Raw genomic sequence first — 56,304 nt, forward strand, 5'->3', positions numbered from 1 at the left:
GCCGTCGGGCAGCAGGATGCCCAGGGGGCCGGTGGTGTCGGAAGTTGTCGTCACCGCGCGGACCAGCACGCCGAGGTCGGCGCAGTTCGGATCGTGGAGGAGGAGGGTGGCGGCCCGTCCGTCGTCGGTGCGGGCATCGGGTATGCAGGTGGTGAGGACGGCGGCGTCGCGGTACGACACCGGCCCGTCCTCCTGGCGAGGGGAGGGGACGGAGAGTGCCGGGCGGACTGTGCCCGCTGTTCCGTCCACGTCGATGACCATCCCCGCGGCGATGTCGGCGGCTTCGGGCACGTTGGTCACGCACGGGATGCCGAGCTCACGCGCGATGATCGCGGTGTGCGACAGCGGTCCGCCGGTGGTCGACACGACGGCGGCAGGGCCGCGCAGGAGAGCGGCGGCGGCTTCGGGACCGAGGGCGCCGCAGATCAGTACGGCGCCCTCCGGCGCCGGGTCGGGCCCGAGGTGGACGGCGGGGCCGGTCGCGATGCCGGCGACGGCGGCTAGACCGGCCCAGCCGCCGGTCGGCGGCTCGCGCCGGGCCGTGTCGCGGATCGGCTGGGTCAGCGGGCGGCCCTGCAGGATCACGGGCCCGCCGGCGGTGACAGCCCATTCGATGCCGATCTGCTCCAGGCCGAGCGCCTGGGCCGCGCGGGCGGCGAGGTCCAGCAGCTCCTCGCGCTGGCGCGGGGCGAGTACTGGCGCGTCCGCCCACTCGGCCGGGGTACGCAGGTGCACCACGCCGGGGCCCGAGCCGGCGACCTTCGCACGGGCTGGAGCGGCACCGGCGGCCGGCACGGTGATCCACTCACCGGGCGGCAGATCGAGTTCCCGCGCGGTGCCGGGCAGATGGATGAACGGCTGCACGGAACAGGCGACAGACTCGATAGCCGTTCCGCGGCCGCAGTGGATCTCCCCCGTCTGCGCGCCGCTGACCAGCTGCTCGGCCAGTCCGCGCACCGCCTCGATCCGCCAGCGCACACAACGGCCGCCGGTCACCTGGGCGGCCAGGACGCCGGCGACGATGGGCCGCAGAACGGGCTGCACGAGCACGGCGAGATCGTCATCCGGGCTCAGGCCGCGCACGGCGGCGTACTCGGTGACCACCGGGGCGCGCACCGAGGCGCGGACCTGGCGCAGTGCCGCCAGGACCTGGCCCGGCGTGCAGGGGGTGATGACCGAGTCGTACAAGCCGGCGAAGGAGGAGGTGACGCCGTCCTCGCCGGGCGCGGACGACCGGGCGATCAGCCCGTACGGCGCGCGATGTTCGGCCCAGGCCAGCACCTGCCCGGCGGCGCCGGGCAGGTCGCTGTCCGCGACGTCCACGGGGATGACGGCGCTGTCCGGCACCGGCAACCCGGCCTGCTGAAGACGGCTGAGGGCGGCCGCCTTGCCGCCCGCGCGCGACGGCGCCGTGTCCTTGAGGGTGGTCAGGAAGGTCACGATGCCGCTCCGGCGGTCAGAAGGTCGAGGGTGGTCAGCGCGGCCGGGTCGAGGTTCGCGCCCTGACACCAGCGGCGGACCACGGAGAGGTAGGAGTGGCGCAGGACCTTGCGGCGCTCCTCGCTGTCGCAGGCCCAGGACAGGATCGTCACGATGGCCCGTACGGAGGCGACGGCCTCCTGATCGCCAGCGGCGGCCAGCAGCGCGGCGGTCTCCCACGCCTCCCGCAGCCTGGCGGTCCGCTCGCGGGCGAGGGCGATCTGCCGGAACTCGGACTCGGGGTCGGAGCTAGCGGCCAGCGTCTGCACGAGGACGGCGATCTGAGCGGGATCCTCGTAGGGCATGGCGCGGGCGGCCGGTGTTCCCTCGCCGTAGAGCGTGCCGATCCGGACCGCGAGACCGGTGGCCGTGCTTTCCAGCCCGGCTCCGTCCTGTACGGCCAGCGCGGCCTGCACGACGTCTTGGTGCGCGGCGAGCAGGTGCCCGGTCTCAGCGGGCGTCGACAGGGCCAGCATGCACGCGCGTGCCCGGCCCTCGTCCTTGAACAGCCGGGCGAGGAAGGACTCCCACTGCGCTTCGGGCAGGAGCCAGTTCACGATGTGCGTCGACATGACCCGCAAGAACGCCGCCGTCGCGTCTGACAGCGCGACGCCGGCCTTCGCCGTGGCGCCGTCGGTGAGGGCGCGTTCGGCGCGGGCGAGTGCAGCGGTCGCGCGACCGCGATCGCCGACCGCTCGCGCCACGATCGCCTGCGCCCGGGCGGGGTCGGCAAGGTGAGCAGCCAGCTGTTCCACCAGCTTCTCGTGGACGGCCTGGTCGATGTCGACGATGCCGGGACGGCGCAGCACTCCGTAGGGGGTGGGGTCGTCCATCCAGACGGCGGGCCACGCGATCAGCGAGGTGGTATAGAGGTCGAACTCCAGCCGGGTGCTGGCCGGCCGGGAGATCTCGTAGTCCTGGACCACGAGGCGTCTCCATAAGGTGTCCATCGTCAGCTGCCTCCGTGCGTCATGCCGCGTCCGTACCGGCGGCGCGTGCGGGGGAATGTGGCGTGAATGCGTCTTGGTGCAGGGGCGGATGTGGAAGGCTCGGCGGCCGGATGAACGGCCGCTGGTGCGGCCGTACGGGATCGAGCGATGGGACTGCCCCCGCACATGAGCGACACGATCAAGGAGCCCACGGCCAGCTCATTCGTCTTTCGCCAGATGGAGGACGGCTGGCGGCTCGGGCTGATCTGGCACCCGCGGCTGGAGTGCTGGATGCTGCCCGGCGGCCACGTTGAGAACTTCGAGAACGCGGCCGAGGCGGCGGTGCGAGAGATCGCGGAGGAGACCGGCTGGACGGCGCGGCTGGTGACGGGCCCGTCCAGCGAACTGCCCGCCGGGGCACCCCACCCGCTGGTGCCCGCCCCGTGGTGGGTCCAGGAGCTCGACGTGCATCCGGACAACCACACCCGACAGCCGCACGTCCACATCGACCACCTCTTCCTCGCCGTCGCCGAGGGAGAGGGGCCGGCCGGTGAGCCGGTCCACGAGGTGCGCTGGTTCACGGCCGCCGCCGTCGCAGAGCATGTCGACATCGCCGAGGACCTGCGCATCCAGGCCAAGGACCTGTTCGGTCGGATCGCCGACGCCGCGGCACGCTGACCGGCGGCCCGCACGTGCACAGGCTGCGCGCCGCGGTTCACCGCGCGGCCTCGGCGCGGCGTCGGGCAGCTCGTCCAGCAGAACTGCCCCGTCGATTTGCTCGCGTAGCAGCGCGGCGAGGTAGGTCTTGCCGACTCCGTTTGCCCCTTCGAGCGTCACCCACAGCGGCTCCGGGGCAGGGGGGTTCATCGGGCTGCCCCCTTCACGGCGAGGTCCAGGAACAGGCTCGCCAGCGGGCCGCCGGGCGCGAAGGCCCCGTGGGTGCTGGTCGAGGTGGTCACCGCGCCGAGCGCGCGAACGCCGCGGGCGCTCATGCACGAGTGGGTGCCGGTGGCGGCCACCGCGACGTCCGGGGAACCGCTGGCCTTCATCAGGTCCTCGGCGATGCCGTTCATGATGCGTTCTTGCAATTGCAGCTGATGTCCGTGGAGTTGGGCGATACGGGCGACCTTGGACAGGCCCAGGACCCTTCCGCACGGCCGGTACCCCGCGGTGACGGTGAGCTCCATTGCCTGGAGGTGGTGCTCGCACAGCGAGTGCACGACGATCCCGGACACGATGACGAGCTCCTCGCCGCCGGCACGGATCTCCTCGTGCACGAAGGTCGTATCGGTGCGACCCGGATCGTGCTCAAGGAACTCCGCCCACCAGCGGGCCACCCGTTGCGGGGTGTCTTTCAGCCCGTCACGGTCGGGGTCTTCACCCAGCTCTGCCAGCAACTGCCGGTACAGGTCCGCTACCCGCTCCTGGTCGATACGCCGCGAGGGGACAGGCGCGGCCGTCGGCCCGGAGGTCAGCTCGATCGTCATGCGTTCACCTCGTGCCGCTCGGGGTGGAAGGAGGCGGTGCGGGCGCCGACCGCCAGGACGGTGTAGGCCCGAGGGCCTTCGTGCATCAGCAGGTCCAGCACCGACAGTCCGGCGGGCCGGTTCCGGGCGGTCCCGTAGGGGGTGTGCGCATAGGCCGCGACGTCGACCCGGATGCCGGCAGCGCTCAGCAGTTCGGTGTCGAGGTAGGCGGTTGCTCCGGTCCCGACCCGCAGCACGTCAGCGCCGTGGCGGCGGCACAGGTCCACCAGCGCTGCGGTCTTGGTGCCGGCCGGAGGGGCGGTGCTCGTACGCGTGACGGTCACGTCGAGGCCAAGAGCGGCCAGAATCACGCGGGTGACGGCCTCGTTCAGGTCGACCAGGTGCGTCCAGCGGCGGGCGTATAACTCCTCCAACTGGTCCGCGTGGCGGGCGAAGTGCGGGGCGCGTCGGTAGGAGTCGGTCAGGGTGCGCCAGTGGCGGCGGGCGAAGTCCGGCTCCGCGATCTGCACGTCCACCAGGCGCTGTCCGAAGGCACGGCGCACCGGGACGATCAGCCGTACCGGACGTCCGTCACGGCCGGCGACGGAGTTGCGGTGCTGCCAGCCGCGCTCGGCGAACTGGACGTGATCGAGCAGGACGAGCTCCTCGATGTCCAAGAGACGGGAGAAGTATCCGCACCAGGGCCAGTAGGCGGGCTGGTGGGCAACCAGGACACGGCTCATCACGCCACCAACCGGTAGACGGTGAGGAGTTCGGCCATCGCGGTTCCAACCGAGGAGCCGGCCGCGGTGTCCATCGCCCGGATGGTGGCCAGTGAGCGGGGATGCGGCGCCTCGCGCAGCTGGCTGCTGTAGCAGGTCAGTGCCTTCGCCTTCGTCTCCCACACGCCAGAGGTGTCCACAGCGACCGGCCGCCGGGCGGGCGACTCGTGCTGCGCCCACGCGGCGTCCTCCGGGCCGACGTAGCCCAGCACGATCCGGGGAGCGTACGCGGAGGGACGGGCCGCGGCGATCGCGGCCGTGTGCACGGCCTGGTGGTCCTGGTGGAAGGAGCCGGCGGCCGGCATAAGCAGGGCGGCCGGGCGCAGCTCGCGCAGGCTGAGTCGGGTACCGGCCTCGATGAGGTGGACCAACTCGGCCATGCGGGCCGCAGGGTTGGTGGCAGCGTCGGTGTCGATCCAGGCGGTGTGGTGGGAGGCGACGCCGAGCACGGTGCACGCCTCGTCGAACTCGGCGATGCGAATGCCCGGGTCGCTGCCGGGGTGGGTGCGGCAGGCGACCGCGAGGACGTGCACGTCCACGCCGTCGGCGGTCAGTCGGGCGATTGTGCCGCCGGCGCCGAGGGCGTCGTCGTCGAGGTGTGGGGAGACGACGAGCACGTTGTCGCCGGGGGTCAGTCCGAGGACCATTTTTTCTCCTCTTGCCGTGGGAGCGGAACGGGGCCGCCCGCAAGGGGCGGCTGCACGGGGGTACTTCCGCAGGTCAGCGGGGGAGGGCGGTGGAGACGGCGGCGAGCAACTGCCGTACGACCTCGTCGGGAGCATGGAAGGCGGTGCGCGCGACGGCGCTCTGGGACGTGGCGTGGTACCGGTCGGCGTCGTCCAGCAGCTCCGACAGTGCGGGCCAGATACCTCCTGGGCCCCGCTCGGCGCTCACCATGACCCCGCCGCTGGCGACGAGGTGCCGCAGGTTGCCGATGCCGATGCCCACGACCGGGGCGCCGGTGGACATGGCCTCGGCCGCCGCGTTGCAGAAGGTCTCCGGCTCGTAGGAGGCGATGATCGTAGATGCCGCGCCAGCGAAGAACGGCTGGACCTCCTGCCAGGGCAGTGCCTCCAGGACCGTTACGACGTCGGGGCGCTTGGCCGCGGCCGCGCGGACGGCAGCGAACACTTCATCCTGCATCCCGGGCCAGTACTCGAACCCGGCGGCCGCCAGGACGAGTTCGACCTTGCGGTTCCAGTCGGCCGGCAGCGCCTCCAGCAGTTCGGCGAGCCCCTTGTACGGCTCGGCCCGGGAGACGATCCTCACGGGACCCTCGGTGCGGAGCCGCTCGCGCTCCTGATACCCCGCGGGCTGAGCTGGCGCGAACAGGGCGTTGGGCACGATCGTCCAGGCGGAGGTGTCGTAGCCCTGCTCGCGGGCCTCGCTCTCCATGAACGGGCTGATCGGGCACACGGTCGTGGCCGCCGCGACGGCCCGGTCGAAGTAGTCGTCGCCGCGCACCTTGTGGACTTGCAGGATCGTCGGTACGCCTTCGGGCGCGGCGTCCAGGTAACCCAGCCCGTACAAGGCGTCGACCCACACGACGAGGTCGGCCTCGTGGTCCGCGAGCAGGCGCCGCAGTTCGGCGCGTACCGACTCGGGGTCCTCCAGCGCGGCGAGGATGTCGGGCTTGAGGATTGGGCGCGGCAGCGTCAGGGAGGACAGGCGGACCATGTCCGAGTGGTCGGCGTCCCCCGGTTCAGCCGGCCCGGAGGTGATGATCAGCGGAGTGATGCCGAGCTGGCGGCATCCTTCGGCGAGGGCGCCGACGGCGCGTTCGTACCCGGCCGGCTCGCCGGGCGCGTAGGAGAACAGGACGAAGGCGATCGTACGGGGCATGCTGCTGCTGGTCACCGGGCCTCCTGAGCGGTGTGGACCTGCTGAGGGTGGGGCAGAGGGGTGCTGTCGGGCGGGGCTGGGTCCTCCCAGGGGAAGCCGACCCAGTCGGCGACCGGCCATACCCAGATGTCCAGGGGGAAGTCGGCACCGTCGTTGCGGCACAGCACGGCGGTGCGCGCCGCGACACCTGCGTCGGACAGGAGCGCGGCGACGGCCTGCAGGGTGGCGCCGGAGCCGCAGATATCGTCGACGACCAGAACGCGCCGGGCCCCGGCGACAGCGGTCAGCAAAGTGGCCTCGTCCACCTCGACCTCGCCGGTTGCCTGGATGCCGACCAGGTCGGAGACGTTGTGCCGGGCCCGAATTTCGACGGCGGGGATGCCGAGGATGCGGCCGGTTTCCTGGGCGAGGGGAACCCCGCCGCGAGCGAGGCCGACGACGAGTTCCGGGGCCGTGTCCTTCTCGTGCGCGGCGATGAGCGCTGCCGCGGCGAGGAAAGCGTCCTGGCTCATGGCCCAGACCCGTTTGCCCTGGAAGACGCGGGCACCGTGCGCGGAAGCGGTCACGCAGTCCACCCCCACCCGTCCAGCACACGAGCCACTTGCGGCCAGTGCGCCGTCGGGTCGCTCACCAGGTGCACGACCGGCAGCGGCGGCAGTCCGAGCATCTGGAAGTACAGCGGCTCCAGAAGCAGCAGGGCCTCCCGGGCCGGGCGCCGCTCCAGGTGATCGGCAAGCGCGGCGCTCACGATGTCCCGCTGGCTCAAGGCCCGCTCCGGCGTGAGCACCTGCTGGTAGGGCGCGATCGGATCGTCGGCGCCGATCAGGCCATGACGAGCCGACAGGACCACGGTCCTGGAACGGTATTCGGGGTGGTCGACGATGCGCTCGCGCAGCTGGGGGAAGCACCAGCCCTGGTAGAGCTCCAGCGCCGGGACCCGCTCGGTACCGGAGCGTTTCCGCCGGGAGCAGCCGATCACCACGAGCCCGCTCAGCGACGGAGCCGCCCTCCCGGTATCGGGTCGGCTGGCCGTGGGCGCGGTCATCGGACACCCAAGGTCAGGTGCAGACGGCCAGAGAAGTTGAAGCCGTAGCCCATGACCCGCCCGACGATGCCCCGGCCGACGGCGGTCCAGGTGGCGGCATCGTCGCCCAGCGGCATGATCCACACCCGATCGTGCGGGATCTGGCTGTCCCGGACGAGATGAGCCGCCTCCTCGACCTCGCCAGTGTCGGCCGCCACGAACTTGAACGCCGCCTTCCCCCGTCGCGCCAGCTCGGCGAAGTCATCGAGGACAACAGGGCGGATACGGCGCTTGGCGGGATCGGCCGCACCCATGCGCCCGATCTTCGGGGACACGCTGAAGTGGGCCACACGCTCGGTCGTGAACTCGTCCGGGGAGATCGTGCCGTTGGTCTCGATGTGCACGTCCCCGGGCAGCGCCGTGAGCATCTGGTGCCACGCCGCGGTGCGCTGCCACAGCAGCGGTTCACCGCCGGAGACCACCGTGATCCCCGATCCGGCTCCGTGCTCACCGGCGACTTCGACGATCTCCTCGACGGAGCGCGGTGGACACGTCTGCGCCAGGTCGTAACAGCTGGTGTCCCACGTCCGTTTCGAGTCACAGGGCGGGCAATGCAGGTTGCACCGGCCCAGGCGGATGAAACACGCGCACCGGCCCGTGTACGGGCCCTCGCCCTGGGGGACGGGCCCGAAGATCTCCTGCACCGGCAGGAGGTCCTCCGGGACTGTCCCGGCTGTCTGAAGGGCCCTCACGCCGCCCACCTCGTGTACTCCGCCCAGCTGGTCTCCGTCTCCGAGACCCGGATCGCGGCCAGTCCGTCCGCCTGCTGGTCCAGGCAGTCCATGAGATACGCGGACAGGCGTTCGGAGGTCGGGTTGAAGGGCACGGCCTCGTTGAGGACCGTGCCGTCCAAGGCGCCTTCGACGTGCCAGCGCAGCTCCTGCGGGATCGCGACGGGGCCACCGTCGGCGGCGGACGCGGTCACGAGGTAGGAGTGACCGTGGCGCCGACCACACTGATGCCCGGCAGGCAGACCATCCAGGTAGTGGGTGGCCTCGAACTCGACGGCGAACTTATCGGCCGGAGCCGCGGGGCGGCCGGTGCGTATGCGCACCTCCGCCAGAGCGGTCCCGATGTCGGCCGCGAGGTGCGTGCGGGCCCACGTGGCCAGGTACTCGGCCAGGCCGCCGTCGCTGGCGTCGGGGACCCGGGTGTTGAGGAGCTGATGGTCCAGGACGGTGTCGATGTACTTCTTCAGCGGCGCCAGGCGGCCGAAGTCCACGACGAAGCCGACGTCGTCTAACGCCTCCGCGGCGAGGACCGCTTCGACGGTGAAGGAGTGCCCGTCGTCCCGGCCGCCCAGCACGCGGGTCGCCTCGAAGCGGCAGAGCTTTCCGATACGCCACTGCCCGCTCACCGGGATGCCTCCGTGTCCGCGCCGTCTGCGTACTCGGTGGGGTCGGCAACGCCGGCGAGCTCGAAGGCTTCCTTGCGCTCGACGCACGTGCCGCACGTACCGCAGTGCACGCTGCCGCCCTTGTAGCAGGACCAGGTCAGCTCGAACGGAACGCCCAGCTCGTGCCCGCGACGCACGATGTCGGCCTTCGTCAGGTGCAGGAACGGGGCTTCCAGCCGGAATCCGGGGACGAGAAAGCCCTCGTTGCCGGCGTGTACGGCCTTGCCGAGCTGGTCGAAGAACGCCGGTCGGCAGTCCGGGTAGATGGGGTGGTCCCCGGCATGCGCACCGAAGGCCACGATGCCAGCGCCGCGCGAGACGGCTACCCCAGCGGCGATCGACAGCATGATCATGTTGCGGTTGGGCACGACCGTGCTGCGCATGCTCTGCTCGCTGTAGTGACCGTCGGGCACGTCGACGGTCGTGTCGGTCAGGGCGGATCCCGTCAGGAGGCGGCCGAGGCCCGATAGGTCGACGGTCTCGTGCGGCACGTCGAGCCGTTCGGCGACCCTCGCCAGGTGCGCCAACTCCACGCGGTGGCGCTGGCCGTAGTCGAACGACAGCAGGAAGACCTCGCTTCCCCGGGCGCGCAGTTCGTACGCGGTCACCGTGCTGTCCATGCCTCCGGAGGCGATGAGCACCGCGCTCTTCGGCGTTGACTTGGTCATCTATCTGTGTCCTTCCTGGTGCTGGCGCTCAGGTACACCGGTGGTGCACCTGGGACTCGCGACGAGCAGCCGGATACGACTGTCGTCGCGCGGTGAGCGGGGAGGTGTAGCGCACAGCAGGCGCTGTCTCCAACGATGCAATGCGGCTGATTGACCGTCATTGCCGGTATGCCGTAGGAACATTGACGGGTCTGCACAATGTCCGTCCGGCGTCCACGTGGACCGGGTCGGACCCGAGATTTGGCCGAGCGGCGGAGGGCCGGACAGTGGGCGGAGTTACCCGAGGTCGCCGCGCGGAGATCCAGCGGGAGGCATCCCGGATCCGCGCTCAGTGCCAGCGCGACGGGCACACTCAGGAACGGATCGTCACCACCCTCCGGACGGAGTTGCCGGAGCTCACGGCCCTGGAAGCGTGGCGTCTGGCATTGGGGTGGTCGCGGCCCCAGGCGATCCGGGAGGTGGCCGCTGTCTACCGGGCTGACGGCCTGCTGCCGCCGGGACTGACGCCCGCCATGCTGTGCCGGTACGAGCACGGCAAGGAGGAGCCCGGAGACGAGTACCGGCTGATGATCTCCCGGGCGTACGGGGCCCGCCCCGACCAGCTCGCCCTGGCAACACGCTGCCTGTGGTGCAGCACCTGCGCGTCTTCGCCGCCGCTCCACTACGGTCAGCACCAGCGCGAGAAGACGAGCACCGGCCGAAAGGAACCCATGACGACCGCCAGCGGGCTGCCCGCCATCCGCGAATCCGTGCAGTGGGCCGTCTTGGACACGTCGGGAGGCTCCCCTGCCGTCGTCGCCCTGGCCGAAGCAGCCGTTGAGCACTACGCACTCAACTACAGCAAGCACCCGGCATCCGTTCTGCTGGAAGAGGTTCGCGAGACGCGCAACCTGCTCTCCACCGCGGTGGCGGGCGCGGACCGCACGATCGCGGAGGGCCTTCGCCGACAGGTCGGCTGGCTGTCGGCGCTCCTCGGCAACCTGGCCTACCACCTGGACGATCGCGCCGGGGCCCGAACCCACCTCACCCTGGCTGGCGCCCTTGGCGAATCCACCCATGAGCCGGCGCTCACCGCCTGGGCCAGCGGGGCCCTGGCCATGGTCGCCACCGCCCGCCACGACTGGGAGCACGCCCGAGGACACGCCGAATACGGCCTCCAGCACGCCCCCAAGGGGCTGCGCCGCGCGCAGCTTCTCGGCTGGGCTTTGCTGCCCACACTCGCTGCCACACAGCGGACTTCGGAAGCGGACGACGTCGTCAACGAAAGCGACGAGATCATGCGCTCCGCCGTCGAACTGCCCGGCCGTTTCGGATACGACCGCGCCGAGCACCGCCTGCACGTCGCCGAAGCCCACCTGACCCTCGAACGCTTCGACCGGGCTGCCGATGTCGCCCGTGAGTCCATCGCCGCTGCGCCCACCGAGACGCCGGCGTGGGTGGCCGCCACCCTCGTTCTCGCGCTCGCGGAGGCCCGCGACGCCCCGGATCAAGCAGCCACTCGCGCGCTGGGCGTGCTCGACCTGATCCCTCCGCCGCGGCTCCGGGCAACCGCCCGAGACCGTCTGGCACGACTCGGACGCCTGCTTGATACCTCGACGGTCAGTTCGGCCACCGAGCTGGCCGAACGTCTGCGTACTCTTCCGGCCCCGATCCGTGCCGATGGGACAGCCGCATAGCTGACCAGCTTGCTGACCACATTCCGCAGCAGGGACCGGGGTGGCGTTGGCCATGGTGAGTCTCCCGCAGGTCGAGAATCGTTGAGGTGGCGTGGGTGAGCCGCCGCAAGCGGCCCAAGTTCGCTGTGTATGGGGGTATTTCGCTGAGGATCTCCTGGCCGTGCCGTACGGCCTCCGCCGCGCTGGGGCCATGAAGCCGGTGATCCGTCCCGAGTTCTCGCACAAAGTGCGCAGCACAGCTTCGAGACGAGGAGTCAAGGTGACGATCTCTCCTGCGGACCTGGCGCGGCCGCGGCTCCCTGGACGGTCTCCAGCAGCTCCTCGGTCTCCTCGGCCTCTGCTGTCTCGGTGAACTGGCGGGTCTCGTCCAGCCGGGTCAGCAGGTGTCCGAATGCCTCTTCCTTCGCGCCGCTCGGTGCGATGCGGACACGGGCAGCCGCAGTATTCGGAGCCAGGGGCGCGGCGCAGCGGGGAGTGGTCAACTCGATACTGCGGTTCTGCTCCAGCTCCAGCTCGGCGGTTGTCAAGAGCCCTTGCTCGGTGCGGTCCACCACCGCAGCACGAGTCATCGCGCGAAGGCTCATGAAGCTCGTCCACCGGGCGAGTCGAGCTCCGCCCAGACGGACTTCCCACAGCCGGCGGGGCCCACCTCGACGCCCCAGCGATCGGAGAGGGCGCCGACGAGCGTCAAGCCGCGCCCGGTCACTCTGCTCTCCGACTCACCCTGCTCGCGGGGCTTGCCACCAGACGGATCGTGCACCTCGACACGCAGCTGCTCGTCGGTCCAGGCAGCCGTGATGGTGAGCTCCGTGTCAGCCGGGAGGCTGCGGCAACCGTGCACGACAGCGTTTGCCATGAGCTCCTGAGAGACCAGGGCGACGTCGTCGGCGACTTCGTCCAGGCCGAACGCCTGTAGGCAAGCACGTAACCGTCGACGCACAGGCGAGATGGCCGCCCGATCCGCGAGAAACGAGGCTTCGAACTGCGCCTCGTCTGGACAGTGCGCATCGGCATGCTCAAGGAGAGGCTCGGTCACCGCATACGCTCCTTGGACCGTCCGGGTCGGGCCGTCGCGCACGACAGCGACAGACGGCACCGACCAAGAGCCGGGCTTCCTCGATAGAGGCGCAACGTGGGGCGCACACGCAACACCAAACTGGCCGCCGCGATCCAGGAGCTGGACATGACGAACCAGTCGACCATTGCACGCTGGGTAGCCGGCACGCGCCCGAGCGGTCGAACGCCGTCCATCTTGGCCGAGACGCTCTCGCGAGGCATTGGCCGTACCATCACTCTTGCCGACATCGGGCTCGCCGCAGGTGAGGGCGCCGAACCTCAGCCGCCGGAGCACGGCCGAGTCCGGCAGCCGGACCCGTCGGGCCCGTAAGCGTGGAACCCGAACTCCGGGGTCTTCACCGCCGTTCCTCGCCAGGTTGATCGAGAGGACACGTACGACCGGCTCGCCGCACTGCGCAAGCCGCGTGATCTCGGGCAAGGGTTCTCCTTGGGTGTGTCGTGGAGTGGTGGGTCGATGGGATGGGTCAGGCCGGGGTCCCGCCGTGGCCGCTGCCGGGCCGGTTGTCGTGAGGCAGGTACATCGCGGTGGGCCGGTGCAGGATGGTGCGAAGCGCCGCGACGTCGAGTTCGGTCCGCAGGGGTAGGTGGTCGGACATGCGGCGCAGCTCTGGTGTGTCGCAGACGGTGAAGCGGGTCAGGGCGGGCGCGAGCTCCGCGCTGAGGTAGCCGCGGTCGATGCAGTACCTCGTCCCCGGCGGCCGTCCGGGGTGGTCGCGGTAGCCGGACGAGGCGTTCATGGCACCGGTCTGGCCGAGGTGGTCGGCGGCGTGGCGTGCCATCTCGATGTATCCGGCGGCGAGCATCTCGCGGTCCGGACGGTCGTCGGTGTGCCGACGGCCGTTGTCGAAGTAGGTGCGGTTGGCCACGAACGCGTGGTCCTCGTAGCCCTCCCAGGGGCCGCCCTCGCCGATCCGGTAGCTGTTCCAGTCCCAGAAGTGGATGGCGAGCCAGCCGGGTTTGGCCAGTGTGGAGCACCATTGGGCCTCGGTCAGCCGGTGGTCTGCGGACCAGTAGCAGGCGTGCCCGCTGACGCAGCTGATCGGGCGCGGGCTGAGAGAGCCGTCACGGTCCCGGAGCCGGATGGCGATGTTCGCCGGTGCGTGCCATGGGGCCCAGTTCTGCTGGTACTCCTCGTCGAAGGCGAGCGGGCCGTCGGGCTTGAGGAAGATGGCGTTGTCGTTAGTGCTGCCCGGCCGGTGGACGGCGAGGTACCCATCCATGCCCAGGCGCTCGCACTGGACGTCGAGCTGTCCGGGCTGGACCTCCTGCTGGAAGAGGATGTCCGGTGCCTGCCCACGGATCCAGTCGGTGGCCTCTTCCCAGTTGAGGCCCTTCTCCACATTCCAGTTCACTGCGGTGATGGTTTTGGTCATGCCGCTCGCCTTTCTGCCGGGGAGGCGGCCTCCGCGGGGGCGGAGCCGATAGGGAGGACTGAGGGACGTGGCGTTCACGCGGCCGGCGTTCGTGATCGGCGTCGGGCGGCGATCTGGGTGATGCCTATGGCCAGTAGGGCGGCGGTACCGCCGCCGAAGAGCATCAGCTTCTTCTTGCCGCCCATCGGCGGGTCGGGGTCCGGGCCCTTGTCGGCACCGGGGACGACGGCTGTCTGCGGCGCCTTGCCCTGCGGCATCGGCAGCGGTCCCGGCGCGGGTCCCGCGGGGATGTCGCGGGTCAGCGCGGGGCCGGGCTGGATGAAGCCATAGCCGTAGTGGACATCCGGCAGCTTGAGGTGCTTGGCCTTCTGGGGCTCGGCCAGACCGGCGGTCTTCACTAGACGGTTGGCGATCTGGCCCGGGGTGAGGTGCGGGAACTTCTCCTTCAAAAGGGCGACGGCACCGGACACGTAGGCGGTGGCCGCCGAGCACCCTTCGTCGGTGCGGTAGTCCGAATCGCTCTTGGCCATCGCTAGGGGGATTTTCACGCCGGGGGCCAGGAGGTCCACATCGGAGTTGAAGTCGTTGAAGTCCGCCGCCTCGCCGTTCTGATCGACCGAGCCGACACCGATCGCGCCGGGACAGCCCACCGGGTAACTCTTCTGCGACGAACTGTCGTTGCCCATCGCGGCCACGACCACGACACCCTTCTCGATGGCGTAGTGGATCGATGGGCAGGTGTCGGCGGACGGGGGCTTTTCGCTGTAGGACATGTTGATGACGTCCGCGCCGTGGTCCACCGCGTACCGTGTGGCTGCGGCCCCGTTCTTGTACTGCGGGATGGGCAGGATCTTGGCGCCGGGCGCCAGCCCTTTGATTCCTTCGGAGCCGCCCGGCCCGTGACCGTGGCCCGCGATGATCCCGACCATCGCCGTACCGTGGTCGCGGAGGTCCTCGCCCGGCATGAGGTCCTTGGAACCGTCGCCCTGCGAGGTGTTCGCGAAGTTCGCACCGCGCAGGAACTGCCCCGTGAGGTCTTGATGGGTGGTACGGAATCCTCTTTCGATTACCGCCACCGTCACGCCCTTACCAGTGGCCGTCTTCCACACATCCCGGGCTCCGAATGCTTCCAGCGGCCACAGATTCTTGCGCACTTGATCCGCGGAGGCGGTGCCACCCGCGGCTGCTAGCAGCGCGGCCGTCAGCGTCGCGCTGACGGCCGCGCGCAGCCTTCGGGTGGCATGGTGCCGGCGGCTGGGAGAGATGTCGGAGGCGGTCACGAAGTGCTCCTGGCAAACAAGAAATGAAATCCGGGATGAGCGTGCAGGGCGTCTCCGGCCTGCTTGAGGAGGGTGAGGAAATGCGGCAGGGCCCCCTTAGCTCGAACTGACCGGCTATTGCGAATTGCCCGGCATGAGGTGGAGCGGGCCCTGAGCTGGGGCGGCCGGACGTATCGTCGGTGCCCGGCCACCCCACCTCCAGCCTTTACCTGGTGGGGGCTTCGGTGATTTCGCCGCTCGGAGCCTTGGCGTCCACGGGCTTACCGAATTCTAAGTAGGAGATATCCGCGAGGTCTGGCCGTGCCGCTTTGCGCTTGAGGAGGTATGGCTTTCCCGTATTTGCGATAGAGAAGGTGGCCTCGCCGCCGCTACCCTGGCTGGTGACTTGGCTCACTGGCACTCCCTCTAGGGTAGTGGCGGTGAGCTTTTTCATGCCGCTGTCGCCCTTGTCCGGCGAGGTGAATTTTTGGTGGTCGCAATGAGAAACGAGAATCTTTGTCAGTCCAGTGCTGGGTGTGCCGTGCAGCCACTTACCGGCGGGGAGGTCATATTCGGCCTTGATCCATTTGCTGAATCCGGCGTCGAACCTCACCCACACGTTATTGCCTTTGCTGATGATTTCGAAGGAGCCGCCGATCTTGCCGTAATCGTCTTTGATCAAGTGGACTTTGCCCACACACTCGGTCGCTGAGATCCGCATATCTGACACGGTGTGGGTGCTCTCGGAACGCTCTCGGAACGAGCCGCTTGCGGCATTTGCCTTCGTGCCCGCCTCATAGATCTCCTCGGCGGGGAGAGAAGCAATGCCGTTCGGTCGGGTGTTGGTGGATCCAGCGGTTGTCCGTGACGGTTTGCTGCCGTCAGCAGCTGCTGGACCCGTGTCCGGCCCGCAGGCTGTCAGCGGCGCGAGCGCCGCGACGCAGATGGCCGCGAGTGCAGCACGATGGACGGAAAGGGGTGAATTCTTCATGGTTCCATTTCTGTGGTGGGAACTTGTGCTTGCGCTCAGAGGAGACCTGCTGTGCCCGGCTTGCGGGCAACGACGGCGTACGCCGTGGCGTGCGACGGGGCCAGTGGGGGTTTCACGGCAGGGTGCAGGAACGTGTACAGGGCGGCGTCCGTCATCGGCGCGAGACGGCGCCAGTCTGCGACCAGGTCGAGGACCTGCTGCCGGCTTCTGGGTTGGAACGGCACGCCTGCCTGCTCCAGTAGCGTCGCGGCCTTGTCCATGGAATGGGCGTCAAAATCAGCGGTGAGGTGGGTGATGACGATGGCGCTTCCGGGGGCGACCGCCTTGAGGTACTGGTCGATGACCGCGGTCATCGGCCTGCCGGGGGCATCGGGGTGGAAATGCATCACGGAGTCGAGGACCAGGACGACGGGCTCGCCCAGGTTGATCGAGCGGCGCAGCTGGGGAGACTTCAGCACCGTCTCGGGCCGTGTGAAGTCGGCTTGCAGATGCTCGGTGTGCGCGGGGGTGCGGCTGGTGAGTAGCGCGCGGGCGTGCGCAATGACGATGGGGTCGTGGGTGATGTAGAGCGACCGCGTTTCACGGTGCGGGTGTGCGAGCGCGTCGTGGACGTAGGGCTTCATCGGGAACCCGCAGCTGAGGATCACGGCCTGGCGCATCCCTTTGCCGGCCAGTGCGCGAACGGCCGCGTCGGTCCACCGCAGGGCTTCCCGGGTCGCATTCGCGATGCCAGGTGCCCTCCGCAGGACTTTGGTGCTCAGTCGCCGTTCGGCCGGCTGGGTGTCGAGGCCGCCGAGCCAGTGAGTACGAAGACGGGCTGTGCTCGGCTCGTCTACTGCCCAGTCCGGGGCGGCTGCTGGTGAGGTGAGAGAGGTGTCCATCGGATGCCTTCGAAGTCGCCACGCTGCGTGGTCTGTTGATGAAGGGGGTGGGGATGGCGGGTGAGGGGCGTCCGCAGAGACGGTTTCTGCGCGCGACGGGAGCCGTGTCTGGTCCGGGGGCGTCCGCTGTCAAGGCCCAGGGTGTGGTGGCCGGGGAGGCGTCGGGGCTTTTGGTGCGGTGTTCAGTGCGTGTCGAGGACGACGGGCAGGTGGTCGCTGGCGGCCCGCGCCAGGGGCGTGTCGTGGGTGAGGTACGAGTGGGGCCGGATCGTGGAGCCTGCGGTGAGGATGTGGTCCAGGTGCAGTGGGGTGGGCTCGTTGGCGTACTTGTAGCCGACCGTGGCCGTCCGCGGGGTGCCCAGCTGGTCCTGTGGGTCTTTCCATCCCGCTTGCAGGAGGACGGTCATGGCCCGGTTGTCGGGGCCTCCGAACTGGCCGTCGTCACGGACTTCGCGGTAGCGGGCGTGCATGTTGGCCGGGACGTCGGTGTCCCAGTGGGGTACGGGGTCATCGAGGCGGCCGGTGTTCAGATCGGCGAGGAGGATGCTGTTTCCCGGCAGGCCGGGGAAGGGGCCGGCGTAGTCGGTCAGGCACCGGGCCTCACGCAGCCGGGCATCCCCGTCGACGTAGGACAGGTGCGTGGTCAGGAGCGTCATCTCCGTCCCGTCGATCACCACGTGCGCGACGGCCAGGCCGTGGTGGAAACTCCCGACGTTGGCCCCGGGGGTGTAGCCGAGCACCGTGACCGCACCCGGTCGGTACAGCAGCGCCGTGTGGTTCGTGCCATCGCCGATGTGCGAGGTCACCGGGTGCCACGCCACCATGCCGAGGGCCGTGGCGAGTTCATGCAGCCTGCGGTACTTCTCCTGGTGCCAGCCCCGCGCTTCCTGGATGGCCAGGATCGTGGGCTGGGGATCGAGCTGCGCCAGGACCTCGATCTGGTCGTGCCGGCGCTTCTCGGACCCGTCGGGGTCGATGCCGCCGGTCCACACATTCCACGTGACGAACCGTGCCATTACTTGTCCTCCTTCTTCTTCTTGAGAACTCGCGCCCCGGTGATGGTGAGGGCGGTGACTTGCTTGGCGTCCAAGTGCCGCAGCGCCTTGAGGATGTGAAGGTGCTGGAGGCCGAGCACGTCGGCGATTTCGCGCGCTGGGGGGAGACGATCGCCGGGTTTGTGCTGGTCATTGACGTACTGGCGGACTGCGGCGAGTGCCGTGGCCAGGGCGCTGGGTGACACGCGCAGCAGGATGCGGCGGGCAGGGACGATGGCGCCGGGCCCGCTGGGCTCGAAGTCGTGCCGGGCGGCGATCTGGAGGGCTTCGTGGGCGCTCAGTGCTCGGTACATGTGCACCGGCAGCACATAGGTTTCGCCGTCCTCGCGTACCCATCGGGAGCTGCCCCGCCCGAAGTCATCGATCGCTTGCTCGGCGCGGTCCCGGTACCACTCGGCATCCCCCTCATGTCGCAGTTCATCTCGGGTGACCCACCAGCTCGGCCGGAAGGGGATCGCGTCGAGGGCGGAATCCGCCATGGGCTCTACACCCGGAATCAAGGACAGGAAATCGCCCAGAATGGAGCAGGCCAGCAGTACGAGGACGACGGTGATCATGAGTGCGACATGAATGGGGAAATGCAGGACGGTTACTACATGGAGCGCTATCAGTACCGGGGTTGAACGGGGTGCGGGGGGCGTCGTCAAGGTGAGGTCTGCTTCGGACGTGGGTGGTTGTCCCGTCACATCAGCCTCCGCAGCGACTGGGCGAGTCCAAAGGCTGTCGGGCGCTGCGTCGCGTCTTCTGCGGCGAGCACCTGGCGTAGCAGCTCGGTGAGTTGGGGCCAGATGCTCGTGGTGCTGATCTTCAGCCGTCGGGCCGCGATCATGCGACGCAGCACTGCTGCGGTGTGTGTGTTGGGGTCTACGGCCGCGGCGCGGTAGTTCAGTGGCCACTTCCCTGTGGTGGACCACCACAGCGTCGCCGCGAGGGCATAGATGTCGGCCGACTTGGAGGTGATCACTGGCCGGGTGGGCGATTCGGCCGCGGCCGCGAGTTCTGGCGCTAGCAGGTGCACCAGGCCGCCGACGTAGGCAGGGGCCGGGGGCAGGGTGGCAGACCACGCCCATGTGCAGCCGAGCAGCTGCACCGTGCGGCTGGTGGCCATGTGCACGCTGTGGTGCGGTTGGAGGTCCCCGTGCACCCACCCGCGCTGGTGCAGACCGCCGACCGCCGTGCACAGATCCACAGCCGCGGCCAGCGCCCGGCGGTAATCCGAGGCTTCGGGACGTCCGTCCCGCACAGCCTGGAAGACATCCCAGGTGGTCAGGCCCTTTACCCAGGGCCGCACCAGCCACGCCGTGTCTCCGGCGAGTCCGTACTGGACATCCTCGCTGTACGCAGTGGCCCGGACCGCAGACTGCATGCACGCCAGCACCATGCTCTCGCGCCCCACCACATCGGCGGCCTGACCGCGACCGGTCTTCACCGCGACCTGCTGCATGCCCGGCCCCGTCACGTGCCACACGGCCATATCGCGGACGTGCCAGCCGCCCACCAGCCGCCAGTTCGTCGGCGACCCCAAGGCCAGCTCCGCTGCTTGTCGCGCGTCTTCCGGGCACTCGGCCAATATGTCCGCCACGGCAGTCCCGCCCGTTAAGTGCTGGCTCATCTCTCTTTTCTTTCTCCGTTGTCGTATGCGGTGGTGCGGTGGTGGTCCCACGGGCGGAGTTGCCTTGCTCGGCCGCGGGTGAGGCGCGGCCGGCCGCCTGGCTCCGGCCGTGGGACCTGTCATGTGCCGTCCGACGCCGGGCAGCGCGTCCCCGTACCGCCATCGGGGCCCCGCAGGATGAGTACGAAATTCCGGTCGACCGTCCGGTGTTCCACGTCGGCCCATCCGCAGCCCAGTGCGTCGATCTGCTGCTCGGTCAGCCCGCAGTTCCGGAAGCCGGCGGGCCTGCCGTCGGAGGAGCGGGCGGTCAGTACGTACATCGCCCCGTCCGGCCGCAGCCAGCGCCGTGCGTCGGTCATGAAGCGGGCCCGGTCGACGTGCGCGAGGGAGCGGCGGCACACGATGATGTCGAAACTGGCGGGTGTGAGCCATGGGGGGATCGCGTCGGCAGTCACGTCGAACTGCTCGTAGCGCTCGTAGCGGGTGCTCCGGTGACCCGCCCGGCGGGCCTGTGCGATCGCGACGGCGGAGAAGTCCACGCCCGTGACGGTCAGCCCCCACCTGGCGAGCTGCCGGGCGAAGACGCCCGTGCCGCACCCCGCATCAAGAGCCGTCATCCCCGGCCTGGGCCGAACCCGACGCAGGAAGAGGGACGCCTCCGCCTCGCTGGCCGGGGGATAGCTGTGGAGTTCGGTGTACCAGCGGTCCCAGTCCTCGGCAGTGGGCGTCGTCGGGCTCTCTACGAGCCTCACCGGAGGTGGGACCTCCACATCCACGAACCGAGTACCGGGTACGGCGTGCGTATGGGCAGTCATGCGTCCTCGCTGTGACGATGGGTACGACGATTGCTGGGCTGTCCGCCGCGCACCGGCGGCGGACGGGAGACGATTCGGGAGTGGTGGCCGGCCGCCCTCCCGCTTGGTGGGAGGGCGGCCGGGGCGCGCTGCTCGCGTCGTCTGACAGGGACGGCACGGTGGCGCCGCTCCTCCGCCCGCGGCACCCGCGGGCCGGGCCCGTGCGACACCTCACGGTGGCCTCGGCCAAGACGGAGGAGCCCGTCTGAGGTCGCCTCCCGGCGCGGCGGGGTCGGCGCGCCGGGAAGTGACCGGTCAGGGGGCGGTAGGAAGGCGGTTCAGATGCGGGCGGGTGTCGATGCCAGCGTCAGGGTGACGACGCCGACCGCGATGAGCACGACCAGGGCGATCACGGCCAGACGTTCGCTCACGAGGGGCCCTCCCACAGTGGGCGGGCCCAGTCGAGGGCCTGCTCGATGCTCTCGGGCACCACGCCATTCTCGGGAGTGGTGGTGTGGCGTTGGCGGGGCGGCAGGCCCGGCGGAGCAACCCACACCCGCCCCCGCTCCCCGGAGCGCGGCGCGGCCTCGGGCGGCGGTGAGAGCATGCCCGGCTGGCGCCGAGGCGTCGGCAGCTTCGCGTGATTCATACCGGCACGTCCATCTGATGCAGGAGGTGGACGGTGCAGACGACGAGGTGGTGAAGGTGCGCGGCCGGCCTCGTCCAGGTCCGGTCTTCCAGGCAGTGACGGGCGCTGCTGATCGCCGTCGCGAAGAGGGACCACTCCTGGCTGCCGCGGTTGAGGCGGTCGGCGCGCTGCTCGGAGGCGGGCAGCACGTCGGCGCGCAGCGTCTCCTCGACCTTGAGGATCAGCGTCTGCGCCTCGTCGTCCCACACCTGACCGCTCTTGCCGCGCACCCGGGCGAGGTGCACGGTACGGGCGGCCACGGAGAGGTCGACGCTCACGTCGGCGCTCACCGCACACCCTCCTGCGGGTCATCCGCGGTTGAGGCGCCGGCCTTGCCGTCGTCGGGGAGGTACTCGGTGCTCACTCCCACCGATTCGGCCCATGCGGCGAACTCGGTCTGCTCGCCCAGCGACGCAGCGATGTGTACGACGGACGGAGCCACGACCCCGTCGGCGCCGTCGTCGGTACCGTCCTTGCGCAGTATCTCGGAGACCTGGCACCACCCGGGCCGCGCCCGACGGTGGACGTGGTCTCCGCCAACGTCGTGGATGGACCGGACGACGGTCCACAGCTGGGCCGTGGCCCACTCGCGCAACATGCCCAGGATCCGCGGCGCCTGGTCGGCGTCGGCGACGTTCGCGTAGAGGACGACTCGCTTACGATGCGGCGCCTGCACCGTGCTCACCGCAGGCCCGTCTGCGGTGAGCACAGGCGGCGTTTCCACCGTAGAAGTCACGAGCACACAGTCCCGGGTGATGTGCGTCGGGTTGCTTCCGTGGACCGGCAACACAGTTCCCTGGGAGCCGGACGCAGCCAATTCCCCAGCGACATCTTCCGTCGAACACTCCATCATCATGATTCGACACCTGCCACAGTAGATACTCTGAGCCTCACCGGAGCGCTGCCGCACCTATCGGACAGCGCAGGTAGACCTCCCCGCACTGATGCGAACCGCGCTGCGCAGGCAGCGCTCCGGCGCCGCGTCTGCGACCTGCCCCTCTGAGAGGGCTGGCCTTGACCGGCTCAACTACCGTGCTTCAGACAGTCATTAGGATTCAAGGGAATCCTCACAGAATCCTCTGCGAGGACTAAACTGGCAAATGCCGGAACGCGCACATGCACTGTTCTGCCGGGCACATGGGGTGCGACACTGCGCACATCGACGTGTGCGCCGCGCACATCACCACGGGAGGGACACACGTTGCCAGCACAGCCCCGACCCACTGCACGGCGTATCGCACTCGGCCAAGAACTCCGCCGGCTGCGGCTGCGATTCTCAAGCAAGCTCACGATCGAAGACGCCGTGGAAGGGCTGCCGTTCTCGGAGGCGATGTTGCAGCGGGTCGAAACCGGCCTGTCGTCGCTTCGCAAAGCCGGGCATCTGCGGCTTCTACTGGAGCGATACGGCGTCGACGACGAGGAGACGGTGGAGGAACTTCTCAAAATCCAACGTGAGGCATCGAGCGAGGAGTGGGCGGCGGAGTACAAGGACGCCATGACGCCACCCTTGATGTCGAAGTTCGTCGGTATCGAGTCCGCGGCGCAGACGATCAGGGCCTACCATCCGCTACTGCCCTGGGGCAGTCTCCAGACCGAGGCGTACGCGCGCGCACTGGTCGCCATGCAACAACCGGTCTTGGAGTCCACGACCGAGTCCGGCGACAAAGCCGTCAGGCTGCGAATGCGGCGCCGAGAGTTCATCACCCGCGAGGAAGAACCGGCGCAACTGCTGGCCATCATTGGCGAACCCGCGCTGCGCCACGTGGTGGGCAGCGTCGACGTCATGCGCGAGCAGTGCGCCGAGATCGTAGAGCTCTCAGGGCGAGAGAACATCAATATCCAGATCCTGCCCTCGCACGGGAAGAGGTACAGGTTCGCTGGCGATTTCAGCATCTTGGACCTCGGGGGCGGCTTGCCGCCTCAGGTTCAGGTGGATACGGCATGGGGAGCGCTGGCGATATCAGGCAAGCCCCGCGACGTCGGGATCTTCGAGAGGAGGTTCGAGCGCCTGTCGACCCATGCTCTGCCACCCGAGGAAACCCCTACATTCGTCAAAAAACTAGCACGAGAGATCAAATGACTCATTCACGCACGTCCCAGCCCTGCAACGACCGCACGTGGTTCAAGTCCTCCTACTCGGAGGGCAGTGGCAATGCCTGTGTTGAGGTTGCCATCACATCCCCTGTCGTCAGCATCCGCGACTCCAAGGACAAGGCACGGCCCGCGCTCGTCGTGCCAGCTTCGGCCTGGACGTCGTTCGTGGGTCTGATCCTCTCCGGCGACGTCGCTTCTGACGCAGTCGGCTAACCAGATAGCGAATCGCCCCCTCAGTGGACGCGAGGGGGCGATTCGCGTTGCCCCGTTCTTCTCGCCGACTCGCGATGAGCTGGAGTGGGCTGTCGAGGTGCGGGAGGGGACGGGCATACGGCCGCCTGTAGACCGTCGGTTTCGGCGCGCGTTGACCAGCCGCTGTCTAGGATCAACCTGTGTCCGAGAAACCGACCACCAGCGAGTCTCCCACCTGCCGCGAGCTCGAAGTACGAGGGCGAGCACCAGAGCACCGGCGGGGAGAAGGATCAGCGGCTCTGTACGCCCTGATTGAGCACCACCGCGAGGCCCATGGAGCAACCGGTGAGGCTGTGAAGGACTGCCGAGAGTGCCATCAGTACGTCTATGACCCGCCCCGCTGGCACACGGCGGACGACCACCGGGAACACCACTACGTCATGCACAGAATTGAACATCGGCTGGGACGGGCCGGGATACCCGATGAGGTTCGCGGACATGCGCCGCAAGGAGACGTTCATGTCCCCAAGGCCGAATCTGGCCTCCTGAAACGAAAATCCCGCCGCGAAATGTGAGCGTCCCCCCGAGGCTGCTTGCCTGAGCAGCCTGGAGCGCCCGTCCTGGACGCCGACGAGAAGGAGACGATTGCAACGGTGGCCTACGCCGTGTCCAAGCCCGTGGACGTCGACACCCTGATCGACAACCTCACCCAGAGCAAGGACCCGCGTGACGTGCTCCGGCAGATCCTGGCGATCCACTGGGTCCAGGGGTTCAACGTCGGTTCGCTCTAGGCCGACCGCTCCCGGGCCAAGTCCGAAGGGGAACCGCAGTGACCGCGTCGGCGATCCAGACGACCAGGACCGAGGAGATCGTCAACGCCGAGCTGGTCGGCGACGACACGCCAATTCACCTGCCGACAACGTCTTGCCAAGGTGGCACCCCCGGCCTTCCAGGTCACCAGGGACACCGTGCTCGCCGAGGGTGAGCTGCCGCGCCGCCGACCACCGCAATTTCACCGAGAAGGACTTCACAGTCCACGCCCGGGTGAAGACGCGGATCGACGAGCGCGGCGCGCGCAACACCCGCGACACCACCCGGTCCTGCTTCGAAACCTGGCCCTCTCACTGACCGACCATACGAGCGACGTCCCTCTTTCTCATCGACCTGACTCTGGCCGGCTCGCCGCGCCGTCGGCGGCCCGAAGCGGGCCTTCAGCCGGGTGAACGCCGTCGTATTGGCCATCCCCGACCAGCCCATCGGGTGCCTCCCGGTCCGGAAGCAAGAGGCTCGCGAGAAAGGAGTCCGATCTCACTGGGGTGGCTGAAAGAGCGCCCCCGTGAAGGCGAATGCGTGCCGATATGGGCTTGCCCCGGTGGCGCGGCGTGGTTTCATAGCCGCCTCCTCGTCTGGGTACGCACCAGCGCGGCGATGGACCCCGAGGCTGGTAGAAAGGCAGGGACTGCGTGACCGAGGTCGGTGTAGGTGCGGAGGCGCCCGCGGTTTTGCGTGAGCGGATGGTGGCCGATCTCCGGGCACGGGGAGAGATCGTTTCCCCAGAGATGGAGGCCGCGTTCCGCAGGGTGCCACGGCACCTCTTTGCCCCCGAGGTGACCGCAGCCGAGGTATACGGGGCCCCTGAGGGAATCTTCACAAAGTACAACTCCCGGGGAAAGCCGACCAGTTCGGTCTCAGCTCCGTGGCTGCACGCACGAATGCTGGAGGCGGCCCGAGTCGCCCCGGGCATGGCAGTGCTGGAGGTGGGATCCGGCGGAGCCCAGGCGGCGCTGCTGGCAGAGCTGGTCGGCGAGCAGGGCACGGTGACCAGCATCGACATCGACCCCGACATCACCGCCCGCGCCCGCACGCTGCTGGCCGAGGCCGGGTACGGACACGTCCTGGTCGAGGAGGCCGACGGCTCCCAACTGCTCCAGGACGCGCCGCCGCAGGGCTACGACCGCATCATCGTCACCGCCGGCGCCGCCGATCTAGCAACGGCGTGGTGGGATCAACTCGCCCCCATGGGAAGGTTGGTGGTGCCATTGCGATTCCGGGGCATCTCCCGCACCATCGCGTTCTCCTACAAGGAGGACCACCTGCGGAGCGACACGCTCATCGTCTCGGGCTTCGTCGCGATGCAGGGCGGCAGCGCGCACGCCCCCCGTGTCCTACGGCTCGCCGGGCAGGATGTGCGGTTGACCGTCGACGAGGACCAGCCGGCCGACGCAGACGCGCTGATCGAGGCGTTCGCCGGCCCTCGGCACGAGCAGTGGACCGGCGTGAAACTTGGGGGATCGGAGGGAGTGTTGCCACAGTTGGAGGTGTGGCTCGCCGGCGCGGTTGCGCCCTACGGCAGGCTGCGTGCCACACCGGCAGCGGCCGCGCGCGGCCGCGTCGGATGGGTTCTGGACCGCGGGATGCCCGCCGTGTGGAGCGGTAACTCGCTGGCCTACCTCACACTGCGGCGCGCGGCGCAGGCCGAGGAGCGCTATGAGCTTGGGGTGATCGCCCACGGACCCGGCCGCGAGGACGTAGCTGAACTGCTCGCCGCGGCTGTCCGGCGTTTCGACCAAGAGGCGAGGTCGGCGGGGGAGCCCGTCGTGCGCGCGTACCGCCGCGGCCCGGAGACGGCCGGTCTTGGTGACGTGGTGATCGACAAGCCCAGCGTGCGGCTGGTGATCGCCTAACGACTCGGACGGCCTGCGAGGCGGTCCGTATCCACGTCTCTCGGCACGGAGTTCGGGAGACGAGACAGTATGTGGAGGGAGCGAAGATGGCACCACCCACCGTGACACCACCGACCGAGGCTCAGAATCAGCCGCCCCAGGACCTGGCCGACGCCTTCGACCTGGACCCTGCCCAGGAGAAGATCGGGCAGCTGAGCGTCTGGCTCAGCGGCGGCGATGAAGGTGACGAGGAGGCGGGTGACACCACCGGGGACGGCTGCGGGGAGTCGCCGCCGCAAGGCCCGACAACCGGCTGCTGACCGCAAGCGACCGGGGCCGGGCGCGCGTGCTGCGCGCCCGGCCCGTCCACCACGGGCTTCTTCGGGGATGACGCAATGCGCAGGCTCTTCGACCCTCACCCGGTGGCGATGGCCCGGGTTCCGCTGCGCCCCTACCAGCTCGGTCCCGCTGGCGGCAGTGGCGACGATCTGCTGGACGAGGGCGTCTTCCTCGCCAGCCGGAGCGCCGCTCAGGCCGCGGCCGAGGGTACGGAGCGGGGGCGGGTGACGCGGGCCGCTTACGATCTGCGCTCGCGTACCCGGACCACCCCGCACGGCGTGTTTGCGGGGGTTGCGCCCGCCACCTTCACCGCTGCCACCCTCACGGCGCGGCTGGGAAGCGCCCACCGGACGGTGACAACGCCCAGCCCCGCTTGGCTGACGGAGGTCGCCGATCAGCTGATGCGTGAGCACCCCGAGCTGCTGTCGGCGCTCACCTTGACGGCCGCCTCTGCGGCTGTCAGGAGGGGAGACCGACTGGAGGTCGAGCATCCCGCCCCTGAGGGAGCCCGGATGTCCAGCGTGAGGGCCACGGACGTCTCGCTCTGGCTGCTGGACGCCAGCCGCGGTGGCGCTCTGGCCGGCGACCTGCTCAACGGGCTTCTGTGCCGCCATCCCGGTGCCGACCCTCGGAAGGCTACCCGCGCCGTGATCAACATGATCGACACGGGCCTGCTGCTGCCTGACCTTCCCGCCGACCTGCGCGACAATCCCGTGCAGCACCTGCTGGACAAGCTTCCGCCCACGGCCCTACTCCGGCCGTGCTTGGCCCGACTTGACCAGTTGCTGGCGCGGTGCGATACGTACCCGCCCGGGACTCCGCAACGGCGCAAACTGCTGGAAGAAGCCCGCGATCTGGCCGACGAAGTGCACCATACGAGGCGACCGCTGGCCGTCGACACCCTCGCGGACGCCGACTTCGCCGTACCCCCGGCGGTGGGTGAACAAGCAGCCGAAGCCGCTTCTCTGCTGTGGCGGATCGGCCAACGCAAGGGTCCCTTGACCGACTATCACCGCAGGTTTTGCTCCCTCTACGGACACCAACGGCTCGTGCCGCTCCTGGACGTCCTCGACCCGGTCACCGGACTCGGCCCACCCGCCCCCTCCGACGCGATCGGCACCGACGAGGGACTCGATGAACGCCGCACCGCCGCGCTGGCTGGCCTGCTCGCCGACGCCCTGTCAACCGGTAGGACCGAGATCGTCCTGGACGAGCAGCACGTCGACCAGCTCACCAACCCCTCGCCGCTACTGCCGCCGCGCACCGCCGAGATACACATCCAACTGCTCCGTGATGCCGACCGGTTGCGTATAGCGGTCTGCCCCGGCACCGGGTCCCAGGTCGCGGGGGCCGCCCCGGGTCGCTGGATACGCTGGCTCCCTCAACTCGCGCCCCGCGAGGATCCCGACTTTGGCCACGGCCCCATGGTCGCGGAAATCGTCTGCCGCCCCCGCACCGCCGTGGCGGGTGCGCTGGCAGGCGAGACCGGCGCCGCCCCGTGGCGCATCCCGCTCGACCTCCCCGCACGCCCCCGCGACATCCGCCTCGACGACCTGGCCGTGACCACTACCGGAACCCATCTTCAGCTGTGGTCCACCCGCCACCACCGGCCGGTCATCCCCGTGCTCTACAACCGCCTGGCCCCCCGTCTCCTGCCCCCGGCCGCGTACGCCCTCCACCTCCTCGGTCACGCCGGGACCCGGCCCTGGCACCCCTGGAACTGGGGCCCGCTGAACTGCTGGCCCTACACGCCCCGCGTCCGCTACCGCGACGTCCTCCTCGCCCCCGCCCGCTGGCGACTGCCCGAAGCCCTCACCACCGCCGCGCACCACCACACCCCGTTCGAAGAGCGTCTCGCAAACTGGCGCACCACCACCCGCCTTACACCCCCCGCAGTGCTCCTCGCCGAGGAAGCCGACCGCCGCCTCACCCTCGATCTGCGCCAGCGCGATCACCGCGAACTGCTACGCCGCAGCATCCACCGCGGCACACGCATCCTCGCCGAACCCTTCGCCGGCCCCGAGGACCTCGCCGTGGTCGACGGCCCCAACGGCGCACACCACGTGATCGACCTCGTCGTCCCCCTCAGCCGACGCCACACCCCGCACACCCCTCCAACCGACCCCCGCAACGCCCTGCGCACCCCAGGAACCGGCACCTACCTGCCAGGAGGCGAATGGCTCTCCGCCGCTCTCGCCGCACCCGCCCGCCTCCACAACACTGTCCTTACCGAACTCGCACCACTGCTCAACCACCTCCCCGTGGACGTCGACCGCTGGTTCTGGCTGCGCTACACCACCCCCGCCCTCGGCCCACACCTGCGCCTGCGCTTCCACGCCACCCCTCACACCCTCGCCACCGACGTCCAGCCGCGGCTGTCCGAACTCTCCGACCACCTGCGCAGCCGCGGGCTACTCGGCCCCGGAACCCTCCACCTGGAGCCCTATGAACAGGAGATCGAACGCTACGGCGGCCCGCAAGCCATCACCGCCGTCGAACGCCTCTTCAGCACCGACAGCCGCCTGGCCCTAGCCGCGCTCAACCACACCGAGGACGAACGCCTCCTCATCGCCGCAGCCGGCTCCGCCGAGATCGCCCGCACCCTCGCGCCCGAACCCCTCTCCGCTCTGGGGCCCGGCCATCTCACCCGAGACCAGCGCCGTCACCGCGACGCCCTACGCGAACAACTCCCCCGCGTCCCCGCGCTCTTCTCCCTCACCGGCCTTGCCACCGCCCGTGCGACGCGGTCAGCCGCGCTGATCGCCTACCGAGACACCCTTCCCCATCGGGCCGCAGACCGATGCGCAAGCGACGTCATCCACATGCACACCAACCGCATGCTCGCCGTCGACCCAGGAGCCGAACGTCTCGTCCGCACCCTGGCCGCCGACCTCCTGCACCGGCCGTGAGCACCACCATCCGCGCCCGGGCCGCCGACGCCGCCATGCGCATCGCCCAGACCCTGCGCGACCCCCAGGACATCATCGCCCCCCTCACCCGCCGTGCCGCCTCCACCCTCTGCTACGGGCTGGCCGGCACCGCACTCCTGCACGCCAGCCTCGCCGCGGCCGAACCCCGCTTCGCCTCAATCGCCGCCGCCCACTGGGCCGCCGCCGCCCGCCTAGTGGACAACTCGCCTCCCGACGGCATCCACACCGGCCCCGGGGCCCTGGCCGCATCCCTGATCATCGGCACCGGCTACCTGCCGGCCAACGACCCCCACAACACCCTGCTCCCACGCGCCACAACCTGGCTCTCCGCCCGCGCTGTCGCACTCGCCCGCCACCACCACCGGGCCCCACGCGAGCAGGCCACCCCCTGGGCGGTCTACGACGCCATCAAGGGCCTCGCCGGCATCGGCCGAGTCCTGCTCGCCGCGCACCACCGCGGCCACCACACCGAAGCCGAGCCGGGCCTGCACGCCGCCCTCTCCACCCTCACCCACATGATCCTCACCCCCCACGGAATCCGCCCAGGCTGGTGGTTGCCCGCCGCCCTCCACCCACCCACGGTCACCATCCCGCCCACCGGCGCCGCCACCACCGGCCTCGCCCACGGCGTCGCCGGCCCCCTCGCCTTCCTGGCCACAGCTCACCAGGCCGGACACACCCTCCCCGGCCAGCGCGACGCAATCCACACCGCAGCTGACTGGCTCCTCACCTGGCAAACCCCCGAGAGCACCTGGCCACCCCACATCAGCGGAGATGCCCTCGACAACGCCCCACGAGGAACGACCGCCCGCCTCCGCGGCCGTACCACCGCCTGGTGCTACGGCACCCCCGGCATCGCCACCGCCCTCGCCAGCGCTGGGCGGGCCCTCGATCTCCCATCCCTCAGCCACACCGCGGCCGCCGCCATGACCGCCCTCGCCGCCCGCCCCCTAGACAACTGGGACATCGAGGGCACCGCCCTCTGCCACGGCAGCGCCGGCGTCCTACAAAGCGCCGTGCGCCTCACCTGCCAACCCGTCATCGACCACGTGACCCCCACCACGCTGGCCCCTCTCGCGAACTCCCGTCCGCGCGGCTTCCTCACCGGTCACACCGGTACCGCACTCGTGCTGGCCGACCTCGGTGGCCTCCTGCCCAGAACCGCAGATCACTGGGACTGTCTCATCTTGCTGTCTTAAGTCGCAGGTCGGAAAAAGCTCTTGTCCCAGTCACCCGTTACCAATGCGCGGATGGCGTCCTCGAAACTGTTCGCCACTCGCTGGTACCCGGCATCGCCGTAGAGCAGGATTTCGCCGTTCTCGGCCAGCAGTACGCACTCCTCGGTGTCGAATGCGGTACCGACCAATTGGACGGACTGGCCGAGATTCCTGCCGAAGACGCGAACGTTCCGAGGCGTGGCGTGTGCGGACTCCAGGGTCCTCTCTGTCGAAGTCGTGACTTCCACCTCGTTGCCCCGGAAAAGCCAGGTCACGGTGATTTCGCCGTATTTCTCCAGGAATCCGCGGAGCTGAGGGGTGATTTCGTACCCATCCTCTGTGTATTGCCGGCAGGTGCTCTCGATGTCCAGCGGCTCGAACGAGAAATGCGCGATTCCCGACAGGTCGTCCAGGAGGGCTTGCATCGAGGGCCGCTCAGGAGTGTCGTTCATCCTGTCAGGACCTCTCCTCCGAAGCCGGGTACCCATGTCTCGCAGTTCATGCACATTTTGAACTTCTTACCCTTGGGGTTGACCGTCACCAGATCGATGTTCTTGGGATCAGCGCCATCCTTGATCGCGTTGGTAAACATCCGGGGCTCGCCGCACACTCCCGGCGGCCGTCCGGACGGGTGCTGCGATTCTTTGGGCATCGCGTCGATCACCGCCTGCTCATGGCCGGTCTCGGGGCCACTGTCGCCGTAGTAGATCTTACCGGTGGTCCGGTCCTTCCCCACGGAATAGGCGCCCGGCGGCTCCTCATCCTCCCCGAGCCCGTCCGCGACGTGCTGCACCCGCTTCTTCCCCAGGTCCATCAGATCTTTTTTGAGGTTGGCGCTGTCATCCGGCATGAGGCCGAGCGGGTCGCACCAGGTATGAGGGTTGTGGACGTAGGTATCCGGGTTGGGCGCGGGACTGAGACCGAGCGGATCGGGGGTGGTGTAGCGGGCGGTTTCGGGATCGTAGTAGCGGTTGAGGTTGTAGTGGAGGCGGGTCTCGGGGTCGAAGTACTGGCCGGGAAAACGCAGTGGCGTGCTGGTTGTGCTGCCGGACGCCGAGGTGGTGTTGCCCCACAGCGTGGGGACCGCTCGCCAGGCGATGGTGTCGGTGGCCGTGTCGACGAGTTCGGTCGGCGTGCCGACCAGGTCCGTGACGATCGCGAAAAATCGGCGGTCGATCTGGTCCTGCGGAATGTAGGCCGTCGCGGGAGTCGTGATGGTCTCGGTCTGGGCGAGTGGGTGCTGTCCCCGATGGTCCCAGCTCATGGTGTACGGGCCAGGCAGGGAGGGGGCGTAGGTGGTCTGTTCGCCGAGGGTCGAGCCGTCCCACGTGAAGTAGGTCCGCTCTTCTGCGGTGATGCCGTCTGCGGCCAGGCGCTTCTTGGAGATTCGCCGGCCGAAGGGGTCGTAGGTGTAGTGCCAGTGGGCGCCGTCGGGCGTGGTGACGTGAGTGAGGCGGTCCTCGGCGTCCCAGGTGTAGTGCCAGGTTGCGGGCTTCTTCGACAGGCGGGTGACCTGGCGGAGCACGGTGCGGCCTGCGGCGTCGTACTCGTAGCGGACTCGGCCGGCGGTGCCGAGCTGGGTTCCGTTGTACGTCCGTGTACCGACTGCCGCCTTGTTGGGTCCGGTTGCGGGCCAGTCAGCGTCGGTGAGGTTGCCGGCCGGGTCGTAGGCGTAGCTCTCGGTCCAAGTGGCGGCGTGGACGGCGGTGACACGCCCGGCGGTATCGATGTCGAAGGTGCGGGGTCCGTTGAGCTGGTCGTCGACGCCGGTGAGGATGCCATCGGCGCGGTAGGTGTAGTCGCGGCGTTGCAGTACCGATTGTTCGGTCCGGAGGATCTGGCCGGTGAGGCGGTGTTCGGTGTCCCAAGCACTGGCCAGGGTCAGGCGGTCACCAAGGGAGCGTTGGATCTCGTGTCCGGCCGCGTCGTAGGCGAATTCAAGCGTGCCGGCGTTGGTCGTCAGCGAGGTACGGCGGTCGGCCTGGTCGTAGGTCCAGGTGCTGGTATGGCCGCCGGGGGTGGTGCGCCCGGTGCGCCGGCCGAGGATGTCCCGGGTGTGGGTAAGAGTGCGGCCGTTGATGCTCTCACTGAGGAGGTTTCCGAGAGCGTCGACGGTGCGGTGCAGATCGGCGTCAGGGCTGACGGCCCGGAGGAGGTGCCCTGAGAGGTCGTACGCGTAGCTGGTGGCCACCCCGTCGGCGTTCTTCGCCACCAGCCGTCCGAGGACGTCGTAGCTGTACTCGATCTGCTGTCCCAGAGGGTTGGTTCGTGAGTCGAGCTGGCCTGCGGCGTCCAGCTCATAGGCGACCCTTCGGCCGTTGAAGTCGGTTTCCGATATCAGCTGTCCGGCGGTGTCGTAGGTGTATTCCCACGTTTGACCGAGGGTGTTGGTGACGGTCACGAGCTGCATATGAACGTCGTAGGTGAAGGCAAGACGGGTGCCGTCAGGGTTGGTACGGGCGGCGAGCGTCTCGAAGGGCGTGTACTCGAAGGACGTGACCCGTCCAAGTCGATCGGTGTGGGCGAGGAGGTTGCCCTCGTCGTCGTACGTCCAGGACTCGGTGCTCCCGTCGGGAGCTGTGTATGAGGTCAGGCTGCCCTCGGTGCTCCAGGCCAGCCGGGCGACGCCGCCCAATTGATCGGTGATGGCGGTGACGCGCCCGAAAGCATCGCGCTCGTACCGGCTGGTTGCTCCGGCACGGTCGGTGACCTCGATGGCCAGGCCGACTGGGTTGCACCGGATACGGGTGGAGTTGCCAAAGGCGTCGGTGACGGACGCAAGGTGCCCGGCCTCGTCATAGCCGTAACGCGTGGTGGCGCCGTTGGGGTCGGTGAGCGAGGTGCGGCGGCCCGCCGCGTCATAGGTCTGCTGCCATGTGAGGCCGCCGGGCTTGGTGATGAGTGTCGGCAGGCTTGAATCGCCGAAGTAGGCGGCGGTGGACTGCTCGCCGTCCGGACGCGTGACACTGAGGAGGCCGCCGGTGTCGTCGTACGTGAAACGGGTAATGCGGCCGAGCGGGTCGGTCTGGGCGAGCAGGCAGTCGTATTCGTCCCGCTCGAAGCAGGTGGTGTTGCCGAGGGGGTCGGTCTCGGCGACGATCTGGCTGTCCTCGTTGACCTGGTACCGGGTGGTGTGGCCGAGTGCGTTCGTCTCGGAGTGGACCTTGATACCGGTGACCGGATTCGGATCGCCGTACTCGAAATGGAACCTGAGCGAGCCGTCCGCTCCGCCCTCTTCGACGACCCGGTCGAACTCGTCGTAGGTGTAGAGATACCGGGTGTCGTTGCGGTCGGTCCACGACAGGACCCGGCCCTGATCGTCGTTGGCGAAGAGCAGTGGTTTGCCGGAGGAGTTGTAGACCGCTGTCAGGTGGCCGTCGGTGTATCCGTAGCGCGTCAGCAGCACGTTCTGGCCGTCGCCGCCCGCGTCGGCCAGGTGGAGGGCGGTGATGCGACCGGCTTCCGTTGTCATCAAGAGCTGGTAGCCGCCGGAGTGAACCATGCTCAGCGGTGTGCCGGCAGCGTCGTACGCGAAGTCGACGTGGTGGCCTGCTCGATCGCGTATCTGGGTCAGCAGGGCCGTTTGGCCGTCGGGCTGTAAGGTGAACTCTCGAACCAGTCCCGTCGTGATGTCCGTCAGGGTGTATCTGCCTGTCAGGTGACCGAGCGCGAGGTCGAGACGCGCGCCGGCCGTTGCCTGGACAGGCTCATCGGGACTCGGGTACGGGTACGCCTGCGCGGTCCGGTCCGCGCTGAGGTGGACCACGCCCTCGTTGTCGAGCTCCAGCCGCTCGTCGATGGTGCAGACCCAGCGCGGGCCCATCCAACGGCCTGCTTGATACCCGGACTCGAAGGATCGCTTGAACAACAGGGGGAGCGAGCCGGGGAGAGACAAGTCCATCTGCTCGATGAACATCCGCCCCGTTGCCATGTCGACCGGCTCACCGCCCTGGCAGACGGAGTCCCGGGGGCGACCGGCCTCCCGCGGATTCTCCACCTGCTTACGGCCACGGCCTTCGCCAGAGGACTTGCGACCACCTCGACCGCCGCCGGTGTCCACGGATGTGCCGGGGCTCCCGTTGGGGCCCTTCGGGTCCGACTTGCCGTCCTTGCCGATGCCCTTGAAGTGGTCGGAGAGCGCGCGATCGTTGTCGTGATGGTTTTTGGCCATCTGCTTGACGCCGCGGGTCATGTTGTCGTCGAGATGCTTGGCGGTCTTCTTGACACCGTCCTCGATCCCATCGATGACCTTGTCAAGCATCGCGTTTGCCGCATCGGCGATGGCGTCCTTGCCGCGCGTACGCCCGTGGTGGCTCTTGGCTCGGCTGATCTTGCCGCCGGCCTTGTTGCGGAAGGTGCCCCCCGCACTCTGCAGGCCCATCACCACCCTGTCGTGTTCGCCCGGATCGAAGCTGAACCCGCCACTGCCGCCGGATCCACTTCCCCCGGATCCGGCGTGCCCTCCACCACCGCGGCCAACGCCGGCGCTGAGGAGCTCCATCGGTTTGTCAGCGGCTGACTTGACGGAGTCCTTGGCTCCCTGCGCGCCGTTATTGAAGCCTTCTTTACCAGCCTTGGCCGTTCGGTTCAGATCCACACCGTCCTGAACGCCCAGCGCGTTGGCTCCGAGCTGGACAACCAGGTCGCCGACCATCGCGCCCAGGGCCTCTTCGACAGGGGTCAGGGCCATGCTGATGACTTGTTCGGCGACCTGCTGGCAGACCTCCTTGAACAGCCGTTTGACGATCACCCGGGTCGCCTGCGTCGCAGCCAGCGCACCGACCTCGGACAGGCCCAGGGTGAAGGGGGCCGCAGCCTGAGCCGCAATCACCTCGGCGGCAAGAATGCCCAGTTGAACGAGGGCGCCCAGCTTGGCCCCCTCGATGAGCACGGCGACACCGTCCAAGGCGGTGGCTGCCATCCGGCCACACTCACCCAGGTTCTTCAGATGAGTGCCGTTGATCTTCCCCCAGTGGGCATTCAACGCCTCGACGGCCAGCGAACCACCCGCCGACCCCACCAGGCCCTGGATGGCTTGGTGGGCCTCGTTCGCTCCCTCATCGATGTCGTCGGCGAACTCCCGCATGGCCGTCGCCATCTCGCGGTAGTCGTCCTCGTCCACATTCGGCCACGACACGCCAATGATGTCGAGCGCCTCATCCGCCCACCCAGGCAGTACAACGCCCATGAGAAGCGCACCCCCGTTGATCAAACCACGTAAGGTGAGATGCTTTCACCGGGGCGTGTGGTTCCTCAAGGCGCATTCGGGCCTGCCGTAAGGCGGCCAGCAGCCCAGGGGTGGTACTACGTCTGACCGAAGACGGCAGGCACATCGCTGAGCAGGTGACGTTCACGGCACCACCCTGTGCGAACAGACCACCCTCGTTCACGGACAATCCGCATAAATCTCGTGGGACCGTCAGGGCCTCACGCCCCTGACCCAGCGAGAACGCCGGACGCAAGCCCACGCTCCGCAACACGAGATCGACCAGCGCTTCTCCGCCATCGTCACTGATCTCGATGGAACCCCCGCTGAACTCCTTGACGAACAGGGCGCCATCGCCGCCCGCACCGCGCCACCCTCTGGGGCACCACCACCTGGAACTCGCATGCCACCGCCCACACCCCCTGCGGTTCCCCAGCCAGTACTTTCGCCGGTTGCTCGACGACATCGCCCGTGAGGGGCAGGCGCGAGCATGTTGTCTGGTCGCCGATTCCGAGCTGCCAATGCCCTGGGAGCATCTGGCTAGCGGTAGTTCGTTAAATCCGGCGGTAGAGGTCAATGCCGTGTCCTGTGGTGACCGCGTCGATCAGGGCCTGGAGCTCGGATGGTGGGTCTGTGTCCGTCCAGGCTCGCCACCATCGGGTGAGGGTGATGGCGGGGGTGAGCCAGGAACGGATGGCGCGTAATGCCCTGGGCCAGCAAGGCTGTTGGGGCTGGTGGGGTTCGGCTGGGGCCCCCTCTCTGCAGGGGGCCGGCGCGGTGGCGTCCAGGGGCCCGGGTGGGGCAAACCACTGGTCCCAGCAGAAGGAGAAGGCGCAGTTGACCAGGGTCTGGTGACGGCGGATGGCGCGGTCGGAGCGGACTTGGAAGTCGGCCCAGCCGAGTTCGTCCTTGATCTGCTAGCCGTCCAGGAGCTGGAGCACCTTCTGGTGCAGTCGTCCCCACACACCAGCCCGGGACCAGGTAAGGAACCGGCGGTGCACGGTCGACTTCGAGGCCCCGAAGCAGGGCGGCAAGGCCCGCCAGGCGCAGCCGCTTACCAGTACATAGATGATCGCAGCGAACACCGCCTCATCGTCGATGTTCGCGACTCCGCCGCCCTGCGGGCGAACCCTCGCCGACGGCAACAGGGGCCTGACGATCTCCCACAGCCCTTCCGGCACGATCCATCCCCACCGCCCACTCCCCATAGCCAATCCAACAACCAACTGACCATGTAGGACATGGTCTTAGCAAGGTCGGGACTGCTGAGGTGGCCTATGCGAGTCCCTCACCGGGTCCTGCGAGCAGTCCAGGCCGACGCCGACCTGGACGGCCGGATCGACTGGGGTGTGGTGAGCGTGGATTCCACGGTGTGCCGTGCCCATCAGCATGCCGCGGAGGCCGCCACAGTCGGCCCGGATACCGGGGCGCGGCGTTCACCCTGCCGGGCATCGTCCGGACGAGGGGATCGGCCGTTCACCCGGTGGTCTCACGACGAAGATTCACCTGGCGAGCGATGGCGGATGCCGTCCACTGGCCATCCGGGTCACGCCCGGTCAGTAGGGTCACGCACCGCAGTTGATCCCGGTGCTGGATTGCATCCGTGTCCCGCGTCCGGCCGGCGGTCACCCGCGGACGCGTACCTGGAGATGGCGCTCGCCGAGTTCCGGGCGCTCGGCGAGCGGCTCGGGATCTCGTTCGCCCTGACCGAGTTGGCGGACCGAATCGCCGTGCGCGGCGAGTTCGCCGGCGGGTGTTTCGGCGTCCCGTCGAACGACCACCTCTTGTTTCCCGGAGCGATGCGTTCGAGGCTGAATCCGGCCAGGAAGTCCACCCCGCCTTTGAGGCCCGAGGTCTTCTCCAGGATCGGCAGCAGCAGTTTCTCGGTGGTGCCGGGATAGGCCGTGGACTCCAGGACTACCCCCCGCGCCGGGGCGAAGGTGCTTGCCCAGCGTCCGGGCGCAGGGCTCGATGTAGGTCAGATCAGGCACGCCGTCCCGCAGCGGGTCGGCACGGTGATCACCGCGATGTCGAAGCCGGCCAGCGCGGCAGCGTCGGCGGTCGCGGAGTAGGCCCCGGTGTCCAGACCGCGCGGAGCCGCGAAGAGGCCACGTCCTCCACGTACGAATCGCCGGCGGCGAGACTGTCGTCGCGACGGGGTGCGACGGCAGCAGCGGCCAAGGCTATCCGCAGGCTCGCACCAGATCTGCCAGGACGGTCCGGCCCCGCTTCGATGAGCACCGGCTCGTGCTTCGTGCTGCCCGCGTGCAGGTAGGAGACGGCCAGCCGTGCGGTGAGCAAGAGCAGCACCTGCTGTTCCGTATTGGACAGCTTGCGTCCGTAGCCGGTGAGGAAGGCCCGTTTGAGGTCGGGGCGTGTGGGCCAGAGCGCACCGCACAGCCACACGAGGTCCTCGACAGCGATCCCGTGGCCGGACTTCTCGAAGTCGATCAGGCTGTGGGTGCCGTTCTCGTCGTCCCACAGCCAGTTGCGGGGCGAGTAATCGCCATGCCGGACAACTGGTCGGCGACCCACTCGCGCAGGTCGGCAGGGAGGAGGGTGTGGAGCGTCACGAGGTGATCCTCCGGGTCTGGACGGGCAAGGGGCTGGACCCTGCTGGCGAGCCGTTCAGTGCAGTTGACGCCCCATCTTTGCCGACCGTCTGCTCTGTCCTTTGGTGTCCCACCACTCTTCCAACTAGGCGCGGACCAAGTGCACGAGCTGTTGGAGCCGATCACGGTCAGGTGGAGGTGAGGCGAGCACATCTACGAGAGACTTGTCATCCCGCGGGAGAGCGAACTCCCAGTACTCGTTGTGATGCCCTTGACGCACTACAGCGATCTTGTACGTGAAGGTCAAGCTGTGGTCGTCGTGATGATGGACCAACAGGCTGGAAATATCGAATCTGGCCTTCCCGCCACCAGTGGTGTACGAGGAGGCCAGAGCTCGCTCTGCTGGCGTCTGCTCCACCATGTGAACTCCGCTTGGGGGGCGTCAGGACATTCGCCTACGGCAGACGAGGAAGATCCCCAAAGGACTGGAACCTCCGCCGGGGGCATGTCAAGGTACAACTTCCCGGAAACACCTGTTCAGCGAAGGGAACCACTCCGGAGCGGGCGGGGTCGACTGTTTCAGGACTCTGCCGCCCACCCGGCTCTGCCTCGCTGCCGTGGTCTTTATCTAGGAGGCTCGTCTGTCGAAGTCCGCTATTCGCTCCGTCTGGTTAACTACCTCCGTCCTCTTGATTTTCGGTGCGCTGATTGCGTGGACTATCCAGAGGTGGGGGAGTCTGAGCCGCTTTCATAGCGTTGTGTCTTTGCGTCTACGCGGCCGGGCTATTTGGCGAGGGCCTGCTGCAACGGGACTATGGCCGCGGCCGAGCAGCCATTGCGCACATTGCGGTGCACCCCGGAGCCTCACCTCGTGTAGCCCGAGTCATTGGCACTTTTGAGTCTGTCGTGGCGGGCAATCTCGACCGCCTCACCGGAGACGGTCTACGGGGGATCGTCTCAGGCGGCGCGACCCCATTCATGCACTCATGCCGGTTGGCTTCGTGACTGAGGCATGTGCGGGAAGTTGCCGGCTTCTGCTGTCGGGGCGCGCATCGTAGCCCACGATCCCCGGTTAGCGAAACCGGGGATCGTCTGGAGTATTTATGTCGTTCGCACCGGCTACTTGGCGGTGGACCTGGAGCGGACAGCACTGTCCTGCTGTGTGCGCATCTGGCACCGTGCAGCTGATCGCTTCTGGTTTCCGAGAAAGGCACGCCGTTCCCCCGAACCCGCCAGCCCATAGACGCTGAGTGAACCTCTTTCATCCTCCGTGTCAGCAAGCCGCTATGGGGCTGCTGACCTGTGCCGACTATCCCTCCCGTCACCCTTGGAAACCCCAGGATGGAAGAGGACCAGTCGGATACTGCACCATTTCGTAAGGACCCCCCTTCGATGCGCCTTGCCGAGATATCCCCTGCCCTGAAACCGCCTAGTGACCCACTTCCGCCGTCAGTGCTTGCCTCCCAAGAGGTAATTCCAACCTGGTGCCAGAATGTCTCGCTGTGGCCCTGTAGTGGGGGAGCTGAATGAGGAACGGTATCGGGAAGGGCGATGAGCTAATGACCGTGCCCGAGGTGTTGGAGGAGCTGAAGGGGACGTCTCGACGAACCTTCTACCGATGGCGTGAAATGGGTACAGGGCCCGCCGTGCTGAAACTCCCAAACGGTGAGCTGCGCGTATGGCGGAGCGCATTCATGGAGTGGCTACGTCAGAGAGAGGAATCTGCGGCTTGAAGACGACCAACGTTCGAATATGGAGCGTTAGGGTCAAGCAGCGCAAGGGGAAAGACACCTATGAGGTGCGCTGGGGTGTTGCTGGACGCCCCTTCTCCCGCTCGCGAAGCACCAAGGGACTTGCCGAGAAACTGCAGGCCCGACTGCTCATGGCTCAGGATAAGGGCGAGCAATTCGATACTGAGACGGGTTTTCCTCCCTCTATGGAGGAGAAGGTGCCAGCCCGTAGTTGGTATGCATTCGCACTGGACTATTTGCGCATGAAATGGCCCCACGCCTCGCCCAACTATCGGGACGAGATCAACGAGGCCCTGACGTCGGTAACTAAGTCGCTGATGCCAAAGCGTCCCGGACGCCCGTCGGATCGAGCCTTGCAGAGGGCGTTGAGGGACTGGGCTTTCGTCCTACCTGGTCCGGGCGAAAGGGAGATCCCGCCGGAGGCGACGTCGGTGATTGACTGGGTCTCCAGGAATTCCCCTCCGCTGGCTGACCTGGCGAAGCCAGCGGTCATGCGTGGGGTTCTGGACGGGCTGAAGCTGAAGCTCGACGGGAAGGCCGCGGCGGGCGAGACCGTGAGGCGGAAACGCAAGGTCTTCGTCAACGCGCTCAACTACGCCACCGAGCTGAGCGAGTTTGAGGAGAATCCCGTCAACGGCGTGTCTTGGCAGAAGCCGCCGAAAGTCGTGGAAGTCGACCCAAGGGTCGTCGCGAATCCGAAACAAGCCGCGAACCTGCTGGGGGCTGTCTCGTATATCGGTGGATACCACCGGGCCAGAGGCAGGCGGCTGGTCGGCATGTTCGCCGGCATGTACTACGGCGGTTTGCGCCCGGCGGAGGCAGTGGCTGTAGCGCTTCCGGACTGTCACCTCCCCGAGGAAGGGTGGGGGATGGCGAATCTTCACCGGACCAGGCCGACTGCAGGCAAGAAATGGACCCAATCCGGGGAGGTCCACGACGACCGCGGATTGAAGAACCGCGAGCCTGAAGAGGTGCGGCCGACGCCCCTGCCCCCCACGCTCGTGGCGATCTGGCGCGACGGCATCGACACGTTCGGTACGGCTGATGACGGCAGACTGTTCTTCAATGAGCGTGGCGGGCTGGTCGGCTCCTCCACTTACTCGCGTGTCTGGAGCGAAGCGCGAGAGTTCGGGCTGCCATCGGACCTTGTCAAGAGCCCACTGGCGGACCGACCTTATGATCTACGCCACTCGGCCTTGTCTACATGGCTGAACGCCGGTGTGGATCCGACCGAGGTTGCCGCGCGCGCTGGCAACACGGTGGAAGTCCTGCTGGCCCGATACGCCAAATGCCTGCACGGACGCCACGCCGTAGCGAACAAGCGGATCGATGATCTCTTTCTCGAATACGCGTGATGATGATCACATTCGACACCCCGGAGCGAGGGCTCCGGGGTGTTCCTTATGTCCGGGGTTGACGCTTTGTCACTTAATGCCTGATCCCGCATATGTCCCACAGCGGGGGTCCTAAGGCTGCTTTCGGTGGCGCTTCACTGCACATAGCAACAGGCCCTCTGATCTGGCGTATCGCCTGACCAGAGGGCCTGTTAGGCACCTGACCTGCAGTGCCCCCGGCAGGATTCGAACCTGCGCACACGGCTCCGGAGGCCGTTGCTCTATCCCCTGAGCTACGGGGGCGTTTCGCCCTGTTGTTGTGGCGACGGGTAGAACCCTACCAGCTCTGATGGAGTGTTCAGGAACAGGGTTTTGCGGGGGAGAGGGGAGGGGCGTAGCGCATCCGGGGGCGGTGCCGGTGAGGGTCGGGGAAAGGTCCCTCGCACGGGGCGGAAGTGGGCAAAACCGGGACGCAGCCGCAGGTGGGCGCCTAGTCTCATGGTGTGCCTGGCTTGCCCGGTCGGATCCTTGTCGTCGATGACAACAAGGTGATCCGGCAGTTGATCAGGGTCAATCTCGAGCTTGAGGGCTACGAGGTCGTGACCGCGGCTGATGGTGCCGAATGCCTGGATGTGGTGCACCACGTGAGACCCGATGTGGTGACCCTCGACGTGGTGATGCCACGGCTCAACGGTCTGCACACGGCCGCGCGGCTGCGTTCCGATCCGCGGACGTGGGACATCCCCATCGCCATCATCAGCGCGTGCACCCAGGTCGAGGTGGACAGCGGTGACTCACTGGGGGTGGACGCGTTTCTCGCCAAGCCGTTCGAGCCGACGGAGCTGGTACGCACGGTCGGGGAACTGGTGCGGCAGGGGCGGGAGCGCGGGTCCGGGCGTGAGGACGGGGTGGAAGGCGAGGCCGGCGCGGCGGGCGTTGCGGGTGCGGGGCATGTGGTGATGGCGTCCGGTGGATTGATGGATGCCCATGTTGATGCCGACACCGATGCCGAAGCGGATGTTGATGCGGGTCTGGGCGTGGACGTGGACGTTGAGGTGGAGGGGGGCTCGGGGTCGGTGGTTCGGCCCGGGGGCTGACGGCGGGGTGGTCGGGGCGTCGGGCGGGTTGGATCTACGAGGCGCGGGGACCGGGGACCGGGGTCCGGGGCCGAGGGCCGGATGTCCGTGGGTGCGTCCGTCGGGTGAGGTGTCCCTTCGGCGAGGTGTTCGTGGGGCCGGTGGTCCACAAGGCGAAACCGGGTCGCGTGGGTGGCCCCCTTCTCCCCTACGCTTGTCCTGTGACCCCCGCTGAGCTCTCCCGTACCGTCCTGCGCTCCGTGCGTAGTGCCGTTGAGGAACGGGAGCTCTCCGTGCCGGTGCCGGTGCGGATCGTGGTGGAGCCGCCGCCGCGGGCCGGGTGTGGGGACTATGCCTCCAATGTCGCGTTGCAGCTCGCCAAGCCCGCCGGCCGGCCGGCCCGGGAAGTCGCCGAGATTCTGCGGAAGCGGCTGGTCGGTACGGCCGGGATCGAGCGGGTCGAGATCGCCGGGCCGGGGTTTCTGAACTTCACGTTGGAGGACGGCGCGCCGGCCGCGCTCGTACGGGACGTGCTGGCCCAGGGGGCGGCGTACGGGGACCGGAGTGTGTACGGGGAGGGGGGCGCTGTCGAGGCGGCGTTTCCCGGCGGGGGCGGGGCGCGGGGGTTTGTGGTCGCCGAGGCGTTGGAGCGGATTGTGGCGGCCGGGGGCCGGGGGCGGCTGATGCGTCGGGGGGATGTGCCGGGGCCGGGGGACGGTGCGGCGGAGCTGGCCGGGCTGGTCGCGCGGCTCGGGGCGGATGAGGCCCGGTGGGCGTTGCTGCGGCCCGCGGCGCATGATCCGGTGCGGTTGCCGGAGCGGCCGGTGCAGCGCGAGAGCAATCCGCGGTTCCGGGTGCAGTACGCGTACGCGCGGAGCCGGGCGCTGGTGCGCAACGCGCGTGAGCTGGGGTTCGGGAGCGAGCCCGGGGAGGTGCTCGCGACGGGCGGGGAAACGCTGGTGAGCGACCGTTTCGTAGACGTAGACGTAGACGTAGACGTAGACGTAGACGTGGACAGCGGCTGCGGTGTCGGGGCCGTGGCTTCCGTCGGCAGGGCGCGCCGCCCCGATCCCATACGCGCCGTCGTCGGCGTGGAGAGGGAGAGTCCTACCGGCCTCGTCACCGGCACGGGCTCCGTACGCCCCGCCGCCGAATCCGTGCGCTCCGCTGTCGCCACACCCTCCTCGGCAACTGCCACACTCCCTGGCGCCCCCGCGGCCCCGGAGCCCGCCGTCCTCGCGACCGCGGCCTCCGCCGTCCCCCACCACTCATTCCAAGCCAACGGATCGCGCCCGTCCGACGGATCACTCCGGTCGGACCGACCGCGCCCGTCCGACCGACCACGCCCGTCCGGCGGACTGTCCCACGCCCCCCAGCCACCACCCACCGCCTTCCAGGCCCACCAGACCCTGTACGTGCTCCTGGCCGGCTACCCCGCCGCCGTGGAAGCCGCGGCGCGGCAGTTGGCGCCGGACCGGGTGGTGCGGCAGCTGGAGGCGACGGCGGACGCGTTCTTCCGCTGGCATGACGCCTGTCCGCCGCTGCCCGTGGGGGAGCAGAAACCCTTGGCCGTTCACCGTGCCCGGCTGGCCCTCGTCGAGGCCACCGGGACGGTGCTCGCCAACGGCCTGCGCCTGCTCGGCATCTCCGCGCCCGACCACCTCTGAACCCTTGAGGGGATCTTCACCGTCATGAGCCGTTCCGCCCACCCCGCAGGGCCCCGCTACGCCGATGTGCTGCCCGAGGGCCACTACGCCGCGCCGCCCGCCGATCTCAACACCCTCGACCCGCGCGTCTGGTCCCGTACCGTCCGGCGCAACGCCGACGGCGTGGTGACCGTCGGCGGGCTGGACGTCGGTGCGTTGGCCGAGGAGTTCGGCACGCCCGCGTACTTCCTGGACGAGGACGACTTCCGGGCGCGCTGCCGGGCCTGGAAGGACGCCTTCGGGCCGGGGGCCGATGTCTTCTACGCCGGGAAGGCGTTCCTGTCCCGGGCCGTCGTGCGGTGGCTGGCCGAGGAGGGGCTGAATCTCGACGTGTGCTCGGGCGGTGAACTGGCCACCGCGCTCTCAGCCGGGATGCCCGCCGAGCGGATCGCGCTGCACGGCAACAACAAGAGCACCGCGGAGATCACCCGTGCCGTGGAGGCCGGGGTGGGGCGGATCGTGCTGGATTCGTTCCAGGAGATCGTGCGGGTCGCGCACATCGCGGAGCGGCTGGGCAAGCGGCAGCGGGTGCAGATCCGGGTCACGGTCGGCGTCGAGGCGCATACCCACGAGTTCATCGCGACGGCGCACGAGGACCAGAAGTTCGGGATCGCGCTGGCCGGCGGGCAGGCCGCGGAGGCGGTGCGGCGGGTGCTGAAGCTGGACGGGCTGGAGCTGACCGGTATCCATTCGCACATCGGGTCGCAGATCTTCGACATGGCCGGGTTCGAGGTGTCGGCCCGGCGCGTGGTGCAGCTGCTGACCGAGGTGCGCGACGAGCACGGCATCGAGCTGCCGGAGATCGACCTCGGGGGCGGGCTCGGGATCGCGTACACGTCGGACGACGACCCGCGGGAGCCGCACGAGATCGCGGCGGCGCTCGGCGACATCGTCACCCGGGAGTGCGCGGCGGCCGGGCTGGCCGTCCCCCGGCTGTCGGTCGAGCCGGGGCGGGCCATCGTCGGGCCGACGGCCTTCACGCTGTACGAGGTCGGGACGGTCAAGGAACTGGCGGGGCTGCGGACCTATGTGTCCGTCGACGGCGGAATGTCGGACAATATCCGCACGGCCCTGTACGACGCCGAGTACAGCGTCGCGCTCGTCTCGCGTTCCTCCGATGCCGAGCCGATGCTCTCGCGCGTCGTCGGCAAGCACTGCGAGAGCGGCGACATCGTCGTACGGGACGCCTTCCTGCCCGCCGATGTGGCGCCGGGGGACCTGCTCGCGGTGCCGGCCACCGGCGCGTACTGCCGCTCGATGGCGAGCAACTACAACCACGCGCTGCGGCCGCCGGTCGTGGCGGTCGCGGACGGCGCGGCCAGGGTGATCGTCCGACGGGAGACGGAGGAAGATCTCCTGCGGCTGGATGTCGGCTGAGCCGGATCCACCGCACCGGGCCCCGGATGAAATAAATGTCTCGGCATCTGGACTTTGGACGGAAAGTGCCGTCCGGTGCGTGAGACTGGTGCATTGACAAGCAGGAAAACGGCTGGATCGATGAAAAGCAGAGGTCGAATGATGCGTACGCGTCCGCTGAAGGTGGCGCTGCTGGGCTGTGGTGTTGTCGGCTCAGAGGTGGCGCGCATCATGACGACGCACGCCGACGACCTCGCGGCCCGCATCGGCGCGCCCGTGGAGCTCGCCGGGATCGCCGTCCGCCGCCCCGACAAGGTGCGCGACGGCGTCCCGGCCGAGCTGGTCACCACGGATGCCACCGCGCTCGTCAAACGCGGTGACATCGACGTCGTGATCGAGGTCATCGGGGGGATCGAACCCGCCCGCGGACTGATCACCACCGCCTTCGCGCACGGCGCGAGCGTGGTCTCCGCCAACAAGGCGCTGGTCGCCGCGGACGGTGCGGCGCTGCACGCCGCCGCGCAGGAGCACGGCGCGGACCTCTACTACGAGGCCGCGGTCGCCGGGGCGATCCCGCTCGTCCGGCCGCTGCGCGAATCGCTGGCCGGTGACAAGGTCAACCGCGTGCTGGGCATCGTCAACGGCACCACGAACTTCATCCTCGACAAGATGGACGGCAGCGGGGCCGGGTACAGCGAGGCGCTGGACGAGGCCACCGCGCTCGGGTACGCGGAGGCCGACCCGACCGCTGACGTGGAGGGCTTCGACGCGGCCGCCAAGGCCGCGATCCTGGCCGGTATCGCCTTCCACACCCGGGTGCGGCTGGACGATGTGCACCGTGAGGGCATCACCGAGGTCACCGCCGCCGACATCGCCTCCGCCAAGCGGATGGGCTGCACGGTCAAGCTGCTCGCCATCTGCGAGCGGGCCGCGGATGGCGCGTCCGTCACCGCCCGGGTGCACCCCGCGATGATCCCGCTCAGCCATCCGCTCGCCTCCGTGCGCGAGGCGTACAACGCGGTCTTCGTCGAGGCCGACGCGGCCGGTCAGCTGATGTTCTACGGACCGGGCGCGGGCGGTTCGCCGACCGCCTCCGCCGTGCTCGGCGACCTCGTCGCGGTCTGCCGCAACAAGCTCGCCGGTGCCACCGGGCCGGGGGAGTCGGCGTACACGCGGCTGCCCGTCAGCCCCATGGGCGACGTCGTCACGCGCTATCACATCAGTCTCGACGTGGCGGATAAACCGGGCGTTCTCGCGCAGGTCGCGACGGTCTTCGCCGAACACGGCGTATCGATCGATACGGTCCGTCAGCAGGGCAAGGACGGCGAGGCGTCCCTCGTCGTCGTCACCCACCGAGCGGCCGACGCCGCGCTGTCATCGACCGTCGGCGCGCTGCGCGAGCTGGACACCGTCCGCGGTGTCGCCAGCATCATGCGGGTCGAAGGGGAGTAAGGAACCAACCCATGTCTGCCAAGTCCACCGCGAGCCGTCAGTGGCGCGGAATCATCGAGGAATACCGTGACCGGCTGCCGGTCGGCGACACGACCGAGATCGTCACGCTCCGGGAGGGCGGCACGCCCCTCGTGCCGGCCCAGGTGCTCTCCGAGCGCACCGGCTGTGAGGTGCATCTCAAGGTCGAGGGCGCCAACCCCACCGGTTCCTTCAAGGACCGCGGGATGACGATGGCCATCACCCGGGCGAAGGAGGAGGGTGCCAAGGCGGTGATCTGCGCCTCCACCGGCAACACCTCCGCCTCGGCCGCCGCGTACGCCGTGCGCGCCGGCATGGTCTGCGCGGTGCTCGTCCCGCAGGGCAAGATCGCCCTCGGCAAGATGGGGCAGGCGCTGGTGCACGGCGCGAAGATCCTTCAGATCGACGGAAATTTCGACGACTGTCTGACGCTCGCCCGCGGCCTCTCCGAGAAGTACCCGGTCGCACTTGTGAACTCCGTCAACCCGGTGCGCATCGAGGGTCAGAAGACCGCCGCCTTCGAAATCGTCGACATGCTCGACGACGCGCCCGACATCCATGTGCTGCCGGTCGGCAACGCCGGGAACATCACGGCGTACTGGCGGGGCTACCGGGAGTACGCGGCCGACGGCATCGCCTCGCACACCCCCCGGATGTGGGGTTTCCAGGCGTCCGGCAGTGCGCCGATCGTGCGCGGCGAGATCGTCAAGGACCCGCACACCGTCGCCACCGCGATCCGCATCGGCAACCCCGCCTCCTGGGCGTTCGCCGAGCAGGCCCGGGACGAGTCGGGCGGCCTCATCGACGAGGTGACGGACCGTCAGATCCTCGCCGCCTACCGCCTGTTGGCCGCTCAGGAGGGCGTCTTCGTGGAGCCCGCCTCGGCCGCCTCGGTCGCCGGTCTGCTGAAGGCCGCCGAGCAGGGCAAGGTGGACCCGGGCCAGCGGATCGTCTGTACGGTCACCGGCAACGGCCTCAAGGACCCGGACTGGGCGGTGGCCGGCGCGCCGCAGCCGGTCACGGTCCCGATCGACGCGGACGCCGCGGCCGAGCGCCTCGGTCTCGCGTAGCACCGGCATCCGGCGGGCGGGCGGACCCCGCCCGTACGGCGTGGGGTGCGGGACGGTCGCCGTCCCGCACCCCACGTGCAGCAAATTGTGCAAAGGCTGCAAACGCTGAAAAGGGGGCGGCGGGGCATGGCCTGGTGTGCGACACGCATCGTGCGCCTCCTGTGCGCCCTATGTCGCCACAGAACCTTCCTTCGATAGGCTGGCAGCCAACTCCCCTCCCCACGGCATAACGCAGTGGTATGCAGGGCAGGTCAGAACAGTCCCCACGAGCCGTCCGGGCACCCAGGTGCCGCGGTGTTCCGGGGCAGTACCGCAGCATCAATCAAGGAGAGTCATCGAGCGATGGCCGGTCCCGCGTTCCGCGCCGCCGCCGTCCGGGTGCGCACCCCCGCTACCAGCGCCAATCTCGGTCCCGGCTTCGATGCCCTGGGTCTTTCCCTGGGCCTGTACGACGATGTCGTGGTGCGCGTCGCCGACTCCGGTCTGCACGTCGACATCGCAGGTGAGGGGGCGGACACGCTGCCGCGCGACGAGAGTCATCTGCTCGTCCGGTCCCTGCGCGCCACCTTCGAGCTGCTCGGCGGGCAGCCGCGCGGCCTGGAAATCGTCTGCGCCAACCGCATTCCGCACGGCCGTGGCCTGGGGTCCTCGTCCGCGGCCATCTGCGCCGGTATCGTCGCCGCCCGCGCCGTGACGATAGGCGGTGAGCAGAAGCTCGACGACGCCGCGCTGCTGGAGCTGGCCACCGAGATCGAGGGCCACCCCGACAACGTCGCCGCCTGCCTGCTGGGCGGTTTCACGCTCGCCTGGACGGACACCGGCGCCGCGCGGGCGATCCGGATGGATCCGGCGGATTCCATCATTCCGGTGGTCTTCGTGTCCGGGAAACCGGTGCTGACCGAGACCGCCCGCGGGCTGCTGCCGCGCACCGTCCCGCATGTGGACGCCGCGGTCAACGCCGGCCGTGCCGCACTGCTCGTCGAGGCGCTGACCAGGCGCCCCGAGCTGCTGCTCGCCGCGACCGAGGACCGACTGCACCAGGAGTACCGCGCCCCCGCGATGCCGGAGAGCGTGGCCCTGGTGAACCGACTGCGCGCGGACGGCGTCCCCGCAGTCATCTCCGGCGCGGGCCCGACGGTGCTCGCGCTGGTCGAGGACGCTGCGGCCGACAAGGTCGCACGGCTGGCGGGTGAGGGGTGGGCGGCCAATCGGCTGACCCTTGACGCGGCGGGGACCTGCGTCCTGCCGCTCGCCGGGTGATCGACGCGGGTGATCGACGATTGCCGGCCTTGGAGAGGGGGAATGTTTGTTGGATCCGGTAGTGTTAACCTCAAGTCAGTACTCGACGCCTGAGTGGCGCGGTGCTTCGTGTCCCCCATCGGGACGACTTTCTTCCGGGAGCTTCCCAAACTGCTTGGAGCAATGGCCTGAGCAGGAGTGAGCACGCTCCGGAATCGGCGTGACGACATGAGTCACTCTGCATCTCTTCGCGCCGGAACCATCAATTGATCTTTCCGCCGTTTCCGGCGGGACCACCGCCCCGGCCCGGTCCGCAAGACCCAAGGACCACAGCCGGGCAGCACGACCGGTCGCCGAGCCAGACAGGCCGACGCCCGCTCCAGGGAAGGACCCTTCGTGAGCGACACCACCGATCTGATGGGCGTGCGCACCGATGGCAGTGCCACCGCGCCCGCCACGGACGCTCCCGCCGCGCCTGCCACCGGTGCTGCCACAGCCCCTGCCACGCGGCGACGCCGTTCCGGCACCGGCCTTGACGGCATGGTCCTGGCAGAGCTTCAGCAGGTTGCCTCCGGCCTCGGGATCAAGGGCACCGCGCGGATGCGCAAGAGCCAGTTGATCGAGGTCATCAAGGAGAAGCAGGCCGGCGGGGCCACGGCCAAGGCCGACGCGCCTGCCGAGACCAAGCCGAAGCGCCGTACGACCTCCAAGGCCCGCACCGGCGAGGACGGTACGGGCCGGTCCGCCGAGAAGGCCGCCAAGGCCGAGCCGGCCGCCGAGAAGGCCGTGGGCCAGCAGCAGATCGACATCCCCGGCCAGCCGGTCAGCGATGAGCAGCCGGCCGGTGAGCGCCGCCGGCGCCGGGCCACCGCCGCCGCGGGCAGCCCCGAGGGCGCCCCCGGGGACGTCAAGACCGAGGCGCGTCCCGAGACGACGACGGTCAAGGCGGACGCCAAGGCCGAGGCCGCGGTCGCGGTCTCCGCGCAGGACGGCGCCGACGGCCGGGCCACCAAGACCGGCGAGCGCCAGGACCGTGGCGACCGTCAGGACCGCGGTCAGAAGGGCGACCGCGGCCAGCGCGGTCAGCGCGACCGCGGGGACCGCCAGGACCGTGGCGAGCGTCAGGACCGCGGTGAGCGTCAGGACCGCGGTGAGCGCCAGGACCGTGGCGACCGGCGCGGCAAGGCCGACGCGGACGGCGGCCAGGGCGGCAACCGCCAGCGGGACAACCGCGACAACCGCCGCACCGAAGAGGACGACGACTTCGACGGCGGCCGCCGGGGCCGTCGCGGCCGCTACCGCGACCGCCGGGGCCGTCGCGGCGGCCGCGAGGAGTTCGGCAACGAGCCGCAGGTCAACGAGGACGACGTCCTGATCCCCGTCGCGGGCATCCTCGACATCCTCGACAACTACGCGTTCATCCGGACCTCCGGCTACCTGCCCGGTCCGAACGACGTGTACGTCTCGCTCGCGCAGGTCCGCAAGAACGGTCTGCGCAAGGGTGACCATGTCACCGGCGCGGTCCGCCAGCCCAAGGACGGCGAGCGGCGCGAGAAGTTCAACGCGCTGGTCCGCCTGGACACCGTCAACAGCGTCGCGCCCGAACAGGGCCGCGGCCGGGCGGAGTTCGGCAAGCTGACGCCCCTTTACCCGCAGGACCGACTGCGGCTGGAGGGGGAGTCGGGTGGTCTGACGACCCGGATCATCGACCTGGTCGCGCCGATCGGCAAGGGCCAGCGTGGTCTGATCGTGGCCCCGCCGAAGACCGGCAAGACCATGATCATGCAGGCGGTCGCCAACGCGATCACCCGCAACAACCCCGAGTGCCACCTGATGGTCGTCCTCGTCGACGAGCGGCCCGAAGAGGTCACCGACATGCAGCGGTCGGTCAAGGGCGAGGTCATCTCCTCGACCTTCGACCGCCCGGCCGAGGACCACACCACCGTCGCCGAGCTGGCCATCGAGCGCGCCAAGCGCCTCGTCGAGCTGGGTCACGACGTGGTCGTCCTGCTGGACTCCATCACCCGCCTGGGCCGCGCGTACAACCTCGCGGCGCCCGCCTCCGGCCGCATCCTGTCCGGTGGTGTCGACTCGACCGCGCTCTACCCGCCGAAGCGCTTCTTCGGTGCCGCGCGCAACATCGAGGACGGCGGTTCGCTGACCATCCTGGCCACCGCGCTGGTCGACACCGGTTCGCGGATGGACGAGGTGATCTTCGAGGAGTTCAAGGGCACCGGCAACCTGGAGCTCAAGCTCGACCGCAAGCTCGCCGACAAGCGCATCTTCCCGGCGGTGGACGTGGACGCGTCCGGTACCCGTAAGGAAGAGATCCTGATGGGCAGCGACGAGCTCGCCGTCGTCTGGAAGCTGCGCCGGGTGCTGCACGCGCTGGACCAGCAGCAGGCCATCGAGCTGCTGCTGGACAAGATGAAGCAGACGAAGTCCAACGCGGAGTTCCTGCTCCAGATCCAGAAGACGACGCCGGGTATGGGCAACGGCAACGACTGACGCCCGTAGCGCACCGTCCGCGAAGCCCTCCTCGCCCCTGTGGGCGGGGAGGGCTTCGTGCTGTCCGCCCGCCCGCGCGGCCGGTGTGACCCGTACCGCCCACGGCGCACCGCCGCCTGAGACCTTCCGCACAAGGGCGCGTACCGCGCACCGGCCGTGAAGATGGCCGAAAACGCGCAGAAAGCCCAGGTGAGAGGGACGAAAGTCCCGGGCCGCCGGTCCTCTTCGGCGCGGTTTTCTAAGAAAGCCCTCATCACACGCTGTGCAACCCTTCCGGTCTACCTCCCGTCTGACTGGGCACGACAGACCGTGGCAGCACGGGGACCGGCGAGGGGCAGTCGAGAGAACCGAGGACTGAGGAGCAGATGGCGCAGAGCAAGGGGACCGCGAAGACGGCCGAAAGCCGCGCCCGCCGCATACGGGCCACCGGCCGCCGGCGCAAGGCTCCGCCCCGGCGCCGCCGGATCCTGACCATCACCCTGTGCACGCTGGTCAGCGCCGTCCTGCTCGGCGGGGCGGGCATCGGCTACGTCTACTTCAAACTCAACGGCAACCTGAAGGGCGTCGACATCAACGCCGCCCTCGGCAGGGACCGGCCCAAGAACGTCGACAACGGCTCGATGGACATCCTGGTCCTCGGATCGGACTCCCGGGCCGGCAAGAACAGCGCATACGGTGCCGACGAGGGCGGGGCGCGCTCCGACACGGCGATGATCATGCACGTGTACGAGGGCCACAAGAAGGCCAGCGTCGTCAGCATCCCGCGGGACACGATGATCCAGCGGCCCGACTGCACCAAGGACGGCAAGAACGTCCCCGGGTCGCAGCGGGCGATGTTCAACACCGCGTACGAGGTCGGCGGCCCGGCGTGCGCGGTCAAGACCGTCGAGTCGATGAGCGGTATCCGCATGGACCACTTCATCGAGGTCGACTTCACCGGCTTCAAGAAGCTCATCGACGCGCTGGGCGGGGTGGACATCACCACCAGCAAGGCGATCAACGACAACAGCAGCCATCTGCATCTGCCGCCCGGCAAGCACACCCTCGACGGCGAACAGGCGCTCGGCCTGGTGCGCACCCGGCACGGTGTCCCCGGCGGCGACGGCAGCGACCTGGGCCGCATCCAGTTGCAGCAGACGTTCGTCAAGGCCCTGATGAACCAGGTCAAGAACGTCGGGGTGCTCACCAACCCCACCAAGCTCTACAACATCGCCGACACGGCCACCAAGGCCATCACCACCGACACCGACCTCAACTCCGTCGGCGAGCTGACCGGGCTGGCCAAGAGCCTGGGCGGTATCGGGTCGGAGAACATCCACATGGTGACGCTGCCGGTGACCACCGACCGGATCAACCCGGACCGGGTGCAGCCGCTGACCCGGCAGAGCGCCCTGGTCTGGGACGCGCTGCGGCAGGACAAGGACATCCCCGCGGCCGCGCTCAAGGACTCCATCGGCGACAAGGGCGGCACCAGCAGCTACGTCAAGTAGCCGGCCGATCCTGTCCCGGAGCCGCCCGGCCCCCGGCGCGGTCCGGGGAATAGCCGCGGCCGTACCCCGGTTTTGGGAGATACGGCGAGTCCTGGCAGACTGGACCGTCGGCCCCGGTTCACGTGACGCAATCCGCAGCACGACCCGGAGCACTCCCGAACCTAGGAGAACCCCTTGAAGCGCGACATTCACCCGGAGTACGTCGAGACCCAGGTCAGCTGCACCTGTGGCGCGTCGTTCACCACCCGCAGCACCGTTGCCGACGGCAGCATCCGCGCCGACGTCTGCTCCGAGTGCCACCCGTTCTACACGGGCAAGCAGAAGATCATGGACACCGGCGGCCGCGTGGCCCGCTTCGAGGCCCGCTTCGGCAAGGCCGCTGCCGCCAAGAAGTAGCGACCCGCAAGGCGCCGGTCTCCGGTCGCCCCTTCGCAGGGGTGACCGGACCGGCGCTTTGTCGTCCAGGCCACGGACCCGGCCGGGGGTCCGGGAAGCCGCGGCCCCGCCGCACAGGTGCCGGCCTCCGGAACACCCAGTCAGCAGAGGAACCCCACGATGTTCGAGGCGGTCGAGGAACTGATCGGCGAGCACGCCGGTCTTGAGAAGCAACTGGCCGACCCCGCGGTCCACGCCGACCAGCGCGAGGCCAAGCGGCTCAACAAGCGCTACTCCGAGCTGACCCCGATCATCACGACGTACCGCTCCTGGAAGCAGACCGGCGACGACATCGAGACCGCGCGCGAATTCGCCGTGGACGACCCGGACTTCGCCGACGAGGTCAAGGAGCTCGACGCCCGGCGCGAGACGCTGACCGAGAAGCTGCGGCTGCTGCTCGTGCCGCGCGACCCCAGCGACGACAAGGACGTCATCCTGGAGGTCAAGGCGGGCGAGGGCGGCGAGGAGTCCGCGCTGTTCGCCGGCGACCTGCTGCGGATGTATCTGCGCTACGCCGAGCGGGCCGGCTGGAAGACCGAGATCCTCGAAGCCAACGAGTCCGACCTCGGCGGCTACAAGGACGTCCAGGTCGCCGTGAAGACCAAGGGCGGCAACGGCGCCACCGAGCCCGGCCAGGGCGTCTGGGCGCGGCTGAAGTACGAGGGCGGCGTGCACCGCGTCCAGCGGGTGCCGGCCACCGAGTCCCAGGGCCGTATCCACACCTCCGCGGCCGGTGTGCTCGTCACGCCCGAGGCCGAGGAGGTCGAGGTCGAGATCGGCCCCAACGACCTGCGCATCGACGTCTACCGCTCCTCGGGCCCCGGCGGCCAGTCGGTCAACACCACCGACTCCGCCGTGCGGATCACCCACCTGCCCACCGGCATCGTCGTCTCCTGCCAGAACGAGAAGAGCCAGCTCCAGAACAAGGAGCAGGCGATGCGTATCCTGCGCTCACGGCTGCTGGCCGCGGCCCAGGAAGAGGCGGAGCGGGAGGCGTCGGACGCCCGGCGCAGCCAGGTGCGGACGGTGGACCGCTCGGAGCGCATCCGGACGTACAACTTCCCGGAGAACCGCATCTCGGACCACCGGGTCGGCTTCAAGGCGTACAACTTGGACCAGGTGCTCGACGGCGAGCTCGACCCGGTCATCCAGGCATGCGTGGACGCCGACTCCGCGGCCAAGCTCGCCGCCGCCCAGTAAGACCCCGTACGTACCGGCTGGAGGAAGCCCCGTGCTGCATTCCCCCGGGGAGCGCCCCCCGAACCCCCGCTCGGTGCTGCTCGCCGAGGTGGCCCAGGCCACCCAGCGGCTGGCCGACGCCGGCGTGCCCTCCCCGCGTTTCGACGCCGAGGAGCTCGCCGCGCATGTGCACGGCGTCAAACGGGGCGAGCTGCACACGGTCCCCGACGCGGACTTCGACGCCCGCTACTGGGAGGCGATCGCCCGCCGCGAGGCCCGCGAACCGCTCCAGCACATCACCGGCCGTGCCTTCTTCCGCTACCTCGAACTCCACGTCGGGCCCGGGGTGTTCGTCCCCCGCCCGGAGACCGAGTCGGTGGTCGGCTGGGCGATAGACGCGGTCCGCGCCATGGACGTCGTCGAGCCGCTGATCGTCGATCTGTGCACCGGCTCCGGGGCCATCGCCCTCGCCCTCGCACAGGAGGTGCCGCGCTCGCGGGTGCACGCCGTGGAACTCTCCGAAGAGGCGTTGCGGTACGCGCAGAAGAACGTCGCGGGCTCGCGCGTCGTCCTGCACCACGGGGACGCGCTGAGCGCGCTCCCCGAGCTGGACGGCCAGGTCGACCTCGTCGTCTCCAACCCGCCGTACATCCCGCTGACCGAGTGGGAGTACGTCGCACCCGAGGCCCGCGACCACGACCCCGGGCTGGCGCTGTTCTCCGGCGAGGACGGCCTGGACACCATCCGCGGCATCGAGCGGACCGCACACCGGCTGCTGCGGCCCGGCGGCGTCGTCGTCATCGAGCACGCCGACACCCAGGGCGGACAGGTGCCGTGGATCTTCACCGAGGAGAAGGGGTGGGCGGACGCGGCCGACCACCCCGATCTCAACAACCGGCCCCGCTTCGCCACCGCGCGCCGGGCGACACCATGACACCCGCCGCCCCGACGCCTGATGTATCCGTTCCGCACGAGGAGGTCTGCTAAATGGCACGGCGATACGACTGCACCGACGCGACCGACCGCGCGACCGGTCTGCGCGAGGCCGCCTCGGCCGTCCGCCGCGGCGAGCTGGTCGTGCTGCCGACCGATACCGTCTACGGCATCGGTGCGGACGCGTTCAGCGCCGAGGCCGTCGGCGACCTGCTGGAGGCCAAGGGCCGCGGCCGCGGGATGCCCTCCCCGGTCCTCGTCGGATCCCCGAACACCCTGCACGGCCTGGTCACCGACTTCTCCGAGCAGGCGTGGGAGCTGGTCGACGCCTTCTGGCCCGGCGCGCTGACCCTGGTCGCCACCCACCAGCCGTCGCTGACCTGGGACCTCGGCGAGACCCGCGGCACGGTCGCGGTCCGGATGCCGCTGCACCCCGTCGCGATCGAGCTGCTCACCGACTTCGGCCCGATGGCCGTCTCCAGCGCCAACCTCACCGGCCACCCGTCCCCGCA

General features: G+C 69.0%; 53 protein-coding genes, 1 tRNA gene and 3 pseudogenes (1 of these 57 only partly in view). 27 read left to right on the top strand and 30 right to left on the bottom strand.

Annotation, left to right across the window (positions count from 1 at the left end):
* A partial coding sequence (locus ACLJWH_RS35160; protein ID WP_411145856.1) for a PEP/pyruvate-binding domain-containing protein occupies positions 1–1,440 on the bottom strand: 1,440 nt, incomplete at its 3' end.
* On the bottom strand, positions 1,437–2,429 hold the full coding sequence (locus ACLJWH_RS35165; protein ID WP_411145857.1) for a hypothetical protein: 993 nt from the start codon (positions 2,427–2,429) through the stop codon (positions 1,437–1,439). The genes ACLJWH_RS35165 and ACLJWH_RS35160, both read right to left, overlap by 4 nt.
* A 165-nt stretch (positions 2,430–2,594) precedes the next feature.
* Here ACLJWH_RS35165 and ACLJWH_RS35170 point away from each other — a divergent pair, with 165 nt between their 5' ends.
* Entirely contained in the window at positions 2,595–3,086 is a 492-nt protein-coding gene (locus tag ACLJWH_RS35170) for an NUDIX hydrolase (RefSeq protein ID WP_411145858.1), read from the top strand.
* Between the two features lie 185 nt (positions 3,087–3,271).
* Here the strand turns inward: ACLJWH_RS35170 and folE are convergent, their stop codons facing one another.
* From folE to queC, 9 genes are all read right to left on the bottom strand, one after another.
* Positions 3,272–3,895, bottom strand: a complete 624-nt coding sequence (folE, locus tag ACLJWH_RS35175; protein WP_411145859.1) for a GTP cyclohydrolase I — start codon at positions 3,893–3,895, stop codon at positions 3,272–3,274.
* A complete protein-coding gene (locus ACLJWH_RS35180; protein WP_411145860.1) occupies positions 3,892–4,617 on the bottom strand; it encodes a WbqC family protein in 726 nt (241 codons plus the stop codon). Before ACLJWH_RS35180 ends, folE begins: the two co-directional genes overlap by 4 nt.
* Positions 4,617–5,303, bottom strand: coding sequence for a PIG-L deacetylase family protein (locus tag ACLJWH_RS35185; RefSeq protein ID WP_411145861.1), 687 nt, complete (start codon positions 5,301–5,303; stop codon positions 4,617–4,619). The genes ACLJWH_RS35180 and ACLJWH_RS35185 overlap by 1 nt, the downstream gene beginning before the upstream one ends.
* A 73-nt stretch (positions 5,304–5,376) precedes the next feature.
* The gene (locus ACLJWH_RS35190; RefSeq protein ID WP_411145862.1) at positions 5,377–6,513 is read right to left on the bottom strand and encodes a glycosyltransferase; all 1,137 of its coding nucleotides are present in this window, start codon (positions 6,511–6,513) and stop codon (positions 5,377–5,379) included.
* The gene (locus ACLJWH_RS35195; protein WP_411145863.1) at positions 6,510–7,064 is read right to left on the bottom strand and encodes a phosphoribosyltransferase; all 555 of its coding nucleotides are present in this window, start codon (positions 7,062–7,064) and stop codon (positions 6,510–6,512) included. Before ACLJWH_RS35195 ends, ACLJWH_RS35190 begins: the two co-directional genes overlap by 4 nt.
* Positions 7,061–7,543 carry a DUF6884 domain-containing protein gene (locus ACLJWH_RS35200; RefSeq protein WP_411145864.1) on the bottom strand — a complete coding sequence of 161 codons (483 nt, stop codon included), beginning with the start codon at positions 7,541–7,543 and terminating at the stop codon, positions 7,061–7,063. Before ACLJWH_RS35200 ends, ACLJWH_RS35195 begins: the two co-directional genes overlap by 4 nt.
* Complete coding sequence (locus tag ACLJWH_RS35205) at positions 7,540–8,274, bottom strand: radical SAM protein (RefSeq protein ID WP_411145865.1); 735 nt, start codon at positions 8,272–8,274, stop codon at positions 7,540–7,542. Before ACLJWH_RS35205 ends, ACLJWH_RS35200 begins: the two co-directional genes overlap by 4 nt.
* On the bottom strand, positions 8,271–8,939 hold the full coding sequence (locus tag ACLJWH_RS35210) for a 6-pyruvoyl trahydropterin synthase family protein (RefSeq protein ID WP_411145866.1): 669 nt from the start codon (positions 8,937–8,939) through the stop codon (positions 8,271–8,273). Before ACLJWH_RS35210 ends, ACLJWH_RS35205 begins: the two co-directional genes overlap by 4 nt.
* Positions 8,936–9,646: a 7-cyano-7-deazaguanine synthase QueC gene (queC, locus tag ACLJWH_RS35215; RefSeq protein WP_411145867.1), complete on the bottom strand. Its 711-nt coding sequence runs from the start codon at positions 9,644–9,646 to the stop codon at positions 8,936–8,938. The genes ACLJWH_RS35210 and queC overlap by 4 nt, the downstream gene beginning before the upstream one ends.
* A 386-nt stretch (positions 9,647–10,032) precedes the next feature.
* Here queC and ACLJWH_RS35220 point away from each other — a divergent pair, with 386 nt between their 5' ends.
* Positions 10,033–11,322: a Twin-arginine translocation pathway signal gene (locus ACLJWH_RS35220; RefSeq protein WP_411145868.1), complete on the top strand. Its 1,290-nt coding sequence runs from the start codon at positions 10,033–10,035 to the stop codon at positions 11,320–11,322.
* Between the two features lie 254 nt (positions 11,323–11,576).
* Here the strand turns inward: ACLJWH_RS35220 and ACLJWH_RS35225 are convergent, their stop codons facing one another.
* The 13 genes from ACLJWH_RS35225 to ACLJWH_RS35285 form a co-directional block, all read right to left on the bottom strand.
* The gene (locus ACLJWH_RS35225) at positions 11,577–11,891 is read right to left on the bottom strand and encodes a hypothetical protein (protein ID WP_411145869.1); all 315 of its coding nucleotides are present in this window, start codon (positions 11,889–11,891) and stop codon (positions 11,577–11,579) included.
* Between the two features lie 11 nt (positions 11,892–11,902).
* Positions 11,903–12,358: an ATP-binding protein gene (locus ACLJWH_RS35230; protein WP_411145870.1), complete on the bottom strand. Its 456-nt coding sequence runs from the start codon at positions 12,356–12,358 to the stop codon at positions 11,903–11,905.
* 505 nt (positions 12,359–12,863) lie between these two features.
* Complete coding sequence (locus ACLJWH_RS35235) at positions 12,864–13,772, bottom strand: hypothetical protein (RefSeq protein ID WP_411145871.1); 909 nt, start codon at positions 13,770–13,772, stop codon at positions 12,864–12,866.
* Between the two features lie 74 nt (positions 13,773–13,846).
* Positions 13,847–15,052 carry a S8 family peptidase gene (locus ACLJWH_RS35240; protein WP_411145872.1) on the bottom strand — a complete coding sequence of 402 codons (1,206 nt, stop codon included), beginning with the start codon at positions 15,050–15,052 and terminating at the stop codon, positions 13,847–13,849.
* Between the two features lie 205 nt (positions 15,053–15,257).
* A complete protein-coding gene (locus ACLJWH_RS35245; protein WP_411145873.1) occupies positions 15,258–16,022 on the bottom strand; it encodes a hypothetical protein in 765 nt (254 codons plus the stop codon).
* A gap of 35 nt (positions 16,023–16,057) precedes the next feature.
* Positions 16,058–16,903, bottom strand: coding sequence for an SAM-dependent methyltransferase (locus ACLJWH_RS35250; RefSeq protein WP_411145874.1), 846 nt, complete (start codon positions 16,901–16,903; stop codon positions 16,058–16,060).
* 182 nt (positions 16,904–17,085) lie between these two features.
* The gene (locus tag ACLJWH_RS35255; RefSeq protein WP_411145875.1) at positions 17,086–17,919 is read right to left on the bottom strand and encodes an endonuclease/exonuclease/phosphatase family protein; all 834 of its coding nucleotides are present in this window, start codon (positions 17,917–17,919) and stop codon (positions 17,086–17,088) included.
* Complete coding sequence (locus ACLJWH_RS35260; protein WP_411145876.1) at positions 17,919–18,515, bottom strand: hypothetical protein; 597 nt, start codon at positions 18,513–18,515, stop codon at positions 17,919–17,921. Before ACLJWH_RS35260 ends, ACLJWH_RS35255 begins: the two co-directional genes overlap by 1 nt.
* 125 nt (positions 18,516–18,640) lie before the next feature.
* Positions 18,641–19,483, bottom strand: a complete 843-nt coding sequence (locus ACLJWH_RS35265) for a hypothetical protein (protein ID WP_411145877.1) — start codon at positions 19,481–19,483, stop codon at positions 18,641–18,643.
* Positions 19,484–19,689: 206 nt separating this feature from the next.
* Complete coding sequence (locus tag ACLJWH_RS35270; RefSeq protein ID WP_411145878.1) at positions 19,690–20,322, bottom strand: class I SAM-dependent methyltransferase; 633 nt, start codon at positions 20,320–20,322, stop codon at positions 19,690–19,692.
* A gap of 469 nt (positions 20,323–20,791) precedes the next feature.
* Positions 20,792–21,013, bottom strand: a complete 222-nt coding sequence (locus tag ACLJWH_RS35275) for a hypothetical protein (protein ID WP_411145879.1) — start codon at positions 21,011–21,013, stop codon at positions 20,792–20,794.
* On the bottom strand, positions 21,010–21,342 hold the full coding sequence (locus ACLJWH_RS35280) for a hypothetical protein (RefSeq protein WP_411145880.1): 333 nt from the start codon (positions 21,340–21,342) through the stop codon (positions 21,010–21,012). Before ACLJWH_RS35280 ends, ACLJWH_RS35275 begins: the two co-directional genes overlap by 4 nt.
* A complete protein-coding gene (locus ACLJWH_RS35285; protein ID WP_411145881.1) occupies positions 21,339–21,737 on the bottom strand; it encodes a hypothetical protein in 399 nt (132 codons plus the stop codon). The genes ACLJWH_RS35280 and ACLJWH_RS35285 overlap by 4 nt, the downstream gene beginning before the upstream one ends.
* Before the next feature lie 516 nt (positions 21,738–22,253).
* On the opposite strand from ACLJWH_RS35285, the gene ACLJWH_RS35290 reads away from it, so the two are divergent.
* Together ACLJWH_RS35290 and ACLJWH_RS35295 are read left to right on the top strand one after the other, a co-directional pair.
* Positions 22,254–23,132, top strand: coding sequence for a helix-turn-helix domain-containing protein (locus tag ACLJWH_RS35290; protein WP_411145882.1), 879 nt, complete (start codon positions 22,254–22,256; stop codon positions 23,130–23,132).
* Complete coding sequence (locus ACLJWH_RS35295; protein WP_411145883.1) at positions 23,129–23,359, top strand: DUF397 domain-containing protein; 231 nt, start codon at positions 23,129–23,131, stop codon at positions 23,357–23,359. The genes ACLJWH_RS35290 and ACLJWH_RS35295 overlap by 4 nt, the downstream gene beginning before the upstream one ends.
* Positions 23,360–23,628: 269 nt before the next feature.
* Here ACLJWH_RS35295 and ACLJWH_RS35300 read toward each other — a convergent pair whose 3' ends face one another.
* Positions 23,629–23,859, bottom strand: coding sequence for a hypothetical protein (locus ACLJWH_RS35300; protein ID WP_411145884.1), 231 nt, complete (start codon positions 23,857–23,859; stop codon positions 23,629–23,631).
* Between the two features lie 72 nt (positions 23,860–23,931).
* Here ACLJWH_RS35300 and ACLJWH_RS35305 point away from each other — a divergent pair, with 72 nt between their 5' ends.
* From ACLJWH_RS35305 to ACLJWH_RS35330, 6 genes are all read left to right on the top strand, one after another.
* Positions 23,932–24,129 (top strand): hypothetical protein, encoded by a 198-nt coding sequence (locus ACLJWH_RS35305; RefSeq protein WP_411145885.1) that lies wholly within the window; start codon positions 23,932–23,934, stop codon positions 24,127–24,129.
* 190 nt (positions 24,130–24,319) lie between these two features.
* On the top strand, positions 24,320–24,466 hold the full coding sequence (locus ACLJWH_RS35310; protein WP_411145886.1) for a hypothetical protein: 147 nt from the start codon (positions 24,320–24,322) through the stop codon (positions 24,464–24,466).
* 335 nt (positions 24,467–24,801) lie between these two features.
* Positions 24,802–26,022 carry a methyltransferase, FxLD system gene (gene fxlM, locus ACLJWH_RS35315; protein WP_411145887.1) on the top strand — a complete coding sequence of 407 codons (1,221 nt, stop codon included), beginning with the start codon at positions 24,802–24,804 and terminating at the stop codon, positions 26,020–26,022.
* An 86-nt stretch (positions 26,023–26,108) separates the two neighbouring features.
* The gene (locus ACLJWH_RS35320; RefSeq protein WP_411145888.1) at positions 26,109–26,321 is read left to right on the top strand and encodes a hypothetical protein; all 213 of its coding nucleotides are present in this window, start codon (positions 26,109–26,111) and stop codon (positions 26,319–26,321) included.
* A gap of 75 nt (positions 26,322–26,396) precedes the next feature.
* Positions 26,397–29,249 (top strand): lantibiotic dehydratase, encoded by a 2,853-nt coding sequence (locus tag ACLJWH_RS35325; protein WP_411145889.1) that lies wholly within the window; start codon positions 26,397–26,399, stop codon positions 29,247–29,249.
* Positions 29,246–30,469: a lanthionine synthetase LanC family protein gene (locus tag ACLJWH_RS35330; RefSeq protein ID WP_411145890.1), complete on the top strand. Its 1,224-nt coding sequence runs from the start codon at positions 29,246–29,248 to the stop codon at positions 30,467–30,469. Before ACLJWH_RS35325 ends, ACLJWH_RS35330 begins: the two co-directional genes overlap by 4 nt.
* Here the strand turns inward: ACLJWH_RS35330 and ACLJWH_RS35335 are convergent.
* Together ACLJWH_RS35335 and ACLJWH_RS35340 are read right to left on the bottom strand one after the other, a co-directional pair.
* Entirely contained in the window at positions 30,466–30,939 is a 474-nt protein-coding gene (locus tag ACLJWH_RS35335) for an SUKH-3 domain-containing protein (protein ID WP_411145892.1), read from the bottom strand. The two genes, ACLJWH_RS35330 and ACLJWH_RS35335, sit on opposite strands and share 4 nt — an antisense overlap.
* On the bottom strand, positions 30,936–35,624 hold the full coding sequence (locus ACLJWH_RS35340; RefSeq protein WP_411145893.1) for an RHS repeat-associated core domain-containing protein: 4,689 nt from the start codon (positions 35,622–35,624) through the stop codon (positions 30,936–30,938). The genes ACLJWH_RS35335 and ACLJWH_RS35340 overlap by 4 nt, the downstream gene beginning before the upstream one ends.
* Before the next feature lie 217 nt (positions 35,625–35,841).
* On the opposite strand from ACLJWH_RS35340, the pseudogene ACLJWH_RS35345 reads away from it, so the two are divergent.
* Positions 35,842–36,139: pseudogene (locus ACLJWH_RS35345) on the top strand (hypothetical protein); the annotation flags it as partial.
* A gap of 477 nt (positions 36,140–36,616) precedes the next feature.
* Here ACLJWH_RS35345 and ACLJWH_RS35350 read toward each other — a convergent pair.
* A pseudogene (locus tag ACLJWH_RS35350) lies at positions 36,617–36,901 on the bottom strand (transposase); the annotation flags it as partial.
* Positions 36,902–36,985: 84 nt separating this feature from the next.
* Here ACLJWH_RS35350 and ACLJWH_RS35355 point away from each other — a divergent pair.
* A pseudogene (locus ACLJWH_RS35355) lies at positions 36,986–37,334 on the top strand (IS5/IS1182 family transposase); the annotation flags it as partial.
* A gap of 8 nt (positions 37,335–37,342) precedes the next feature.
* Positions 37,343–37,594: a hypothetical protein gene (locus ACLJWH_RS35360; RefSeq protein ID WP_411145971.1), complete on the top strand. Its 252-nt coding sequence runs from the start codon at positions 37,343–37,345 to the stop codon at positions 37,592–37,594.
* A 118-nt stretch (positions 37,595–37,712) separates the two neighbouring features.
* Here the strand turns inward: ACLJWH_RS35360 and ACLJWH_RS35365 are convergent, their stop codons facing one another.
* Positions 37,713–38,228 carry a phosphotransferase gene (locus ACLJWH_RS35365; protein WP_411145894.1) on the bottom strand — a complete coding sequence of 172 codons (516 nt, stop codon included), beginning with the start codon at positions 38,226–38,228 and terminating at the stop codon, positions 37,713–37,715.
* Positions 38,229–39,804: 1,576 nt separating this feature from the next.
* Here ACLJWH_RS35365 and ACLJWH_RS35370 point away from each other — a divergent pair.
* Together ACLJWH_RS35370 and ACLJWH_RS35375 are read left to right on the top strand one after the other, a co-directional pair.
* Complete coding sequence (locus ACLJWH_RS35370) at positions 39,805–39,978, top strand: helix-turn-helix transcriptional regulator (protein WP_411145966.1); 174 nt, start codon at positions 39,805–39,807, stop codon at positions 39,976–39,978.
* The gene (locus tag ACLJWH_RS35375; RefSeq protein WP_411145895.1) at positions 39,975–41,351 is read left to right on the top strand and encodes a tyrosine-type recombinase/integrase; all 1,377 of its coding nucleotides are present in this window, start codon (positions 39,975–39,977) and stop codon (positions 41,349–41,351) included. The genes ACLJWH_RS35370 and ACLJWH_RS35375 overlap by 4 nt, the downstream gene beginning before the upstream one ends.
* A gap of 210 nt (positions 41,352–41,561) precedes the next feature.
* Here ACLJWH_RS35375 and ACLJWH_RS35380 read toward each other — a convergent pair.
* Positions 41,562–41,633: transfer RNA gene (locus ACLJWH_RS35380), tRNA-Arg, on the bottom strand.
* A 200-nt stretch (positions 41,634–41,833) separates the two neighbouring features.
* Here ACLJWH_RS35380 and ACLJWH_RS35385 point away from each other — a divergent pair.
* The 12 genes from ACLJWH_RS35385 to ACLJWH_RS35440 all read left to right on the top strand — a co-directional run.
* Positions 41,834–42,427 (top strand): response regulator, encoded by a 594-nt coding sequence (locus tag ACLJWH_RS35385; protein ID WP_411145896.1) that lies wholly within the window; start codon positions 41,834–41,836, stop codon positions 42,425–42,427.
* Between the two features lie 200 nt (positions 42,428–42,627).
* Entirely contained in the window at positions 42,628–44,073 is a 1,446-nt protein-coding gene (gene nrtL, locus ACLJWH_RS35390; protein WP_411145897.1) for an ArgS-related anticodon-binding protein NrtL, read from the top strand.
* A gap of 24 nt (positions 44,074–44,097) precedes the next feature.
* Entirely contained in the window at positions 44,098–45,489 is a 1,392-nt protein-coding gene (gene lysA / locus ACLJWH_RS35395) for a diaminopimelate decarboxylase (protein ID WP_411145898.1), read from the top strand.
* A gap of 138 nt (positions 45,490–45,627) precedes the next feature.
* Positions 45,628–46,920, top strand: coding sequence for a homoserine dehydrogenase (locus ACLJWH_RS35400; protein ID WP_052856460.1), 1,293 nt, complete (start codon positions 45,628–45,630; stop codon positions 46,918–46,920).
* 11 nt (positions 46,921–46,931) lie between these two features.
* Positions 46,932–48,008 carry a threonine synthase gene (gene thrC, locus ACLJWH_RS35405; RefSeq protein ID WP_411145900.1) on the top strand — a complete coding sequence of 359 codons (1,077 nt, stop codon included), beginning with the start codon at positions 46,932–46,934 and terminating at the stop codon, positions 48,006–48,008.
* Between the two features lie 342 nt (positions 48,009–48,350).
* A complete protein-coding gene (gene thrB / locus ACLJWH_RS35410; RefSeq protein WP_411145902.1) occupies positions 48,351–49,268 on the top strand; it encodes a homoserine kinase in 918 nt (305 codons plus the stop codon).
* 375 nt (positions 49,269–49,643) lie between these two features.
* Positions 49,644–51,755, top strand: a complete 2,112-nt coding sequence (rho, locus tag ACLJWH_RS35415; protein ID WP_411145903.1) for a transcription termination factor Rho — start codon at positions 49,644–49,646, stop codon at positions 51,753–51,755.
* 365 nt (positions 51,756–52,120) lie between these two features.
* Positions 52,121–53,245 (top strand): LCP family protein, encoded by a 1,125-nt coding sequence (locus tag ACLJWH_RS35420; RefSeq protein ID WP_411145904.1) that lies wholly within the window; start codon positions 52,121–52,123, stop codon positions 53,243–53,245.
* Between the two features lie 174 nt (positions 53,246–53,419).
* The gene (rpmE, locus tag ACLJWH_RS35425; protein WP_052856455.1) at positions 53,420–53,641 is read left to right on the top strand and encodes a 50S ribosomal protein L31; all 222 of its coding nucleotides are present in this window, start codon (positions 53,420–53,422) and stop codon (positions 53,639–53,641) included.
* Positions 53,642–53,800: 159 nt separating this feature from the next.
* Entirely contained in the window at positions 53,801–54,880 is a 1,080-nt protein-coding gene (gene prfA, locus ACLJWH_RS35430) for a peptide chain release factor 1 (RefSeq protein WP_131126357.1), read from the top strand.
* Between the two features lie 31 nt (positions 54,881–54,911).
* Positions 54,912–55,793 carry a peptide chain release factor N(5)-glutamine methyltransferase gene (gene prmC / locus ACLJWH_RS35435; protein ID WP_411145905.1) on the top strand — a complete coding sequence of 294 codons (882 nt, stop codon included), beginning with the start codon at positions 54,912–54,914 and terminating at the stop codon, positions 55,791–55,793.
* A gap of 53 nt (positions 55,794–55,846) precedes the next feature.
* A protein-coding gene (locus tag ACLJWH_RS35440; protein WP_052856453.1) for an L-threonylcarbamoyladenylate synthase crosses the window boundary here: on the top strand, positions 55,847–56,304 show its 5' portion. The gene runs 190 nt beyond the window's last position; the window shows 458 of its 648 coding nt (coding positions 1–458); it begins with the start codon at positions 55,847–55,849; its stop codon lies off the right edge, out of view.

The sequence above is a fragment of the Streptomyces sp. x-80 genome (genome assembly GCF_046549095.1).
GTDB lineage: Bacteria > Actinomycetota > Actinomycetes > Streptomycetales > Streptomycetaceae > Streptomyces > Streptomyces celluloflavus.

What these genes read in the sequence shown, in the direction of transcription:
- ACLJWH_RS35165 (WP_411145857.1), bottom strand. Translation starts at nt 2,429, where the DNA reads ATGGACACCTTATGGAGACGCCTCGTGGTCCAGGACTACGAGATCTCC.
- ACLJWH_RS35170 (WP_411145858.1), top strand. Translation starts at nt 2,595, where the DNA reads ATGAGCGACACGATCAAGGAGCCCACGGCCAGCTCATTCGTCTTTCGC.
- folE (WP_411145859.1), bottom strand. Translation starts at nt 3,895, where the DNA reads ATGACGATCGAGCTGACCTCCGGGCCGACGGCCGCGCCTGTCCCCTCG.
- ACLJWH_RS35180 (WP_411145860.1), bottom strand. Translation starts at nt 4,617, where the DNA reads ATGAGCCGTGTCCTGGTTGCCCACCAGCCCGCCTACTGGCCCTGGTGC.
- ACLJWH_RS35185 (WP_411145861.1), bottom strand. Translation starts at nt 5,303, where the DNA reads ATGGTCCTCGGACTGACCCCCGGCGACAACGTGCTCGTCGTCTCCCCA.
- ACLJWH_RS35200 (WP_411145864.1), bottom strand. Translation starts at nt 7,543, where the DNA reads ATGACCGCGCCCACGGCCAGCCGACCCGATACCGGGAGGGCGGCTCCG.
- queC (WP_411145867.1), bottom strand. Translation starts at nt 9,646, where the DNA reads ATGACCAAGTCAACGCCGAAGAGCGCGGTGCTCATCGCCTCCGGAGGC.
- ACLJWH_RS35225 (WP_411145869.1), bottom strand. Translation starts at nt 11,891, where the DNA reads ATGACTCGTGCTGCGGTGGTGGACCGCACCGAGCAAGGGCTCTTGACA.
- ACLJWH_RS35235 (WP_411145871.1), bottom strand. Translation starts at nt 13,772, where the DNA reads ATGACCAAAACCATCACCGCAGTGAACTGGAATGTGGAGAAGGGCCTC.
- ACLJWH_RS35245 (WP_411145873.1), bottom strand. Translation starts at nt 16,022, where the DNA reads ATGAAGAATTCACCCCTTTCCGTCCATCGTGCTGCACTCGCGGCCATC.
- ACLJWH_RS35250 (WP_411145874.1), bottom strand. Translation starts at nt 16,903, where the DNA reads ATGGACACCTCTCTCACCTCACCAGCAGCCGCCCCGGACTGGGCAGTA.
- ACLJWH_RS35255 (WP_411145875.1), bottom strand. Translation starts at nt 17,919, where the DNA reads ATGGCACGGTTCGTCACGTGGAATGTGTGGACCGGCGGCATCGACCCC.
- ACLJWH_RS35260 (WP_411145876.1), bottom strand. Translation starts at nt 18,515, where the DNA reads ATGATCACCGTCGTCCTCGTACTGCTGGCCTGCTCCATTCTGGGCGAT.
- ACLJWH_RS35275 (WP_411145879.1), bottom strand. Translation starts at nt 21,013, where the DNA reads ATGAATCACGCGAAGCTGCCGACGCCTCGGCGCCAGCCGGGCATGCTC.
- ACLJWH_RS35295 (WP_411145883.1), top strand. Translation starts at nt 23,129, where the DNA reads ATGACTCATTCACGCACGTCCCAGCCCTGCAACGACCGCACGTGGTTC.
- ACLJWH_RS35300 (WP_411145884.1), bottom strand. Translation starts at nt 23,859, where the DNA reads ATGAACGTCTCCTTGCGGCGCATGTCCGCGAACCTCATCGGGTATCCC.
- ACLJWH_RS35320 (WP_411145888.1), top strand. Translation starts at nt 26,109, where the DNA reads ATGGCACCACCCACCGTGACACCACCGACCGAGGCTCAGAATCAGCCG.
- ACLJWH_RS35325 (WP_411145889.1), top strand. Translation starts at nt 26,397, where the DNA reads ATGCGCAGGCTCTTCGACCCTCACCCGGTGGCGATGGCCCGGGTTCCG.
- ACLJWH_RS35335 (WP_411145892.1), bottom strand. Translation starts at nt 30,939, where the DNA reads ATGAACGACACTCCTGAGCGGCCCTCGATGCAAGCCCTCCTGGACGAC.
- ACLJWH_RS35360 (WP_411145971.1), top strand. Translation starts at nt 37,343, where the DNA reads ATGGCGCTCGCCGAGTTCCGGGCGCTCGGCGAGCGGCTCGGGATCTCG.
- ACLJWH_RS35370 (WP_411145966.1), top strand. Translation starts at nt 39,805, where the DNA reads ATGACCGTGCCCGAGGTGTTGGAGGAGCTGAAGGGGACGTCTCGACGA.
- lysA (WP_411145898.1), top strand. Translation starts at nt 44,098, where the DNA reads ATGAGCCGTTCCGCCCACCCCGCAGGGCCCCGCTACGCCGATGTGCTG.
- ACLJWH_RS35400 (WP_052856460.1), top strand. Translation starts at nt 45,628, where the DNA reads ATGATGCGTACGCGTCCGCTGAAGGTGGCGCTGCTGGGCTGTGGTGTT.
- thrC (WP_411145900.1), top strand. Translation starts at nt 46,932, where the DNA reads ATGTCTGCCAAGTCCACCGCGAGCCGTCAGTGGCGCGGAATCATCGAG.
- thrB (WP_411145902.1), top strand. Translation starts at nt 48,351, where the DNA reads ATGGCCGGTCCCGCGTTCCGCGCCGCCGCCGTCCGGGTGCGCACCCCC.
- ACLJWH_RS35420 (WP_411145904.1), top strand. Translation starts at nt 52,121, where the DNA reads ATGGCGCAGAGCAAGGGGACCGCGAAGACGGCCGAAAGCCGCGCCCGC.
- prfA (WP_131126357.1), top strand. Translation starts at nt 53,801, where the DNA reads ATGTTCGAGGCGGTCGAGGAACTGATCGGCGAGCACGCCGGTCTTGAG.